Source organism: Streptomyces flavovariabilis (assembly GCF_000725785.1).
Lineage (GTDB): Bacteria > Actinomycetota > Actinomycetes > Streptomycetales > Streptomycetaceae > Streptomyces > Streptomyces hawaiiensis.
Genome location: NZ_JNXD01000002.1, coordinates 1 through 55562, shown reverse-complemented (window position 1 = coordinate 55562; position 55562 = coordinate 1). Strand labels below are relative to the sequence as shown.

Below are 55562 nucleotides of genomic sequence, written 5' to 3'. Positions count from 1 at the left end.
GTAGCGGCACAGGCACAGGCCTATGCCTTTACGGCGACCGGTGCCGGATTCCGGAAGCAGACGACGCAGCACCACCAGATGTGGGCCTTCCGTGGGCCAGAACCCTGGAGTGATCCAGCCTGATCGTCGATCAGGCCGGCGCCTTCAGGGCCGCGGAACCCCATCCGGGATCCGCGGCCCTTCTGTTTGTCCCTGAACAGGGATGACGGACCGAAGGAGCCTCGGGACAAGAAAAGAACCCGGTACCACCACCCCCCGGCCAACAGGCCGGAACGACCAGACGAGGAAGACGAACCGTGCAACTCGAAGCGCACGCCCCGTCCGTACCGCCTTCCGACACGATCCCCAAGCCCGGCTCCACGGAGGACCCCGCCTTGACCCCGCTCACCGCGCTCACCGCGCTCGACGACGCCATCGAGAACCTCGGCGTACCCGTCCCGTGCCGCTCCTACGACCCGGAGGTCTTCTTCGCCGAGTCGCCCGCGGACGTCGAGTACGCCAAGGCCCTCTGCCGCACCTGCCCGCTCGTCGAGGCCTGCCTCGCCGGCGCCAAGGAGCGGCGTGAGCCCTGGGGCGTCTGGGGTGGCGAGCTGTTCGTCCAGGGTGTCGTCGTCGCCCGGAAGCGGCCGCGTGGCCGCCCGCGCAAGAACCCGGTCACAGCATGAACACCGCAGGAACGATCGACCGCCCCCTCACGCTCGACCCCCAGAAGCAGGCCCCGATGAAGCCGTCCACTTACGAGCCCGCAGGCTCCGCGACCCAAGACTTCACCATCAGCGGCGCGAAGGACTCGCGTCAGAACAGGACTCGAGAAATGCAACTCATTCCAGAAGCCATGGCTCGTGCGCATATGCACGAGCGACTGCAGGAGGCGGAGCGGGATCGCCAGGCCGTGCGCCTGGTGGCCGCCCGCCGGATGCAGCGCAGGGCGGAACGCGCGTCGCTGCGTGCGCGCCGGGCGCTCGCCATGGCGGTCATGCAGTAACCCGCCGCACCTGAAGCGGGGGCCTCCCGGCCAGGGAGGCCGCGCTGCCGCCGCCGAAGCTCTCACCGCGGGGGCCGGTCCGTGCCGAACGGACCGGCCCCCGCGGCGCGTTGTACCGACCAAGAGGGCGCGCGGCATTGACCGAGCCGGGGCGGGGCGTGGCGCTCACCGGGCCCGGGCGGGGCGCCCGCCCGTCAAGCCCGGGTTCGGCGCTCACCGAGCCGGGGCGTGGCGCCCGCCCGTCAAGCCGGTGGGGTGCGCCCGCTCAGCCCGGGGCGTTGTGCCCGCCGAGTCACCGGGCGCGGAGATATCGTCGCCGGGTGACGAGTCCCCCAGGAGGCAGCGACGACGGCTCCGCCACGCAGCCGCGGCGCTCTGTCTGCGCCCGCTGCGGCACATCGGCCCAAGCCCTGGCCGAAGGCCCACCCCTCACCTGGACGTACTCCGTGGAGGGCGGCGACCGCCTCTACTACTGCGAGGCCTGCTCCCGGGAGAACCTCAGGTCCATCGAGGCGCCTGGACCCGGACTGGTGGTGAAGCCCGCGACCCGGGCTCACGCCTGCGCCACCGCCTCCTCGCCGTCCGCCGGGTCCTCCGGGACGAAACCCGGCAGCCACTCCTCCAGCTCCTCGCGCAGCCGCACCGTTGCCCCCAGCTGACAGAGCACGCCGATCGTGCTCAGGGTCACCCGGTGGATCAGCAGATAAGCCGGGGGCAGGTTGAGCTGCTTGGCGAGCTGGTAGGCGGGGGAGCGGGGGTCGGCGACACGAGCCGCCTGGCTGCGCATCCAGCCCCGGGTGAAGGTGAACTCCTCGACCTGGGCCGGTTCGATGATCGGCAGCAGGTAGTCCATGACGGCGTCCGGGTCCAGCTCTATGGTCTCCTTGACGAACCCTTCCGCGCACAGGAGTTCGTAGACCGCCTCGGCCTCCCCGTCGAGGGTCATCCGCAGGGACTCGCCGATGGTGGCAGGCAGGCCGCCCGGGAGACGGTCGACCGTGCCGAAGTCCAGGACACCCAGGCGCCAGTCGTCCTCGCCCTCCGGGCCGCCCGGCAGGAGCCGGAAGTTGCCCGGGTGGGGATCGGCGTGCAGCAGGCCCGTGCGGGCGGGGCCGGAGAACAGGAAGCGGGCCAGGAGCTGACCGGCTCGGTCGCGCTGCTCCTCGGTGCCGTCCGAGATGATCTCCGACAGCGGGACGCCGTCCATCCACTCGGTGACCAGGACCTGGTCGGACTGGTGCACCACCTGCGGCACGACCACGTCCGGGTCGTCCGTGAACTCCTCCGCGTGGGCCTGCTGGGCCTGGGCCTCCAGGCCGTAGTCCAGTTCCTCCGAGACGCGGTCCTTGAGCTCCGCGATCAGCGGCTTGATGTCCATGCCGGGGATCAGCGGACCGAGCAGACGCGAGAAGCGGCTCAGCTGATTCAGATCCGACAGCAGGGCCTCGCCGGCGCCCGGGTACTGCACCTTGACCGCCACCTCGCGGCCGTCGTGCCACACCCCTCGGTGGACCTGGCCGATCGAGGCCGCCGCGGCGGGCTTGTCCTCGAACTCCAGGAACAGCTCGTGCCAGCCCGCGCCGAGCCGCTCCTCCAGCACCGCGTGCACGGTGCGGGTCGGCATGGGCGGCGCCGCCTCCTGGAGCTTGGTCAGCGCGGCCCGGTAGGGGCCCGCCACCTCCTCGGGCAGCGCGGACTCGAAGACGGACAGGGCCTGGCCGAACTTCATCGCGCCGCCCTTGAGCTCGCCGAGCACCTTGAACAGCTGCTCCGCCGTGCGCTGTTGGAGCTCCCGGCCGACGAGCTCGGCGGACTCGCCGACGATCCGCTTGCCGAATCCCCAGGTCGCCCGCCCGGCGATGCCGAGCGGGAGCGCGGCGAGCTTGGCGGGCCGGGTGACCGCCTTCCGGGGAAGATCAGACATGCGCCCTCCAAGTCCCAGCCGGCCGCTCCGCCTCTGCCTCACGGCACTGCTCCGACGGCCGTTGCACCGCCATTGTCTCCTTCCGCTCCCCGTCCTCCGAGAGGTGCTCCCCTTTTCCTCTCTCCGCAGCAGCGCACGGGCATGCCGGATGCGCCCGGACCGGCCGCGCATGCCAGTGCAGACCGGGGACGGAGACCTCCCAGCGTGCCCCGGCGCTGGACGGAACCCGGCCGTCCAGGAAGGCCAGCGCATGAGCCGCCGCCAGCCCGGCCACGGTCGTGGCCAGCGTCAGGTCGCAGGGCGCCACCTGCCGCCGCCTGCCGGAGCGCCACTGTGCGACCAGGCGCGGCCAGGTCGGGTCGCGGTCGGTACGGCCCTCGTGCAGACAGCCCGCGCAGCCCGTCTCCCCGGGCAGGACGAGAGGGCCGACCACGCCGGTGCCCTCCACGACACCGGCGTACAGATGGGGTGTCCCGGAGGCCATGAGCGGCTCGGTGGCGGCCGGGTCGGGCGCATGCACGGCGACATCGTCCCGTGGGGCGAGGATCACCAGCGAAAATCCCGGGTCGCCCTCTTCCGCGGAGGCCTCGGCCGGCGCGCGGCGCGGCGGCCGGTCCGGGGCCGCCCGGCGCACGGCACGGCGGGCCGACTCGTCCCTGCGATCGCCGACGGATTCCGCGGGGAGCCCGCCCGGCGCGACATCCCAGGGCTCCACACGGCCACCGTCGAGCACGTCCACCTCACCCACGCCGGCCCCGGCCAGGAGCGAGGCCAGCACGGCACCCACCCGGCCCGCGCCCCGCACCTGCACGCGCTGCGAGCGCCGGGCGGCCAGCTGCCCGATCGCGTCACCGGGCGCCGAGGTCGTCAGGGAGAGGGTGGCCAGGTCGGGTCGCAGCCGGTCGAGCACCTCCTTCTTCTTCCTCAGCGCGTCGGCGGCCGGGCCGCCGCCCCGGGCGTCGTCCAGCAGCCCGGCTCGCGCGAGTCCCCGCACCAGCCCGTCGACATGGCCGTCGGGCAGATCCATGCGGCGTCCCTCCTCGCGCAGGAGCTCCAGCCCCCGCGTGCCGTTCAGCAGGTCGAGGAAGCTGCCCGTCGCCAGGTCCATCGGCCCGAGCGTCATCGCGTGCGCCGGTGTCATCCCGAACTGCACCGTCTTGAGGTCACGCCAGCCACGCCTGAGCGCGGGTTTCACCATCGGATGCATGACAGGCCCCCCGTATGCCGTAGATCGTCCCCGTTTGCCGGTTGAGCGAGGGCGCAGGCCTCGGCTGGTCACGCCGAGGCCGTCGCCGGCAGGGCCCGAGCGCAGGCGCGGCCCGTGCGCGGGCCGAACCCGAGCGCGGGCAGGGCCCCTGGTCCCGGACCGGCGGCCCCGCCGTCGCTTCGCCGACGAGATCCAGCATGCCCAAAGCCACCGCCGGCTGCCGAAAGTTGTCCACAGGCGCGGACATTCGTCGTACAAATCCGGCGCCCGGTGGGAGCGGTGGCACCGAACCGTCCCGGAGCCGGGACTTCCCCGTGTGCAGCGGGTAACGTCGGGGCGTGCCCGCCGACCCACTGCACCGCGCCGGAACCGCACAGCGCAGCACGACGAGCCAGCCGCCGAGCGGCTCGGGGGCGAGCGCGATCGAGGTCCGCAGGAGCGCCCGCCGACGCAGAACGGTCTCCGCGTACCGCGAGGGCGATCGCACCGTGGTGCTCATCCCCGCCCGGATGTCCGAGGCGGAGGAGCAGCGCTGGGTGAACGTCATGCTCGACAAGCTGGCCGCCCAGGAGAGCAAGCGGGCCCTCGGCGACGCCGAGCTTGCCGAGCGTGCCCGGCGGCTCTCGGACCAGTACTTCGACGGGCGGGCCCGGCCCGCGTCGGTGCGCTGGGTGACCAACCAGAACACGCGCTGGGGGTCCTGCACCCCTTCCGAGGGCAGCATCCGCCTGTCGCACCGACTCCAGGGCATGCCCGAATACGTCGTCGACTACGTCCTCGTCCACGAACTCGCCCATCTGCTCGTCCCCGGACACGGGCCCCGCTTCTGGGAACTCCTGGAGGCCTATCCGCGCACGGAGCGGGCCCGGGGATACCTCGAAGGCGTGGTCGCCGCCGAGCGGTTGCCCCATGTGCCCGGCGCGCGGGGTGAGAGCCCCGCGGGGTGACCGGCCGCTTTCCGCGAGCGAACAGCCGATACGGCTGAGCGGGCGTTCTGTACCGGCTCTGTACCGACCTCGTCCGGTGTCCGAGTTTGCCGTTAGCCTGGCGCGACGCAATCACGTTCTGGATGGGGGACGGTCGTTACGCATGGCCAGGGAATTCCAACGCGGCCACAAGGCCAGAATCAGTGACCTCACCGCGGGCACCGATCTGTACGTAGGTGTACAGATCGCCGGCCCCGGGCTGAGCTTCGACATCAGCTGCTTCGGCCTCGACGCCGACGAACGGCTCTCGGACGACCGGTACTTCGTCTTCTTCAACCAGCCGAAGTCCCCCGAGGAGTCCATTCAGCTCCTGGGCGCCCAGGCGGGCGACACGGAGTCCTTCAGGGTGACACTCGACCGGATCCCGTCGCAGATCCAGAAGCTGTCCTTCACGGCGACGATCGACGGCGCCGGCCAGATGTCGCAGATCACCTCCGGTTACATCCGCATCGTCGCGGGCGGCGAGGAGGTGGCGCGCTACTCCTTCAACGGTTCGGAGTTCTCCACCGAACGGGCCGTGATGCTGGGCGACTTCTACCTCAAGGACGTCTGGCGGTTCGCCGCCGTAGGGCAGGGCTTCGACGGCGGTCTGGACGCGCTGCTGCAGAACTTCGGCGGCGAGGTGGCCGAAGAGGAGACACCCGCGCCCGCCCCGCAGCAGCCGCAGGCCGGAGCAGCCCCGGGCTTCGCCCCGCCCGCGTTCGGAGTGCCCGGAACCCCGGAAGCAGCCCCGGCCCCCGCGCCGGCGGCGCCTCCGGCCCCCGTGCCCCAGCCCGCCGCGCAGGGCTTCGCGCCCCCGCCCGGCCCCACCCCGCCGGCCCCGGCGCCCGCGCCCCAGGTGCACGCCGCTCCGACCATCGTCGCGCCCCTGAACACCCCGCCCGGTGGCTCACCGGTACCGCCGCCGGCCCCGGCGCCCGCGCCGTACGGTCAGCCGGGTCAGCAGCCGGCGCAGTACGGCCAGGTCCCCGGCCAGACGGCCCCGCCGCCTCCCGGCTACGGCCAGCCCCAGGCGCCCCACGCCCCGGCCCCGCCGCCCGGTTACGGCCAGCCCACACCGCCCCCGGGCTACGGCCAGCAGCAGCCGCCGTTCGGGCAGGCGCCCTACGGAGCCCCGCAGGGGCCCCCTCAAGGCGCTCCCCAGGGTGCCGGTGTGTCCGCCGCACTCCAGCAGTTCAAGGAGACCCCGACGGGGCAGCGCTGGACCCAGCAGAACAAGAAGCTGGTCCGCGTCGACCTCGGCATCGGCGGGCAGCCCGTGCTGGCACGGCAGGGCAGCATGGTGCTCTACCAGGGCAAGGTCGACTTCAGCTACAAGGGCGCCGGCTTCGCCGGCCGGATCGTGGGCAACGCGACCGGCCAGGAGATGCAGCTGATGCGCTGTACCGGCCAGGGGCAGGTGTTCCTCGCCGAGAACTCGACGATGCTGCACCCCCTCGAGCTCCAGGGCGACGCCGTGTGTGTCTCCGCCGAGAACGTCCTCGCGTTCGACGAGAGCCTCCAGTACGAAATCCGCCGTATCGAGGGCCACGGCATCCCCGGCGGCGCGCTGTTCACGATGCAGTTCCAGGGCACCGGCACGATCGTCGTGAAGACGCACGGCACGCCCGTGGTGCTGCCCGTCACGCCCACCACGTTCGCCGACTGCAACGCCGTGGTCGCCTGGTCGGCCGCCGCGCAGGTCGTCGTCTCCAGCCAGGTGCGGATGCGCCGCAACGCCTACCCCGGCGACACCGGGGAGAGCGTCAATCTCCAGTTCCGGGGCGCGCCCGGCAACTTCATCGTCGTCCAGCCGTACGAGGTCTGAGGGAGCCCGTCATGACACAGCAGCTCGCGGGCCATGCCCCCGCACCCGTCACCGCCCGCATGGAGAACCACGGCAACCACATGCTGAAGGTCGCCATGCAGACGGGGAACGACCTCCTCGCGCGCGTGGGGTCGATGGTCGCCTACGAAGGGTTCGTGCAGTACGAGCCCAACCCGCCGGCCGTGCGCCAGATCGCGAAGGACTGGATGACCGGCGAGGGCGCGCCCCTGATGAAGTGCTCCGGCGACGGCCTGCTCTACCTCGCCGACTACGGGGCGAACGTCGTCGTCATCAACCTCAACGGCGACGGCATCTCCGTCAACGCCACCAACCTGCTCGCTTTCGACGCCCACCTGACGTGGGGCGTGGAGCGGGTCAAGGGCCTGGCGAAGTTCGCGGGGCAGGGCCTGTGGAACACCAAGATCTCCGGGCAGGGCTGGGTCGCGCTGACCTCCCGGGGCAAGCCGATCGTCGTCGACTGCGGCGGCGGTGAGGACGAGACGTACGTCGACCCCGACGCGCTCGTCGCCTGGTCCCCGAACCTCAAGGTGAAGGGCAAGCGCAGCTTCCGCGCCCAGTCGCTGATCGGCCGCGGCAGCGGCGAGGCCTACCAGATGGCCTTCTCCGGTCAGGGCATCGTCGTCGTCCAGCCCAGCGAGGACAGCACCGACCGCCTCCGGGCCCGGGGCTGAGGGGGAACCACACGCCATGCAGAGCCCGATTTTCGCCTACAACGAGCAGCAGACCCAGGAGCGCTGGAGTCTGCAGAACAAGCAGATGCTGCGCGTGACCCTCGAGGGCCACGACGACATCCTGGCCCGCAAGGGCACCATGGTCGCCTACCAGGGCCTCGTCGAGTTCGACGCCGAGTACCAGAGCAACGACCAGGCACGCTCGCGTGCGCACACCGGAGAGGGCCTCGACCTGATGCGCTGCCACGGGCAGGGCACGGTCTACCTCGCCAACCTCAAGCAGCACGTCCACGTCATGGAGGTGGACCAGGACGGCCTCACCGTCGACAGCAGCTACGTGCTGGCGATGGACTCCTCGCTGCACCACGAGGTCATCGCCGTGGACAGCCTGTACGGCATCTCCGGCTCCGGGAAGTACCAGCTCAACATCACGGGCCGGGGCAAGGTCGCTCTGATGACCTCGGGGATGCCGCTGCTGCTGCACGTGACGCCGGACAAGTACGTCAACTGCGACGCCGACGCGATCGTCGCCTGGTCGACGAGCCTGCGGGTGCAGATGCAGGCCCAGACACACTCCTCCGGGGTGTGGCGGCGCCGCGGCAACACCGGCGAGGGCTGGGAGCTGAGCTTCATGGGCACCGGCTTCGCGCTGGTCCAGCCCAGCGAGCTGCTGCCCCCGCAGAACGCCCAGATCGGCTCGGGCCTCTCCGCCCAGTACGGCATGGGCCAGCAGGGGGCGCGCGGGCAGAACCAGGGCAACGTCTGGAGCTGAGCGCTCCGCGGGTTCGGCGGACGGCCTCGGAAGGGCCGCGGCCCGCCGTCAGGACCGGAGGTAAGGGGCGGCTGCCGAAGCAGCCGCCCCTTACCTACGCCGTCAGGCCCCGAGTCTCGCCCGCGTCGCCCGCAGCAGCCGGACGACCGACTCGTCCGCCACCTCCGGAACCTCGTCGTACCCGAACCAGCGCACGTCGAGTGACTCGTCGCTGATCGCGTGCACGGCGTCCGGCGGTGCCACGACCGCGTACTGGACGTCGAAGTGGCAGTGGCACGGCGGCGGGATCGGATGCCGGTCCAGGCGCACCGGGCCGCCGGGCAGCAGGGAGAGACCCGGCACGCCGGACTCCTCCGCCGCCTCACGCAGGGCCGCATCCGCCAGTGAGGCGTCGCCCGGCTCGCAGTGGCCGCCCATCTGCAGCCACATCCGCAGCTTCTTGTGCAGGGTGAGCAGCACCCGGCCGCCCTCGGGGTCGATCACCAGCGCGCTCGCCGTGATGTGCCCCGCGTGGCAGGCCTTCCACAAGCCGTCCGGGTGCTCCGCCAGATGGTCGAGATAGGCCTGGCGGAGGTCCGTCTGGTCCTCGTACCCCTTCAGCACGAGGACCGCGTCGTCGTACAGGCTCACCCGGCGTCGTCGCCCTTGTTCTCGTCCTCGCCCTCGTCCTTCTTCTTCAGGTCGGGCTTGTCCGCCGCCTCGCCGAGCATCTTGTCCAGCTCGGAGAAGTCGATCTGCTCGCGGTGCACGAAGCCGTCCGGGTCGTCCAGGTCGGTCGCCGTCGGCAGCATGTCCGGGTGGTGCCACACGGCGTCCCGGCCGTCGACACCGCGCGCGTCCGTGAGCGAGGCCCACAGACGGGAGGCGTCCCGCAGGCGGCGCGGGCGCAGCTCCAGCCCGATCAGCGTGGCGAACGTCTGCTCGGCCGGACCGCCCGAGGCGCGGCGGCGGCGCAGCGTCTCGCGCAGGGCGTCGGCGGACGCCAGGCGGGGTTTCGCGGCGGCGTGGACCACCGCGTCCACCCAGCCCTCCACGAGCGCCAGAGCCGTCTCCAGACGGGCCAGAGCGGCCTTCTGCTCGGGCGTGTCCTCCGGCTGGAACATGCCCTGCTGGAGCGCCTCCTGCAGCTGCTCCGGGTTCTGCGGGTCGAACTGGCCGACCACGTCCTCCAGCTTGGCCGTGTCGACCTTGATCCCGCGCGCATAGCCGTCGACCGCACCGAACAGATGCGAGCGCAGCCATGGCACGTGCGCGAAGAGACGCTGGTGGGCGGCCTCGCGCAGGGCGAGATACAGCCGCACCTCCTCCTGGGGGACGCTCAGGTCCTTGCCGAACGTCTCGATGTTCACCGGCAGCAGCGCGGCCTTGCCGGCCGGACCGAGCGGCAGGCCGATGTCGGACGAGCCGACGACCTCGCCGGCGAGCACGCCGACGGCCTGGCCGATCTGCGTGCCGAACATGGCGCCGCCCATGGAGCGCATCATGCCGATCAGCGGGCCGGCCATGGCCTGCATCTCCTCCGGCAGGACGTCGCCCATGGCGGTGCCGACGCGCTCGGCGACCGGGTCGACGAGCTCCTTCCAGGCGGGCAGGGTGGCCTCGACCCACTCCGCGCGGCTCCAGGCCACCGCGGAGGCGGCGCCGGAGGGCAGGGAGGTGGCATCGTCGAGCCACAGGTCGGCGAGGCGGACGGCTTCCTCGACGCCCTTGCGGTCGGCGGGGCCGACGCTGGCGTCCTTGGTGCCGTCAGGGCTGCCCTGGGAGACCGTCTGGCGGGCGATCTGCTTGGCCATGTCCCAGTTCACCGGGCCGCCCTCGTAGGAGAGCATCTGGCCGAGTTGCTGGAACGCGGCGCCCAGGTCGGTGGGGTTCAGCGACCCGAACATGGCTGCGAACGGATTGTCCGCACCGGGGCCGCCGGGGCCGCCAGGGCCTCCGCCGAAGCCTCCGGCTCCGGGCAGGCCGCCGAAACCGAACGGGTTGGCCGGTCCCTGACCACCACCGCTCTGCTGGTCCTTCTTCTTGCCCTCGTCGCCGTCGTCCGGCTCCTCCGGCGGAAGGCCGAATCCGAATGGGGTGTCACTCACGGGATTCCTCGGCTGGTAGGGCCGCCGGTTCTTTCCGGCGGCACGGCTGCCCGACATCACCACCCAGCGTAGACACCTGGGGCGGATCGGGCCTCGGTGCTTCGCCGACTGACGGCCTGCGGCAGGATGGATGCCACCTGGTACGCACGCGTCGGACGCGCTCGTACTGAAGACAACCGCTGGAGACGCCCGGTGAGTTCCCCAGATCCGCAGGTTCGCGCAGCGCGAAACCAGTCAACCAGTTCCGCGAGTCCCGCGCCGCGCGGGCCCGTCGTCGCGGTCACCGGCGCCGCGTACGGCGTAGGAGCCCTGCTCACCGAGCAGCTCGCCGCATCCGACGAGGTCAAGCAGGTCGTGGCCATCGACGAGCGGCGCGGCGAGTGCGCGGCGGCACAGTGGCACATTCTGGACGTACGGGATCCGGCCATCGCGGACAAGCTGCGCGGTGCCGACGTGGTGGTGCACCTGGCGCTGGATCTCGATCTCGAGACGGACGCCGCCGCCCGAACGGCCTACAACGTACGGGGGACGCAGACCGTCCTGACGGCGGCCGCGGCGGCCGGAGTGCACCGGGTCGTGCTCTGCACCTCGGCAATGGTCTACGGGGCGCTGCCCGACAACGAGCTGCCGCTGTCCGAGGACGCCGAGCTGCGCGCCACGGCCGAGGCGACCGGCGTCGGCGACCTGCTGGAGATCGAACGGCTGGCGCGGCGCGCGCCCCGGGCGCACCCGGGGCTCAATGTCACCGTGGTACGGCCGGCAGTGCTGGTGGGTGGCACGGACACCGCGCTGACCAGGTACTTCGAATCTCCCCGGCTTCTCGTCGTCGCCGGGTCGCGGCCCGCGTGGCAGTTCTGCCACGTCGAGGACCTGTGCAACGCGCTGGAGTACGCCGTCCTGGAGAAGGTCGACGGGGAACTGACTGTCGGGTGCGACGGCTGGCTGGAGCAGGAGGAGGTCGAGGAGCTCAGCGGCATCCGCCGGATGGAGCTGCCGTCGGCGGTCGCGCTGGGCGCGGCGGCGCGGCTGCACCGGATCGGGCTCACGCCGTCCCCGGCCGGCGACCTGGCGTACACGATGTACCCCTGGGTGGTGAGCGGCAGCCGGCTGCACGACGCCGGATGGCGGCCGCAGTACACCAACGAGGAGGTGCTGGCGGAACTCCTGGAGGAGGTCTCCGGCCGGCACACGGTCGCCGGGCGCCGGCTGGGCCGCAAGGACGCGACGGCCGCGGGTGCCGCCGGCGCGACGGTGGCACTGCTCGGTGCGGCGGCGGTGGTGCGGCGGGCACGGAAGGCCCGGCGGCGGATCTGAGGGACGCCTTGTAGGAGACTCCGAACGCGTACGCGCGCGTGCCGGTCGATAGCTCTATTCCGTGCTGTCGGTGGTGTGCGGCACGATGGAGGCATGGAAACCACGAACGATCACCCCGGTGAGCAGGCCGCGCAGGATCCGGTCAAGCTGATCGGGATCCGGGACTCGGCCCTCTCCCTGGACGAGGTGTTCCGGGCCGTCGGGGACGACGCGGCCGGGGGCACCGCGCTCTTCGTGGGAACCGTGCGGAACCACGACGGGGGGGCTGACGTCGAGGAGCTGGGGTATTCGTGCCACCCCAGCGCCGAGACCGAGATGCGGCGGATCGCCGAGAAGGTCGCAGCCGAGTTCCCGGTGCGGGCCCTGGCGGCCGTGCACCGCGTCGGGGACCTCCGGGTCGGGGACCTGGCCGTGGTCGTCGCCGTCTCCTGCCCGCATCGTGGAGAGGCCTTCGAGGCCTGCCGGAAGCTGATCGACGACCTGAAGCACGAAGTGCCCATCTGGAAGCACCAGAAGTTCTCCGACGGCACCGAGGAATGGGTCGGCGCGTAGCGCCGTCCTTGACGGGTGGTGACCGGGCGACGGGAGGGCGGGTCGGCGCCTGTTGATCCGGGAAGCCGCCTTCCGGTTGCGTAACCGCACCCCTGCCGTGAGCGTTGTCACTGCGGATCGTTAATCTGCTGATCAGTCAGTTGCGGATGCTCAAAGGGTTGGAGGTCGGCATGGCGGCGCTCGCCTGGTTGCTGATTCCGCTTGCGGCTGCCATCGGCGCGGGGCTCTGGGGCAGTTGGGCCAGCCGGAACCGCAAGGTCCGCAACGACGGACCGGAACTCATCGGCTACGCCCGCTTCCGCGAGGCCATGGAGAAGCCCCGGCCGGGTGCCTGACGGTCGAAGACCAGCAGGTCACAGGCTTGGCACAGTGCAGGGCCGCCTCGGACGGGCGGCCCTGACGGTGCGCTGACAGGACCGTCCCGTAGTGTCGAGTCATGCCACGCCGCACCGCGACGATGCTCGCCTCCACCCTGATGCTGATCGCGCTCCTGTGCGCGGGAGTGTTCATCCCCGTGCCCTATGCGGAGATGTCCCCGGGGCCGACGGTGAACACGCTGGGCGATCATGACGGTGAGCCGGTGCTGCAGATCACGGGGAAGAAGACCTACGCGACCGATGGCCACCTGAACATGACCACGGTCCGGGTCACGAGCGCCGACTACCGGATGAACCTGGTCGAAGCGGTGTACGGCTGGCTCGCCCACGACAACAAGGTCGTGTCGCACGAGACGCTCTACCCGGACGGCAAGACCGAGGAGCAGTCCACCCAGGAGAACGCCGAGGAGTTCAGCCAGTCCCAGGAGAGCGCCAAGGTCGCCGCCCTGAAGCAGCTGGACGTCCCGGTGAAGTCCTGGGTGATCGTCTCGACGGTCGTCAAGGACTCCCCGGCCGAGGGCAAGCTGCACGCGGGGGACGTGATCAAGGCCGTCGACGGTACGGCGGTGAAGGAACCGGCCGACGTCGCGAAGCTCGTCACCAAGCACAAGCCGGGCCAGGACGTCCGCTTCACGATCGTGCCGGCCAAGGAGCAGGCCGCCGCGGAGAAGGAGAAGCGGACGCCGACCAGGACGCAGGACATCAGCATGACCACCACGATGTCCGACGACACCGGTGAGAAGCGCGCCATCGTGGGGATCTCCGCGGGGACCGACCACACGTTCCCGTTCACCATCGACATCAAGCTCGCCGACGTCGGCGGGCCGAGCGCCGGGCTGATGTTCGCTCTCGGCATCTACGACAAGCTCACCCCGGGCAGCCTGACCGGCGGCAAGTTCGTGGCGGGCACCGGCACGATCGACGACGCCGGCAAGGTCGGGCCGATCGGCGGTATCGAGATGAAGACCGTCGGCGCGCGGGCCAAGGGCGCCCAGTACTTCTTGACGCCCGCCGACAACTGCGCGGCCGCCGTCAAGGACACCCCCGACGGCCTCACCCTCATCAAGGTGGGCACCATCAAGGACGCCCTCGGCGCTCTCGAGGACATCCGCAGCGGCGACACCGCGGATCTGCCGAAGTGCGGTAAGTAGCCCGGGGACAAGGGCCCGGAAAGCCGGGCCCCCGCGGTCCTCCGGGGCTACTCCTCGAACGTCGCAGCCAGCGCCTCCGCCAGCCCCGGGACCAGGTCGGAGCCGGTCAGGACCTCGGTGGGGGAGTCTTTCTCGCGCAGCCGCAGAGCCGACTCACGCGTGCCGTCGCGCAGGACCCCGACCGTCATGCGGACCTCCTGGCGGTCCGGGTGTTCCGCCACCCACTTCGTGAGCGCGGCCTCGCTCAGACCTTGCGGAACCTGGGCCTCCGCGGACGGCGGCAGCATCAGGCGCTCCACGGCGAGGGCGCAGCCGACCACGGCGTCGGGCCAGGCGATGGTGGCCAGGAACTCGTCGAGCGGCTTGCCCGTTGGAACTTCGTCCTGCTCGATCGGGGTGAGGCCGGAGGTCTCCGACTCGTCCCCCAGACCGAGCCGGTCCGCGAGCGAGGGCTGTTCGGCCCGCAGCCGTGCGGTGTCGACGAGGGCGAAAAGGCGGGCTGACTGGTCCCAGCCGAGGCCGGAGACGTACTCGTCGATCTCGAGAACGGCCCGGGTGAGCGGGTTGGCAGCCATGGGAGTGTTGGACATGGTCACAATCCTGCCTCGTTCCCGGCCGGAATCGGGAACCGAGTAAACGGTGAGTAAGTTGCATAGGTGGGGGCCCACGATCACGGGGGCCACAGACGGTCCGTGAAGACGCGGGCCTGACGAATCAACAGCGAACTTCGAGGTGCGCACCTTGGCTTTCCAGATGCCGGACCGCGGCGGAGGCCCTTCGGGGCCGCGGATCAGAGTGGGCCGCCCGTCCCGGCGTGTCCGGACCCTGCTCATGACGCTGGGCGTCCTGGCCGTTCTCGGCATGGCGTTCACCATGTTCGCGGGCTTTTGGACGGACTGGCTCTGGTACCGGTCGGTGGACTACTCCTCGGTCTTCACCACCACCCTGTGGACCAAGATCGGGCTTTTCTTCGTCTTCGGCCTGCTCATGGCCCTGGCCGTCGGCTTCAACATCTGGCTGGCGCACCGGCTGCGGCCGCCGCTGAGTGCCATGTCGATGGAGCAGCAGAACCTCGACCGCTACCGGATGGGCATCGCGCCCTACAAGAAGTGGCTGCTGTTCGGGATCACCGCCCTGGTGGGCCTGATCGCCGGCGCCTCCGCCTCCGGTCAGTGGCGGACGTGGCTGATGTGGGTCAACGGCGTGCCCTTCGGGCAGAAGGACCCGCAGTTCAAGCTGGACGTCTCCTTCTACGCCTTCGACCTGCCCTGGTACCGGTTCCTGCTCGGCTTCGGCTTCGCCGCCGCGATCCTGTCCGTGATCGCCGCCGCGCTCACGCACTACCTGTACGGCGGGCTGCGGGTCACCAGTCCCGGCGCCCGCGCCACGGCCGCGGCCACCGGGCACCTGTCGGTGCTCATCGGCATCTTCGTGGCCCTGAAGGCGGTCGCGTACTGGCTCGACCGGTACGGACTCGCGGTGAAGTCCAGCGACTTCCGGGCGACCGACAACTGGACGGGCCTGAGGTACGTCGACGCCAACGCCTATCTGCCGGCGAAGACGATCCTGTTCTGCATCGCCGTCATCTGCGCGCTGCTGTTCTTCGCCACCATCTGGCGGCGCACCTGGCAGCTGCCCGTGATCGGCTTCGGCCTGATGGTGCTCTCCGCGATCCTCATCGGCGGTCTCTACCCGGCGATCGTGCAGAAGTTCCAGGTCCAGCCGAACGAGCAGGCCAAGGAAGCGCCGTACGTCGAGAAGAACCTCGAGGCGACGCGCAAGGCCTACGGCATCGACGGCACCAAGGTCACCGACTACACGGGCACCAGCACGACCGAGGACAAGACCAAGCTCCGCGACGACGTCGACTCCACGGCGAGCATCCGGATCATGGACCCGAACGTCGTCTCGCCGACGTTCCAGCAGCTCCAGCAGATCAGGAACTACTACGCGTTCCCGAACAACCTGGACGTCGACCGCTACGCCAAGGACGGCAAGGACCAGGACACGGTCATCGGCCTGCGTGAGCTGAACCTCGCGGGCATCCCGAAGAAGAACTGGATCAACAACCACTTCCGTTACACCCACGGATTCGGAGTGGTCGCTGCCGAGGGCACCAGCGCCGACGCCCAGGGCCGGCCGAACTTCACGGAGTCCGACCTGCCCTCCGAGGGTGACCTCGGCACGTACGAGCAGCGGATCTACTACGGCGAGAAGACCGACACGTACTCGATCGTCGGCGGTCCCCAGAAGGAGATCGACTACTCCGACGACAACGGAGAGAAGACCACCAGCTACAAGGGCGACAGCGGGGTCAACCTTTCCAACCCGGTCAACCGGGCCGCGTACGCGGTGGCGTTCGGCGAGCCGCAGATCCTGTACTCCGGTGCCATCGGCGACGGTTCGCGGATCCTGTACAACCGCACGCCCAAGGAGCGCGTCGAGGCGGTCGCCCCGTGGCTGACCATCGACGGCGACGCCTACCCGGCGGTCGTGGACGGCCGGATCCAGTGGATCGTCGACGCGTACACGACGACGAACGGCTACCCGTACTCCTCGCGTACGACCCTCGGTGACACCACGGCCGACTCGCTGACCGCCACCAACGACAACCGCGCGGTGGTGGCCCAGCAGAACCAGGTCAACTACATCCGCAACTCGGTGAAGGCCACCGTCGACGCCTACACCGGCAAGGTCAAGCTCTTCCAGTGGGACACCCAGGACCCGGTCCTGAAGACCTGGATGAAGGCCTTCCCGAACACGGTGGAGCCCAAGAGCGACATCTCCAAGTCGCTGATGGACCATATGCGTTACCCCCAGGACCTGTTCAAGGTCCAGCGGGAGCTGCTCACCCGCTACCACGTGAAGGACGCCACGACGTTCCTCAGCGGCAGCGAGGTGTGGCAGGTGCCGGACGACCCGACGAACCGGTCGGGCAGCGCGGTGCCGCCGTACTACCTGAGCATGAGGATGCCCGACCAGAAGGCGCAGGCGTTCTCGCTGACGACGACCTTCACACCCAACGGCCGGGACAACCTCAGTGCGTTCATGGCGGTCGACGCCGAGGCGGGCACCAGTGACTACGGCAAGATCAGAATCCTGAAACTGCCGACGAACACCACGGTCAACGGACCCAAGCAGGTCCAGAGCCAGTTCAACTCGCAAGAGGACATCGCCGAGTCCATCAGGCTCCTGAGAGGCGGCGACTCCGAGGTCGAGTACGGCAACCTGCTGACGGTGCCGCTCGACGGAGGGCTGCTGTACGTCGAGCCGGTCTACGTACGCGGTGGCGGACTGAAGTACCCGCTGCTGCGCAAGGTGCTGGTCACCTACGGAGGCCAGACCGCCTTCGAGAACACCCTCGACGAGGCCCTCAACAAGATCTTCGGAGCGGACGGCCCGGCCACCGAGCCACCGGACGAGGGCGATACGACGACACCTCCGCCGACGTCCGACAACCCGACGGTCCAGCAGGCCCTGCAGGACGCCCAGAAGGCGTTCGACGCGGGCCAGGAGGCCCTGAAGAAGAACGACTGGGAGGCGTACGGGAAGGCGCAGAAGGACCTCGAGGACGCGCTGCGGCGGGCCGAGGACGCACAGTCCGAGGCGAGCCGGGCGGGCGGTTCCGGGGGCGGCGAGAGCAAGCCCGGCGACAGCCCGAGCGGCAGTCCGAGCCCGAAGCCGAGCAGCTAGGCCCCTGGCCTGGTCAAATGCCCACCCCGCGCCGTGATACGGTTGTGAACACAACGGCGCGGGGTGGAGCAGCTCGGTAGCTCGCTGGGCTCATAACCCAGAGGTCGCAGGTTCAAATCCTGTCCCCGCTACTGAAGTCGCGATGTCCGAGTGACGGAGTGACACCGAAGGCCCGGATTCCACACAGGAATCCGGGCCTTCGTGATGTGTGAACGCATGTGCTGGCCCGTGCTGCGGCCGCGCCGCCTGGGGGAGTTGGGCAATCTGTGTTTGACTTGTCTCTCTGTGGGCATGTCGACAAAACGCTGAAGTGACCTCACTGGCTGCGGTATACGAGGTGTACCCAGGTTGCAGGTGGTGCGACGATGGACGTTATGGGGGACAAGGCAACTCTGTTCGAGACAGGGCGTTTTGTGCAGCCTTCCAGCCGGGAGGACACCGAGACCCCGGACGAGACCGGGGAGATCGCCGACGAGGCGGCCGAGGAGCTGCGTCAGCGGCTCGCCGCCGAGGCAGGCGACGTCGAGGCGATGAGTGTCCTCGGGGCCATGCTGCTGCGCCGTGGTGACCTCGACGGTGCCGAGCCTCATCTGCGTGCCGCCACCGCCGCGGGCGACCGGGCGGCCGCCAACAACCTGGGAGTCCTCCTCCACCAGCGGGGGTACGCCGACGAGGCCGCCGGATGGTGGCGGATCGCCGCCGTCGCCGGATCCACGGCGGCCGCGCACGCCCTCGGCAGGCACCACCGCGAGCGCGGCGACGAACCCGCCGCCGAGTACTGGCTGCGGCAGTCCGCCGAGCAGGGCCACACGCTGGGCGCGTACGCGCTCGCCGACCTGCTGGAGCACCGCGGTGACGCCGGGGCCGAGCAGTGGATGCGGGTGGCGGCCGAGCGCGGGCACCGGGAGGCGGCGTACCGGCTTGCGCGGGCGCTGGACCGGAAGGCGGCGCGGGAAGCCGACGGTGACAACGGTGTCCAGGTCGAGGAGGCCGAGCAGTGGTACCGGCAGGCCGCCGCGCGCGGCCACCGGCGGGCCGCCCTGCACCTCGGGACGATCCTGGAGAGGCGCGGAGAGCTCAAGGAGGCCGGACGCTGGTACCTGACGTCCGCCAAGGACGGCGAGGCGCGGGCCGCCTGCGCGCTCGGCTTCCTGCTGCGCGACGCGGGCGACACCGAGAACGCCGCCGTGTGGTGGCTGCGGGCCGCCCAGGACGGCGACGGCAACGCGGCGAACGCGCTTGGCGCGCTGCACGCCGAGCGGGGCGAGACCCAGACCGCCGAGCGGTGGTACCGGGCCGCGATGGACGCGGGTGACGTGAACGGCGCGTACAACCTCGGCCTGCTCTGCGCCGAGCAGGGACGCACCCCGCAGGCCGAGCAGTGGTACCGGCGCGCGGCCTACGCCGGGCACCGGGAGGCCGCGAACGCGCTGGCGATCCTGCTGCTGCGGGGCGGCGACGAGACGGGCGCGCAGCCGTGGTTCTCCAAGGCCGCGGAGGCCGGGAGCGTCGACGCCGCCTTCAACCTCGGCATCCTGCACGCCGGGCGGGGCGAGGAGCAGGCCGCGCTGCGCTGGTACGAGCGGGCCGCCGCCGCCGGGCACACCGAGGCGGCGCTCCAGGTCGGCATGGCGAGGCTGCAGGACGGCGACGAGCAGGAGGCCGAGCGGCATCTGCGGTGTGCGGCCGGGGGCGGCAGCGCCGAGGCCGCGTACCGGCTGGCGACCGTGCTCGACGCGCGGCGGCCGCCGGAGCCCGCACACGAGCTCGGGGAGCCGGTGCACCGGCGGAGCGAGTGCGAGGAGTGGTACGAGCGGGCGGCGTCCCAGGGGCACCGGCGGGCGCAGGTACGGGTGGGCATGCTGGCGGCGGCCCGGGGCGATGTCGTCGAGGCGGCCCGGTGGTACCGGGAGGCGGCCGAGGCCGGCTCCCGCAACGGCGCGTTCAATCTCGGGCTGCTGCTGGCCCGGGAGGGCAGTGATCCCGAGGCGGCGGTGTGGTGGAAGCGGGCCGCCGCTGCCGGGCACGGGCGGGCGGCGTTGCGGCTGGCCCTGGTCTACGCGCGTCGGGGTGAGCTGGCGGAGGGACAGCGGTGGGCCGATCGGGCCGTGTCGCTGGGGCCGGCGTCGGTCGCCGAGAGGGCGGAGCGGTTGAGGGACGCGCTGCGGCAGGAGCTGTGACGCGGGGTGGAGCAGCTCGGTAGCTCGCTGGGCTCATAACCCAGAGGTCGCAGGTTCAAATCCTGTCCCCGCTACTGAAGGCCGAGGGCCGGAATCCGAAAGGGTTCCGGCCCTCGGTGCGTGCGGCGTCATGCGGGCAGCAGCAGAGAGCCCCGGCACCCATCGGTGCCGGGGCTCTCGTGTGTCGCGTGTGTGCGGGCTAGGCGGCCGCGCAGTTCGGGCAGACGCCGCGGTACGTCACCTCGACGTCCGAGACCGTGAAGCCGAAGCGCTCGGTGTCGGGAAGGTCCGCCAGCGGGTTGCCGACCGGGTGGACGTCCCGGATCGCGCCGCACTGGGCGCAGACCAGGTGGTGATGCGGCTGGTGGGCGTTCGGGTCGTACCGCTTGGCGCGCTGGTCGGTCGAGACCTCCAGCACCTCGCCGAGGGTCACGAGCTCACCCAGCGTGTTGTAGACGGTTGCCCGGGAGATCTCGGGCAGCTTGGCGACGGCCCGGGCATGGACCTCGTCGGCCGTCAGATGGACGTGTTCGCCGTCGAGGACCTCGGCCACGACGCGCCGCTGCGCGGTCATCCGCCATCCGCGTCCGCGCAGGCGTTCCAGAAGGTCACTCATGGCCACCAGCCTAACAGCAAAGGGGACCAGGTCCCGAACAGGTGTGACTTTAGAGTCTCACTTGCTTTAGACATTGTCTATTGTAGGATCGAGAACGGCTTTGGCCGGTGGGCAGGACTGGTCAGGAATGGTGCAGGAGGCGCACGTGACGCAGGGACCGCTTACGACGGAGGCCGGGACCCCGGTCGCCGACAACCAGAACAGCGAGGCCGCGGGTATCGGCGGCCCGGTGCTCGTCCAGGACCAGCTCTTGCTGGAGAAGCTGGCTCACTTCAACCGTGAGCGCATACCGGAGCGCGTCGTGCACGCCCGCGGTGCGGGTGCGTACGGAACCTTCACGGTGACCGCCGACGTCACCCCGTACACGCGCGCCGCGTTCCTCTCCGGGATCGGCAAGCAGACCGAGGTCTTCCTGCGCTTCTCGACGGTGGCCGGCAACCTGGGCGCGGCGGACGCCGTCCGCGACCCGCGTGGCTTCGCGCTGAAGTTCTACACCGAGGAGGGCAACTACGACCTCGTCGGCAACAACACCCCGGTGTTCTTCATCAAGGACGCCATCAAGTTCCCCGACTTCATCCACACCCAGAAGCGCGACCCGTACACCGGCTCGACGGAAGCGGACAATGTCTGGGACTTCTGGAGCCTGTCGCCCGAGTCCACGCACCAGGTGACCTGGCTGTTCGGCGACCGCGGCATCCCCGCCTCGTACCGCCACATGGACGGCTTCGGCTCGCACACCTTCCAGTGGAGCAACGCCGCCGGCGAGGCCTTCTGGGTGAAGTACCACTTCAAGACGGACCAGGGCATCAAGAACCTGACCGCCGAGGCGGCCGCCCGGCTCGCCGGTGAGGACCCCGACTCCCACCAGCGCGACCTGCGTCAGGCCATCGAGCGCGGCGAGTACCCGACCTGGACCGTCGGCGTGCAGATCATGCCGGTGGCCGAGGCGGCGACGTACCGCTTCAACCCGTTCGACCTGACCAAGGTCTGGCCGCACGCGGACTACCCGGTCGTCGAGATCGGCAAGCTGGAGCTCAACCGCAACCCGGAGAACGTCTTCGCCGAGGTCGAGCAGTCGATCTTCAGCCCCGCCCACTTCGTGCCGGGCATCGGGCCCTCCCCGGACAAGATGCTCCAGGGCCGCCTCTTCGCCTACGGCGACGCCCACCGTTACCGCGTCGGCATCAACGCCGACCACCTGCCGGTGAACCGCCCGCACGCCACGGTGGCGCGCACCAACTCCCGTGACGGGTACCTCTACGACGGCCGTCACGGTGGCGCGAAGAACTACGAGCCGAACAGCTTCGGCGGCCCCTTCCAGACGGACCGTCCGCTGTGGTCAGCCACGGCCGTGAGCGGCGCGACGGGCGGCCACCCGGCTCCGGTCCACGCTGAGGATGACGACTTCGTCCAGGCGGGCAACCTCTACCGGCTCATGTCGGAGGACGAGAAGGAGCGCCTGATCGCCAACCTGGCGGGCTTCATCTCCAAGGTCTCGCGCGACGACATCGTCGAGCGGGCGATCGACAACTTCCGTCGGGCCGACGGAGACTACGGCAAGCGGCTGGAGGTCGCGGTCCAGGCCCTGCGCGGCTGAACTCCAGCGCTGGACCGCTTGCGGTAGCGGACGGGCCGGGCCCCCTCAGGGGCCCGGCCCGTCCGCGTGATCACGCCGGAACCTGCTGCCGTGCCGGGGCCCAGCAGCGGATGATGTCGCGGACCGAGACGATGCCGGTGGGTTCGCCGCCGTCCAGCACGATGAGGTGCCGGAAGCCGCCGTGTGCCATGGCGCCCGCCGCCTCCACCAGGGTCCAGGCCGGGGCGGCGAACACGACGTCGGTGGTGGTGTGGGCGTGGGCGCGTTCCGTGTCCGGGTCCTGGCCCAGGCCCACGGAGTTGAGGATGTCGCGTTCGGTGAGGATGCCGATGCCGCCGGCGTCCGGGTCGTGGACCACGGCCGCCCCCACCTTGCGCGCGGACATCAGTGCCGCGGCCTGGCGCAGGGTGTGGGTGGGGCCGATGGTGAGGACGACAGTGCTCATGGCGTCACGGACGAGCATGGATGGAGCCACCTCCTGAGAGTGTCCCCGCCGTTTGTTCAGCGTTTCACAAGTTCACAAGTTGGGGGGACTCTCAGAGTGGCAGGCAAAGGGAGGGTCAACAAGGGGGCGCTCGGTAACAACGGGGGGCTCAGTAGCGCTGGTTCAGATATCCGAGCAGCTCGTCGTGCAGCAGGCCGTTCGACGCGGCCGCGTTGCCGCTGTGGGGGCCGGGGCGGGCGTCGAGACCGGTGAAGGTGCCGCCGGCCTCGGTGACGACGATGGCGGTGGCGGCCATGTCCCACAGTGACAGCTCCGGCTCGGCGCACATGTCGACGGCGCCCTCCGCGACCATCATGTACGGCCAGAAGTCGCCGTACGCGCGCGTGCGCCACACCTCGCGGGTCAGGTCCAGGAAGCCGTCCAGGCGGCCCTGCTCCTCCCAGCCGCTGAGCGAGGAGTACGCGAAGGAGGCGTCGGAGAGCTTGGAGACGCGGGAGACCTGCAGCCGGGAGGCCTTGGTGAGGCTGCGGCCGGAGAACGCGCCATGGCCCTTCGCGGCCCACCAGCGGCGGCCGAGGGCGGGGGCGGAGACGACGCCGACGACGGGCTGGAAGCCCTCCTCGCCGGCCTCCATCAGCGAGATGAGCGTGGCCCAGACGGGCACGCCCCGTACGTAGTTCTTGGTGCCGTCGATCGGGTCGATCACCCAGCGGCGCGGGCCGGTGCCCTCGACGCCGTACTCCTCGCCGAGGATCGCGTCCCGGGGGCGGGCGCGCTGGAGGTGGCCGCGGATGAGTTCCTCTGCGGCCTTGTCCGCCTCGCTCACCGGGGTCATGTCCGGTTTGGTCTCGACCTTGAGGTCGAGGGCCTTGAACCGGTCCGTCGTCGCGGCGTCGGCGGCGTCGGCGAGGACGTGGGCGAGACGCAGGTCGTCGAGGTAGTCGGGCATGCAACGAACCTATCTGCCGAGGTGGGGGTGGGGCTACAGGGGGTTTGCGAGGGTGGGGGAGTCGGGAATGGTCTCGGGCTTGGTGTGCAGGATGTCGCGTGCCTGCTCCGCGGCGCGGGCGGTGCTCTCGGAGACGAAGTCGAGGAAGCGGGCGACGTTCTCGAGGCGGACGGCGGCCGGGGTGCCCGGGCCGAGGACACCGACGCCCTGCCGTGCGGTCCCCACGACCTGGGCGATGGCCCGCGCGCTGGCCATCATCGACTGGTACCAGACGTCTTCGTCGACGACGTAGCGCTCGCGGCGGCCTTCGTCCGCCTCCCGGCGGACGAAGCCCTGGCCGTCGAGGAACGTGATCGCCTTGGAGACGGACGCCGGGCTGACCTGGAGGTGCTGGGCGAGTTCGGCCGCGGTGAGGCTGCCCGAGTCGGTCATGCAGAGGCAGGCCATCACCCGGGACATCATCTTGGGCATGCCGGATCCCATGAGCACAGTGGTGAAGGTCTCCTCGTACTCGCGTACGGCCTCGGCGTCCCGTCCCCCGGTCTGCGGGGGCGACTTCGGGCCCCGGGGCGCGGCCTGCCGGCGGCGGGTGCGGTGTTCCGTGGCGCGGTGGGCGAGGTCGGCGCGGTAGGCCGTCGGGCCGCCGTTGCGCATGACCTCGCGGGTGATCGTCGAGGTCGGGCGGTCGAGGCGCCGGGCGATCTCCGCGTAGGCGAGGCCGTCGGCCAGCCCCAGCGCGATCTGCTGGCGTTCCTGCTGAGTGAGCCTGCCTCCCGGCATCGCGGCCTCCTTCGCGGTGTGTGATGTCCGCACCTTAGCGTTCACCTTCATTCCATTGCAACGAGCCGAAGGGGTTTGTTGCATTAGCCGTCATAGTCGTTGCAATGATTTATCGGCTTTGACCTGCATCTATGACTGTTGCGCGCAACGAACTCGTTGCCGGATGGGTGAATGCAACGTAGCTTTTCCTTCATCGGAAACAGCGAATCGAAGGAGAGCACGATGCAGAAGTTCGACAGCCCCGCCCCCGTCTCGGCCGTCCTCGACATCCCCGCCGGACGCATCCGGTTCATCGCCGCCGACCGGGCCGACACCACCGTCGAGGTCCTGCCCGCGGACGCCTCCAAGAGCCGTGACGTGAAGGCCGCGGAGCAGATCGACGTCGCCTACGCCGACGGCGTCCTGCGCATCCAGGCCCCGGCGGCGAAGAACCGGATCCTCGGCCACTCCGGGTCCGTCGAGGTGACCGTCCAACTGCCCGCCGGCTCCCGCGTCGAGGCGAAGGCGGCAGCCGCCGAACTCCGCGGCGTCGGACGGCTCGGCGACGTCGCATTCGACGCAGCGCAGGGCTCGGTCAAGCTCGACGAGACCGCCGGCGCACGCCTCACCCTGCTCGCCGGCGACATCTCGGTCGGCCGCCTGGGCGGCCCCGCGGAGATCAGCACCCAGAAGGGAGACCTCCGTATCGCCGAGGCCGTACGCGGCGCCCTCGCGCTGCGCACCGAGCAGGGCGACATCGCGGTCGGCGCCGCCCACGGCGTCTCCGCCGCCCTGGACGCCGGCACCGGCTACGGCCGGATCCACAACACCCTCAACAACACCGCCGGCGCCGCCGCCGGCCTGACCATCCACGCGACCACCGCCCACGGCGACATCACCGCCCGCAGCCTGTAGCAGCCCGCAGCCTCTCCGAAGGAGCACCCCTCATGACCGACCTGGCCATCGCGGCGAACGGGCTGCGGAAGTCCTACGGCGACAAGACCGTCCTCGACGGTGTCGACCTGGCCGTCCCGGAAGGAACGGTCTTCTCCCTGCTCGGCCCGAACGGCGCCGGCAAGACCACCGCCGTCAAGATCCTCTCCACGCTCATCTCCCCGGACCCCGCCGGCGGCGAGATCCGCGTCGGCGGGCACGACCTCGCCGCCGACCCGCAGGCCGTACGCGCCGCGATCGGCGTCACCGGTCAGTTCTCCGCCGTCGACGGCCTGATCACCGGCGAGGAGAACATGCTCCTCATGGCGGACCTGCACCACCTGCCCCGACGGGAAGGACGCCGCGTCGCCGCCGAACTGCTGGAACGCTTCGACCTCACCGACGCCGCCCAGAAGCCCGCCTCCACCTACTCCGGCGGCATGAAGCGCCGCCTCGACATCGCCATGACTCTGGTCGGCGACCCCAGAATCATCTTCCTCGACGAGCCCACCACCGGCCTCGACCCCCGCGCCCGCCACAACATGTGGCAGATCATCCGCCAGCTCGTCACCGGCGGCGTCACCGTCTTCCTCACCACCCAGTACCTGGAAGAAGCCGACGAACTCGCCGACCGCATCGCCGTCCTCCACGACGGCACCATCGCCGCCGAAGGCAGCGCCGACGAACTCAAGCGGCTCATCCCCGGCGGACACGTCCGGCTCCGCTTCACCGACCCCGCCGCCTACCACAACGCCGCAGCCACCCTGCACGACGTCACCCGGCACGACGAAACCCTCGCCCTGCAACTCCCCAGCGACGGCAGCCAGCGCCAGCTGCGCGCCATCCTCGACCGCCTCGACACCGCCGGCATCGAAGCGGACGAACTGACCGTCCACACCCCCGACCTCGACGACGTCTTCTTCGCCCTGACCGGCCCCGCCGACCTCCCCCACCAGTCCAAGGAGACCGCCCGATGAGCACCCTCACCCTCGCCCTGCGCGACTCCTCCACCATGCTGCGCCGCAACCTGCTGCACGCCCGGCGCTACCCCTCCCTCACCCTCAACCTGCTGCTCACCCCGATCATGCTGTTGCTGCTGTTCGTCTACATCTTCGGCGACACCATGAGCGCGGGCATCGGGGGCGGCGGTCCGGACCGCTCCGCCTACATCGCCTTCGTCGTGCCGGGCCTGCTGCTGATGACCATCGGCAGCACCACCATCGGCACCGCGGTCTCCGTCTCCAACGACATGACCGAGGGCATCATCGCCCGCTTCCGCACCATGGCGATCCACCGCGGGTCGGTGCTCATCGGGCACGTCATCGGCAGCGTGCTACAGGCGGTCATCAGTGTGGTGCTCGTCGGCGCCGTCGGCGTGGCCATCGGCTTCCGCTCCACCGACGCCACCGTCCTGGAGTGGCTCGCGGCCTTCGGACTGCTTGTGCTCTTCGCCACCGCGCTCACCTGGATCGCGGTCGGCATGGGCCTGGTCAGCCCGAACGCCGAGGCCGCCGGCAACAACGCGATGCCCCTGATCCTGCTGCCCCTGCTGTCCAGCACCTTCGTCCCGCTCGACTCGATGCCGGGCTGGTTCCAGCCGATCGCCGAGTACCAGCCGTTCACCCCGGCCATCGAAACCCTGCGCGGCCTGCTGCTCGGCACCCAGATCGGCCACAACGGATGGCTCGCTCTCGCCTGGTGCCTGGGCCTCGCGGTGCTCGGCTACTTCTGGTCGACCTCGAAGTTCAACGACGACCCGAGGTAGCCGCCGTGACCAGGCGGGCCACTCCGCGAACGTCCCGCCCAGGGCGGCGTACACCGGCATCCCGCCGGAGTGCGCCGCCCGTTCGTATGCACGGGCGCGGCCCCGGCACGTAGGCCAACGCACCGCGCGACAAGGCCGAAACGCGCCCCCACACGCACTCGCGAACCCTTGACAGTGGTTCCACGCGCGTCAAACCTGGGCGCAGAGCCGCTCGCCCCAAGGGGAGGCGAAGATGCCTGCAGCGCGGGAATCTCTACTGGACGCCGCCTACACGGCGTTGGTGCGCCGGCCGTGGTCCGCCGTACGGATGGTGGACGTGGCCGCGGCAGCCGGAGTCTCCCGGCAGACGCTGTACAACGAGTTCGGCAGCAAGGACGGTCTCGCCCGGGCGCTCGTGAGGCGAGAGGCCGACGGATACCTCGCCGGGGTGGACCGCGCTCTCGCCGGGTACAGCGATCCCCGCGACCGGCTCACCGCCACCGCCGAGTGGACCACCTCCGCGGCCCGGGACAACATCCTCGTCCGCGCCATGCTCACCGGCTGCTGGAGTGAGCGGCTGCCCGCCCCGGCCCTGACACCCGTGCCGTCCACCTCCGCCGTACCGGCCCAGCGCCGCGCCGACGGGCCGCTGCCCTCACCCGGAGACTTCGTCGCCCTCGTCCGCGACCGGGCCGTCACCCTCCTGGCCGGCGCCGGCACGCCCAAGTCCGACACCGCCGACCTGGCCCGCTCCTGCGAACTCGCCGTCCGGCTCGCCCTGTCCTGTGTGGCCGCACCACCCGGCGAGGGCGGCGTCGCCGACCTGGTCCGCAGCGCCCTTCACCGGCAGGCCGGCTGGCAGGACGTCAGTGCGCCGACCCCGACAACTGCAGCCCGATCACGCCGATGATGACGAGACTGATCGACACGAGCTTCAGCACCGACACCAGGTCACCCAGGAACACCATGCCGTAGATCGCCGTCCCCGCGGCACCGATGCCCGTCCACACCGCGTACGCGGGACCCACGTCGAGTCGTCTCAGCGCCAGGGTCAGCAGTCCGAAGCTGCCGAGGGCGAAGACGCAGAACGCGACCGTCGGCCAGAGCCGGGTGAAGCCGTGCGACAGCTTCAGACACACCGCGAAGCCGGTCTCGAGCAACCCGGCCACGATGACCAGCAGCCACGCCATGAGTCGTCCTCCCGTATCCCACGTCCAGTGACCGCTTCGTCAGCTGCTTCGCGTTGATCGTGCTCGTCAGGCCTGGGCCGGGCCCGCATCCGGCTTGGGTGCGATTATGCACTTACCGCCCGCACGCCAGGACAAACAACGCGGAGGTCAGTCGCCTTCCTTGCGCTCGCGCGTGGCCAGCAGCCGCCGCAGCGAGTACAGCCGCGCCGGATCCGCGTGCCCCTCGGCCACCCACGCGTCCAGCGCGCACTCGGGCTCGTCGTGGCTGCACGCGCGCGGGCAGCCCTCGGTGCCCGGCTCCAGGTCGGGAAAGGCGTGGATGACCCGGGACGGGTCGACGTGGTGCAGGCCGAAGGACCGCAGGCCCGGGGTGTCGATCACCCAGCCGTCGCTGCCCGACAGCGGCAGCGCCAGCGCGGAGGTGGTGGTGTGGCGGCCGCGGCCCGTCACCGCGTTCACATGCCCGGTCGTACGCCGCCGCTCCTCCGGCACCAGTGAGTTGACCAGGGTCGTCTTGCCGACTCCGGAGTGGCCGACGAACGCGGTGATCTTGCCGTCGAGCTGCTCGCGCACCCGGGCGAGGGCGGTGCCGTTCTGCAGTTCCTCGCGGCTGGTGACGACGTAGGGGGTGTCGAGGTGGCCGTACAACTCCAGCAGCTTGTCGGGCGGGGCGAGGTCCGACTTGGTCAGCACCAGCAGCGGATCCAGGCCGCCGGCATAGGCCGCGACCAAGCAGCGGTCGATCAGACGGGGGCGGGGCTCCGGGTCGGCCAGGGCGGTGACGATGGCCAACTGGTCGGCGTTGGCGACGATCACGCGCTCGAACGGATCGTCGTCGTCCGCCGTACGGCGCAGCACCGACGTGCGCTCCTCGATGCGGACGATCCGGGCGAGTGTGTCCTTCTTGCCTGACATGTCGCCCACGAGGGCCACACGGTCGCCGACCACGGCGGCCTTGCGTCCCAGCTCTCGGGCCTTCATCGCCATCACCACGCGGTCCTCGACGAGGCAGGTGAGGCGGCCCCGGTCGACGGTGAGGACGAGGCCTTCGGCGGCGTCCTCGTGCTTGGGGCGGATGTTCGTCCGGGGCCGGGTGTTCCGGCGGCCGGGACGGGTGCGGATGTCGTCCTCGTCGGTGTGCTTGCCGTAGCGGCGCATGACGTGATCCCTGCGTCCTACGCCCCGAGCATCCCGGTCCACAGATCGGGGAAGTCGGGCAGGGTCTTGGCCGTCGTCGCCACGTTCTCGATCTGCACGCCCTCCACCGCCAGTCCGATGATCGCGCCGGCCGTGGCCATGCGGTGGTCGTCGTACGTGTGGAAGATCCCGCCGTGCAGCCGGCGCGGGCGGATGTGCAGACCGTCGGCGGTCTCCGTGACGTCACCGCCGAGCTCGTTGATCTCCTTGGTCAGCGCGGCCAGCCGGTCCGTCTCGTGCAGTCGCAGGTGGGCCACGCCGCGCAGGGTCGACGGGGAGTCCGCGAGGGCCGCGACCGCCGCGATGCCCGGCGTCAGCTCGCCGACCTCGCCGAGGTCGACGTCGATGCCGTGCACCGACCCGGAGCCGGTGAACACCAGCCCGTACTCGGTCAGTTCACACGAGCCGCCCATCTCGGTGAAGATCTCGCGCAGCCGGTCACCGGGCTGCGTGGTGCGCAGGGGCCAGTCCGGGACGACGACCTTGCCGCCGGTCACCAGTGCCGCCGCCAGGAACGGCTGGGCGTTCGACAGGTCCGGCTCGATGACCAGGTCCCGGCCGAGCAGGGCACCCGGCGAGACCCGCCAGACGTTCGGCTCGCCGCCCGACTCGGGCGTGTCCACCTGGGCGCCGACCGCGCGCAGCATGTCGACGGTCATGCGGATGTGCGGCATGGAGGGCAGCGTGGCGCCGGTGTGGCGGACCTCGACGCCCTGGTTGAAGCGCGGGCCGGACAGCAGCAGGGCGCTCACGAACTGCGACGAGGAGGAGGCGTCGACGGAGACCGTGCCGCCGTCCAGGGCACCGCTGCCGTGCACGGTCATCGGCAGCGCGCCGCGGCCGTCGTCGTCGATGCGGGCGCCCAGCTGCCGCAGCGCGTCGATGACCCCGTTCAGCGGACGCTCGTAGGAACGGGGGTCGCCGTCGAAGCTGACGGGGCCGTCGGCGAGCGCGGCGACCGGCGGCAGGAACCGCATCACCGTGCCGGCGTTGCCCACGTCGACCGTGGCCGGGCCGCGCAGGCCCGTGGGCAGCACGCGCCAGGCCTCGCCGGTGCCGTCGGGGCCGCCCGCGACGGAGGAGCTGGACGACACCGTCTCCTCGATCTCGATGCCCATCGCGCGCAGCGCGCCGGCCATCAGCAGGGTGTCGCGGGAGCGCAGGGGGCGGCGCAGCCAGCCGGGCTCGGAGGCGAGGGAGGCGAGGACCAGGGCACGGTTGGTGACCGACTTGGACCCGGGCACGTGGACCGTCGCGTCGACGGCTCCGCTCGCGTGCGGGGCGGGCCAGAGGGCGGTGTCTGCGGTGTTCGGGGCCATGGCCCCCACTTTATAAGCAGGCCGTCGTCCGAGTGCGGCGCCGTGGGGCCGGTCGCGCCCGCGGGGCGGAGCCGCACACGGCGGCGGCTCCTCGCCCCTCAGGCCGGCTGTCACATCTCCAGCAGCCACCGTCCTCCACCGATGAGCGAGCACAGCGACACCGCGTGGAACAGGAAGAACCACAGCCCCGCCGGTGCGTGCGTCAGCCGCGACAGCTGGTCCGCGTCCGAGTCGCCGGCCCCGCCCCGTGCCCGCTTGGCCTGGAGTTCGAAGGCCGGGCGGACTCCGCCGATCAGCAGGAACCACACCACCGCGTACGCGAACGCCGCCTGCACCTGGGGGCCGGCCAGCCAGGACACCAGCACGAACAGGCCGCCGGTGACGAGCATGGTCAGGGCGCCGTAGGCGTTGCGGATCATCACGAGCATGGCGAGCAGCAGAACCGTCGCCAGCCACAGCAGGAGCGTGATGCGACCGGAGCCGAGCAGGGCGGCACCGCCCAGGCCCAGCAGGGGCGGGGCGGTGTAGCCCGCGGCCGCGGTGAGGATCATGCCGATGCCGTGCGGCTTGCCGCGGCTTACGGTCAGGCCGCTGGTGTCCGAGTGCAGCCGTATGCCCGTGAGGGTGCGGCCGGTCAGCAGGGCCACGAGCCCGTGGCCGCCCTCGTGGGCGATGGTGATGGCGTTGCGGGAGATGCGCCACAGGCCGTGCGGGATCACCACGGCGAGCGCGGCGCCCACCGTCGCGATCACCACCCACAGGTCGGGATCGGGCTGCGTGCCGGACACCTCGTCCCAGAGGGAGGCGAGCGAGGCGGTTGCGGTGCTGTCCATGTGCGGCGATGGCTCCCTGTGGTCGCGTTCAGAAGGGGCGGCGCGAAGCGCCTCGTTGAGGGGTGGTGGTCGGGAGACGGGTGGGCCTGGCAGTGTGGCACGTATGTGCGGACGGTATTCAGCTAGTCGTAGGCCAGAGGATCTCGCAGGAATCTTTGAGGTCGAGAAGTGGGAGCCCGAGGAGACCCTCGCGCCCGACTACAACGTGGCGCCCACCAAAGAGGTCTACGCCGTCCTGGACCGCCCCCTGAAAGACGCGGAGGACCCGCGGCCGGTTCGGCAGCTGCGCACGCTGAAGTGGGGACTCGTGCCCTCCTGGTCGAAGACGCCCGAGGGCGGCGCCCGGATGATCAACGCCCGCGCGGAGACCGTCCACGAGAAGCCGTCCTACCGCCGTGCCTTCACCTCCCGGCGCTGCATCCTGCCCGCCGACGGCTACTACGAGTGGGTCACCGGTGCCCAGGAGCGCGAGCTGGAGGTCGAGGGCAAGAAGAAGCGGCCCCGCAAGCAGCCGTACTTCGTGACGCCGGCGGACGGGTCGGTCTTCGCCATGGCCGGGCTGTACGAGTTCTGGCGGGACAAGACGCTGCCGGACGACCACCCGCAGGCCTGGTGGGTGACGTGCTCGGTCATCACCACGGAGGCCGAGCAGAGCCCGCTCGCGGTGTCCCCGGCCGACGGGCCGCGGGCGCTGGCCGAGATCCACCCCCGGATGCCCCTGATGCTGACGCCCGACCGCTGGGACGCCTGGCTGGATCCGTCCCGTACGGACGCCGGCGACCTGCGCGAGCTGCTGGCCCCGCCGCCCGCCGGACTGATGCGGGCCTACCCGGTCGCCACGGCCGTCAGCAACGTCCGCAACAACGGGCCGGAGCTGCTGAAGGAGCTGGAAGGACCCGAAGAGGACACACTCTTCTGACGTGACGGACGTGACGAGCGTGACAAACGTTACGAACGTAATGAAGATGACGAACGTGACGAAAGTGGCCGGTGTGACCGCAGAGACCGTCGAGACCGACGCCGGAACCGCCCGTGTCACCTGGCACCGGGCCAGGAAGGCCCGGCTGGTCCTCGCCGTCGGCCATGGTGCCGGCGGCGGTATCGAAGCCCGTGACCTCGAAGCCCTGGCCGAGGTCCTGCCCGCGCACGGCGTGACCGTGGCCCGGGTGGAACAGCCCTGGCGGGTCGCCGGGAAGAAGCTGGCGCCCGCCCCCAAGACCCTGGACATCGGCTGGCGCGGCATCTGGCCCGCGCTGGCGAAGTCCGGACTGCCGGTCGTCGCCGGCGGGCGCAGTGCCGGCGCCCGGGTCGCCTGCCGCACCGCCACCGAGCTGGGCGCCCACGCCGTGCTCGCGCTCAGCTTCCCGCTCCACCCGCCGGGCAAGCCGGAGAAGTCCCGTGCCGAGGAACTGCTGGGCGCCGGGGTGCCCACCCTGGTCGTGCAGGGCGGCAACGACCCGTTCGGGAAGCCGGAGGAGTTCCCCCGGGGGGTGTACGACCTTGTGGAGGTCCCGTACGGGGATCACGGCTTCGCTGTGCCGAAACGTGCGGAGATCTCGCAGGACGAGGCAGTGGCGGTCATCACGGACGCGGTCGTGGAGTGGACCGGGTCACTCGGGTAAAGCTTCGGGAATGCCGGGGCGGCGGTCACTGTTGTGCGGGACGTACGTGCTGGAGACCAGCACCGACGCCGTAGGAGAGGAAGTCCGCCGCATGGGTTCGACCATCTGCCCGAGCCGCAGCAGCCGTGCCGACCTGGACTGGACGGTGCTGCATGCGGCCAGGACCGCCCCTATTCGGGCGGCGGGCGGACCGGATCGTCGTCTATCCTCCGATTCGGGTGAGACCGGTCTCGGTCTCACGAGAACACTCGAGGAGGTGGGTCCGGTCACTGGGACCGACGCAGGGACCGAAAACGGCCAGGCGGAGCAGCCCGAGGGCCATGGCGGCACGGGCGCGGAGACGGCCGCGGAGCGCAGTGCGCGCTTCGAGCGGGACGCGCTCGAGTTCCTCGACCAGATGTACTCGGCCGCGCTGCGCATGACACGCAACCCGGCCGACGCGGAAGACCTGGTGCAGGAGACGTATGCCAAGGCGTACGCGTCCTTCCACCAGTTCCGCGAGGGCACCAACCTCAAGGCGTGGCTGTACCGGATCCTCACCAACACCTTCATCAACTCGTACCGCAAGAAGCAGCGCGAACCTCAGCGCTCCGCGGCCGAGGAGATCGAGGACTGGCAGCTCGCCCGCGCCGAGTCGCACATGTCGACGGGCTTGCGCTCCGCGGAGTCGCAGGCGCTCGACCACCTGCCCGACTCGGACGTGAAGCAGGCGCTCCAGGCGATCCCCGAAGAGTTCCGCATCGCCGTCTATCTCGCGGACGTCGAAGGGTTTGCCTACAAGGAGATCGCCGACATCATGGGGACACCCATCGGTACGGTGATGTCCCGGCTGCACCGGGGCCGCCGTCAGCTGCGCGGCATGCTGGAGGACTACGCCCGTGACCGCGGGATGGTCCCGGCCGGTGCCGGAGAGTCGAACGAAGCGAAAGGCTCGGGGTCATGAGCTGCGGAGAGCCGCACGAGACGGATTGCAGCGAAATCCTCGATCATCTCTATGAGTTCCTCGACCGTGAGATGCCGGACTCGGACTGCGTGAAGTTCGAGCACCACTTCGAGGAGTGCTCGCCCTGCCTCGAGAAGTACGGGCTCGAGCAGGCCGTGAAGAAGCTCGTCAAGCGCTGCTGCGGGCATGACGACGTGCCGGGCGACCTGCGGGACAAGGTCATGGGGCGGATCGAGCTGATCCGCTCCGGCCAGGCCGTCCCCGAGCAGGACGTCACGGCCTCGCCGGCCACGTCCCAGGAGTCCTGACACTCCTGCGCTTTTCAACTACCCCCTCTCCGAACGGGTAGTCACCCTCGAACACGTCACTCGAACGTGCTAATCCGAGGGTTCTCGGCCCGCGGACCCCCCTGCCGCCGCCCTAGGCTCCGGGCCTGACGGACATGGCCGGGGGAGGGGCTCATGAAAGCGGTACCGGCACGGGCACGTGTCTACATCGCCTGTGTCGCCATTGCCGCGCTGCTCTGCCTGCTGCCGCTGCCGGGCGTCCGCACGCCCTGGTGGGCGGTCGCGCTGCTCGCCGCGCTGTACGCCGGCTGCGAGCGCGTCGCCCGGTCCCGGTTCGTGGGGATCTCCCATCCGGCCGGGACCTTCTATCCCGTGCTGCTCGCCGGTGCCTTCCTGCTGCCGGCGCCCGCCGCGGCGCTGGTGGCCGTGCCCGGTGCGCTGCTCTCGCAGGCCAGGCAGCGACCCGTGGCGCTGCGGCGGATCTGGCGGGCCGCCCAGCTCGTCCTCGGGGTGTGGGCCGCGGCCAAGGCGCACTGGCTGCTCGGCGGGCGGGACGCGGTCGTCGCGGGCGACGTCCCCTACGCCCTCGGTCCGGCCGGGGCGGCCGTGCTGGCGTTCTGCCTGGTGCTCGCGCTGCTCGACGGCGGGATCCTGACCGTGGCGGAGCGGGTGCCGGTGCGGCGGGCCTGGCGGGGACTGGTGGCGCGCTCGCTCGCGCCGATCGCCGTGCACGGCCTGGCCGGGCTGATGATGGCCGTCCTGTGGCGCAGCCCGTACGGGCCGGTCGCCGCGCTGCTCGTACTGCTGCCCATGTGCGTGTCGTGGTGGGCGTTCGCGCAGTACCACCGGGAACGCGCCGCCCACCAGGCGACCATCCGGGCGCTGGTCCAGGCCGTCGACATCAAGGACGAGTACACACGCGGGCACAGCGAGCGCGTCGGGCAGGCCTCCATGATGATCGCGCGGCAGCTGGGCATGGCCGACGAGCGCGTCGAGGTGCTCCGCTTCGCCGGGATCCTGCACGACGTGGGCAAGCTCGGCGTGCCCACCCGGCTGCTCAGGAAGGACGGGCCGCTGACGCCCGAGGAGCGGCGGGTGATCGAGCTGCATCCCGAGTACGGGCACGAGATGGTGCGCGGCATCGGCTTCCTCGGCGAGGCCCGCGCCGCCGTGCTGCACCACCACGAGCGGCTGGACGGCAGCGGCTACCCGTACGGCCTGGTGGGCCCTCAGATCCCGGAGTCCGCGCGGGTCGTGGCGGTCGCGGACGCTTTCGACGCCATGACCTCCACCCGGAGCTACAGCAGGGCCCGGCCCGTCGCCGTGGCCCTGGCGGAGCTGGAGCGGTGCGCGGGCAGCCAGTTCGACCCGGTGATGGTCGCGGCTCTCGTCGAAGCCGTCGGACGGACCGGATGGCACCCCGCGGTGACCGCCGACGACGAGGAGACCCGCCCGCCCCGTGTGCCCCCGCCCGGCGCACCCCTGTCCAGCCGCCCGGGAGCACACCGATGAGCGCGTACCGGCCGCCACCGCTCCTCACCCTCGTCCACGCCTGCGCCGCCCTCCTCGCCGCCGGCTCCCTCGCCGTCACCCTCTACGACGGTCTGCAGGAACGCCGGGTCGCCCTCGCCTTCGGCGTCCTCGTCACCGTCGGCGAACTCACCCGGCGCAACGGCGCGCAGGTCCGGGAGCCGGCACCGCTGGGGGCCGCAGCGGCCCTGTCCTACGCCCTGCTCGGCGAGGCCGGCGGACGGGCCACGCACCACGGTCCCACCCAGGTCGTCGCCGTCGTGCTGGCCGCCTCCCTGCTCGGCAGCGTCCCGCACGTCGCACGCGGGCAGGGGCCCACCCTCGACCACCTGGCCCGCCGGGTACTCACCGCCGGGTTCGTCGCCGTCTGCTTCCAGCCCCCGTACAACCAGGGCATGTTCGACGACTGGGGCGGTCCCGCCTACGCCCTGCTGCTGCTCGCGCTGCTGTCGCTGACCGCCCTGTGTGACGCGGTGCTCGCCGCCGCCCTGGCCCACACCCGCACCGGCTGGCCCTTCGGGCCGGTGCTGCGGGACGAACTGCGGGCCGTGTGCGGCATCGGGTCCGCCGTCATCGCCACCGGGGCGGTGATGGCACTGGCGGTCGCCGTCGTGGGGCTGTGGGCGCTGCCCGTCTTCTCCGTGCCGCTGCTGCTCGCCCAGATGTCCTTCCGCCGGTACGCCGCCGTCCGGGCGACCTACCGGCAGACCATCGCCTCCCTCGCCCGGGCCACCGAGGTCGCCGGATACACGCCCTGCGGGCACGCCCGGCGCGTCGCCGCCGTCAGCCAGGCGGTGGGGCGTGACCTGGGGCTGACCGAGCCCGAGCTGGCCGTACTGGAGTACGCCGCGCTCATGCACGACATCGGCCAGCTGAGCCTCGTCGACCCGGTGCCGTCGGGTGCCACCGCCGCCCTGCCCGCCGCGGAGCAACGGCGGATCGCCCTGCTCGGCGGAGCGGTCGTACGGCAGACGGGCGTCGACGAGGCGGTGGCCGTGGTCGTGGAGCGGCAGGCCGACCCCTACGCCGAGCAGCCGCTCGCCGCGCGAATCGTCCGGGCCGTGAACGCGTACGAGGAGAAGTCCCGGGAAGGAGGGCCCGGCGGGCCGCTGACGGCGCTGGAGGAACTCCGGCTCGCCACCGCCGGGACATACGCCCCGGAGGTGGTGGAATCACTGGCCCGGGTACTGGCAAGGAGCAGTCTGACGCTGCCCGTGGCTGGGTAACCCATGGGTAATGAGCGCCCTCGAGGCCGTACGTGGTTGGATGCGAAGGAGAAGGTGTCCGGGGGCTCGAAACACAGCTACGGCCAGCCCACCGCACGGAACTGGCAGGCGGGAATCGTGAGGATCTTCGGCAAGGGACGGCACCGGCCCTCCGCCTCCTGGCGGCAGGCCACAGACCGGGCGTTCACCCTCATCGGCGACGGCCGGTACGAGGACGCGGGCGCCCTGTTGACACGTGCCGCCGATCTGGAGCCCTGGCTTTCCGAGTCCTGGTTCAACCTCGCGCTGCTGCACAAGTTCCGGCACGACTGGGAGCAGGCGCGGGCGGCCGGACTCAGGGCCGTGGCGCTGCTCGACCGGGACAGCGGCGCGCCCGACTGGTGGAACGTCGGCATCGCCGCGACCGCGCTCCAGGACTGGCCGCTGGCCCGGCGCGCCTGGCAGGCCTACGGGCTGCGGGTGCCGGGGGCGGCCAACGACTCCGGCGAGCCCCTCGGCATGGACCTCGGCAGCGCGGCCGTACGGCTGTCCCCGGAAGGGGAGGCCGAGGTCGTGTGGGGACGGCGGCTGGATCCCGCGCGGATCGAGGTGCTGTCCATCCCGCTGCCGTCGTCGGGCCGGCGCTGGGGCGAGGTCGTGCTGCACGACGGGGTGCCGCACGGGGAGCGGACGACGGCCGCCGGGCACACGTACCCGGTGTTCGACGAGATCGAGCTGTGGGCGCCGTCTCCCGTGCCGACCTGGGTGGTGCTGCTGGAGGCGGCGACGGAGGCGGACCGGGACGCGCTGGAGCAGCTCGCGGCGGACGCCGGGTTCGCCGCGGAGGACTGGTCCTCCTCCGTGCGGCTGCTGTGCCGGATGTGCTCGGAGTCCCGGATGCCGTCGGACGAGGGTGACGGGGAGCATCTCGATCCGCACGATCACAGTGAGCCGGGGCATCCCGGGCCGCTGGGGCATCGGACGGACGGGCAGCTGTGGGTGCCGGAGCGGGAGTGCGGGTTGGCTGCGCCGGCTTCGCTGGTCCGGGGGTTGCTGGACGGGTGGGTGGCCGACAGTCCGGATTCCCGGGACTGGCGGGACCTGGAAGAGGTCTGTTAGGTCGTCCCGACGGGTGCGGCGCCGTGAGGGCTGATCGCGCAGTTCCCCGCGCCCAAGAAAAATCGGGCGTCCGGCACCGGCGTAATCTGTATCGCATCTCAGGCCGGTCAGTTTCAGGAAGGCGTACGTAACGTCATGGCTCAGCAGGACACCGATCAGCAGCACGTGGGCGTGCTCCCCGTCGATGACGAGGGGTACGTGATCGACACGGAGGACTGCGAGGAGCGCGAGGCGGCCTGGCGGGAGCGGGGGACCTCGCGGCCGATCACGGTGGTCGGGAACCCGGTGCTGCACAAGGAGTGCAAGGACGTCACCGACTTCGGTGACGAGTTCCAGCAGCTCGTCGCGGACATGTTCGCCAGCCAGCGCGCCGCCGAGGGCGTGGGCCTGGCCGCCAACCAGATCGGCGTCGACGCGAAGGTCTTCGTCTACGACTGCCCGGACGACGAGGGCGCCCGGCACACCGGTGTCGTCTGCAATCCCAAGCTCGTCGAACTGCCCGCCGACAAGCGCCGCCTGGACGACAGCAACGAGGGCTGCCTGTCGGTGCCCACCGCGTACGCGCCGCTCGCCCGGCCGGACTACGCCGAGGTGACCGGGCAGGACGAGAAGGGCAATCCGATCCGGGTGCGCGGCACCGGGTACTTTGCACGGTGTTTGCAGCACGAGACGGACCACCTGTACGGCTACCTGTACATCGACCGGCTCTCCAAGCGGGAACGCAAGGACGCGCTGCGGCAGATGGCCGAGAACGAGCCCCGCTACCCCGTGGTGGCCAACGACTGAGACCTCGGCTTCACCAGGCGCACGGCGTCTGTTCGGGTTCACCACCCTGAACAGGCGCCGTTCCTCTGTGCCGTTCGCCTGTCCGTCGCACGTTCGATCGCTTCTGCTCTCCTGGTGATCCGCCGGTAGTCACACAACGGGAGGTTCCCGGCACTGTGGGGTAGTGAATGAAGCAAATACGTTCCCAGAACGGTCAGTTGTAGTGCTGAATGGGATGAGCGGGGTATGCAACGGCGCACGCCCGGCACGAAGGGAGGGGCGCCCGCGCCAACTGGCGGCTGAGAGGGGTTAGTTCGTGCATGCTTTGTCACACGGCACCACATGGACACCGGCCACGATCGCAGTTCCACCGTCGCTCTCTCTCCCGGTGATCGAGGGGGCGTTTCCCCGGCAACTCCACCCGTATTGGCCGAAGTGCCAGGAGAAGACCCGGGTCTGGCTGCTCGAAAAGCGGCTCATGCCTGCGGACAAGGTGGAGGAATATGCCGACGGCCTTTGCTACACCGACCTCATGGCCGGGTACTACCTCGGCGCCTCCGACGAGGTCATGCAGGCGATCGCCGACTACAGCGCGTGGTTCTTCGTCTGGGACGACCGGCACGACCGCGACATCGTGCACGGGCGTCCCGCCGCCTGGCGGCTGCTGAGGGACCGGCTGCACCGGGCCCTCGACTCCCCCGGGGAGCACCTGCACCACGAGGACCCACTGGTCGCGGGGTTCGCGGACAGTGTGCGGCGGCTGTACGCGTTCCTGCCCCAGACGTGGAACCTCCGGTTCGCCCGGCACTTCCACGAGGTGATCGACGCGTACGACCAGGAGTTCCACAACCGCACCGAGGGAATCGTCCCGACGGTCGAGGAATACCTTCGCCTGCGCCGGCTCACCTTCGCGCACTGGATCTGGACGGACCTGCTGGAACCGGCCGCCGGCTGTGAACTGCCCGACGCCGTGCGGAAGCACCCGGCATATCGGCGGGCGGCGTTACTGAGCCAGGAATTCGCCGCCTGGTACAACGATCTGTGCTCGCTTCCGAAGGAGATAGCGGGCGACGAGGTGCACAATCTCGGAATCAGTCTCATCACCCATGAGGGACTGACTTTGGAACACGCGGTCGCGGCTGTCAGGCGCCGCGTCGAGAAATGCATCATCGATTTTATCGACGCCGAACAGGCAGCCCTGCGATTCGCCGACGACCTCGCCGACGGCTCCGTGCGGGAAAAGGAACTGAGCGCCGCCGTACGGGCCTGTCTGAGCAATATGCGGAACTGGTTCAGTTCCGTCTACTGGTTCCACCACGAGTCCGGCCGGTACATGGTCGACAGCTGGGACGACCGGTCCACGCCCCCGTACGTCAACAACGAAGCGGCAGGTGAGAAATGACCGTCGAGTCTGTGAAGCCCGAAACCCCGTCGGCCGTGGAGCTGCGGGAGCCGCCCCGGGCGGGCGGTGGTGTGCCCGTCCTCGGGCACGGCTGGAAGCTCGCGCGCGACCCGCTGGCGTTCATGTCCCGGCTGCGCGACCACGGCGACGTCGTCCGGCTGAAGCTCGGGCCGAAGACGGTGTACGCGGTCACCACCCCGGTCCTGACCGGCGCCCTGGCGCTGAGCAACGACTTCATCATCGCCGGGCCCCTGTGGGAGTCCCTGGAAGGCCTGCTCGGCAAGGAGGGCGTGGCCACGGCGAACGGCCCGCGCCACCGGCGCCAGCGGCGCACCATTCAGCCCGCCTTCCGGCTCGACGCCATCCCCGCCTACGGCCCGATCATGGAGGAGGAGGCCCACGCGCTCGCCGACCGCTGGAAACCCGGCGAGCCGATCGACTGCACCTCCGAGTCCTTCCGGGTGGCCGTGCGCATCGCGGCCCGCTGCCTGCTGCGCGGCGACTACATGGACGAGCGGGCGGAGCGGCTGTGCGTTGCCCTCGCCACCGTCTTCCGGGGGATGTACCGGCGGATGGTCGTCCCGCTCGGACCGCTCTACAACCTGCCGCTCCCGGCCAACCGCGAATTCAACCGGGCATTGGCCGATTTGCATCTCCTCGTCGACGAGATCGTCGCCGAGCGCCGGGCATCCGGTCAAAAGCCGGACGATTTGCTGACGGCATTGCTGGAGGCGAAGGACGAGAATGGCGACCCGATCGGGGAACAGGAGATCCATGATCAGGTCGTCGCGATCCTCACCCCCGGCAGCGAAACCATTGCCTCCACGATCATGTGGCTGTTGCATATGCTCGCGGAGCATCCCGAACACGCCGACCGGGTGCGCGACGAAGTGCAGGCCGTCACTGGTGGAAGGCCAGTGGCATTCGCAGACGTCCGAGGACTCAGGCACACCAACAATGTCGTCGTCGAGTCCATGCGTTTGAGCCCGGCCGTCTGGATTCTGACGCGCCGGGCGGTACGGGACACGGAACTCGGTGGATACCGCATTCCATCAGGGGCGGACATCATCTACAGCCCGTACGCGATCCAGCGCGATCCGAAGTCGTACCGGCGGAATCTGGAGTTCGACCCCGACCGCTGGCTTCCGGACCGGGTCAAGGACATCCCGAAGCACGCCATGAGCCCCTTCAGCGTGGGCAACCGCAAGTGTCCGAGCGACCACTTCTCGATGGCCCAGCTGACGCTGATCACGGCGGCGCTGGCCACCAGGTACCGCTTCGAGCAGGTGGCGGGGTCGAGGGACGACACACGGGTGGGGATCACGCTCCGGCCGCACGACCTGCGGGTGCGGCCGGTGGCGAGGTGAGAGCGCTCGGCCTCAGGCCGCCTCGGGGCCCCTGAACGTCCGCCGGTAGGCGTTCGGGGTGGTCCCGACCGCCCGGACGAAGTGGTGGCGCAGCGTTGCCGCGTTGCCGAAGCCCGCTCGGCCGGCGATCGCGTCCATGGTCTCGTCCGTCGCCTCCAGCAGCCGCTGGGCCAGCAGCACGCGCTGACGCAGGATCCAGCGGTAGGGAGTGGTCCCGGTCTCCTGCTGGAAGCGGCGGGCGAAGGTGCGCGGCGACATGTGGGCGTGGGCGGCGAGCTGCTCGACGGTGACCTCCTCGTCGAGATGGCGCTCCATCCACGCCAGCACCTCGCCGATCGTGTCGCCCTCGGGCTGGGGGAGCGGGCGCTCGATGTACTGGGCCTGGCCGCCGTCGCGGTGCGGTGGCACCACCATCCGCCGCGCGATCTTGTTGGCGACCTCCGTGCCCTGTTCCTTGCGCACCAGGTGGAGACAGGCGTCGATACCGGCGGCCGTGCCGGCGGAGGTGATCACCGGGTCCTCGTCGACGTAGAGCACGTCCGGCTCGACGACCACGCGCGGGTACTGCCGGGCGAGGTCCTTCGCGTGCTTCCAGTGCGTGGCGCAGCGGCGGCCGTCCAGCAGCCCGGCCGCGGCCAGCACGAAGACACCGGAGCAGACGCTCAGCACCCGTGCACCGCGGTCGACCGCGCTGCGAAGGGCGTCCAGCAGCTCCGGCGGGAAGTCCCGGTACGCGTAGCTGTGCCCGGCCGGCACGGCGATCAGGTCGGCCGTCTCCAGCCGCTCCAGACCGTGCTCGGCCTGGAGCGAGAAGCCCGAGTTCATACGCAGCACCGGGCCCTCGGCCGACGCGACGGCGAAGTCGTAGACCGGCAGTCCTTCCTCGCTCCGGTCGGTGCCGAAGACCTCGCACACCACACCCAGTTCGAAGGGGTTCACGCCGTCGAGGAGAGCGACGGCCACGTTCTGCAGCATGTCTCCAGTGTGCCTCGTCGTTGGCAGTAATTCGAGGGTCTACGGCAGTACTGCCACTGACGGTAAGGAGCGATCGGCGCGACAGTGGTGTCCATGAACACGAACCAGATGGAAGCACTGATCGGAATGACCGCCACCCTCGGGATCCTGGTCCTCCTGATCCTCCCGTCCGTGATCGGCCTGGTGCGCGAGAGGCGCATCGACCGTCAGATCAGGGAGGCCCAGGAGGCCCGCGAAGAGGTGCCGGCTCAGAAGTCCTCGTCGAGGTCGACGGTGCCCTCCACCGCCACCTGGTACGCCGAGGGCCGCCGCTCGAAGAAGTTGGTCAACTCCTGAACCCCCTGGAGCTCCATGAAGGAGAAGGGGTTCTCGGAGCCGTACACCGGAGCGAAGCCCAGGCGGGTGAGCCGCTGGTCGGCGACGCACTCCAGGTACTGCCGCATCGACTCGGTGTTCATGCCCGGGAGGCCGTCCCCGCACAGGTCGCGCGCGAACTGCAGCTCGGCCTCGACGGCCTCCCGGAGCATGTCCGTCACCTCCTGCCGGAGCCGGTCGTCGAAGAGTTCCGGCTCCTCCTTGCGGACGGTGTCGACCACGTCGAAGGCGAAGGACATGTGCATCGTCTCGTCGCGGAACACCCAGTTGGTGCCGGTGGCCAGGCCGTGCAGCAGGCCCCGGCTGCGGAACCAGTAGACGTACGCGAAGGCGCCGTAGAAGAACAGGCCCTCGATGCACGCGGCGAAGCAGATCAGGTTGAGCAGGAAGCGGCGGCGGTCGGCCTGGGTCTCCAGCCGGTCGAGCTTGTCCACCGAGTCCATCCACCTGAAGCAGAACTCGGCCTTCTCGCGGATGGAGGGAATGTTCTCCACGGCCGCGAAGGCGGCGTTGCGGTCCTCCGGGTCGGGCAGATAGGTGTCCAGCAGCGTCAGATAGAACTGGACGTGCACGGCCTCCTCGAAGAGCTGGCGGCTCAGATACAGCCGCGCCTCCGGGGAGTTGATGTGCTTGTACAGCGTCAGCACCAGGTTGTTCGCGACGATCGAGTCGCCCGTCGCGAAGAACGCGACCAGCCGGCCGATCAGGTGCTGCTCCGCCGGTGACAGCTTGGCGAGGTCGGTGACGTCCGAGTGGAGGTCGACCTCCTCCACGGTCCAGGTGTTCTTGATGGCGTCCCGGTAGCGCTCGTAGAAGTCCGGGTAGCGCATGGGGCGCAGGGTGAGCTCGAAGCCGGGGTCGAGGAGATTCTGGGTGCTCATTACTGGCAGGCCTCGCAGGACTCGGGGTTTTCCAGGGAGCAGGCGACCGCTTCGGGATCGGGGGCGGCCTGCGCGGGGACGGTGGCCTGGGCGGCGCGGGCGATGCGGGTCGCCGGGCGCGAACGCAGGTAGTACGTCGTCTTCAGCCCGGACTTCCAGGCGTAGGCGTACATCGAGGAGAGCTTGCCGATGGTCGGCGTCTCCAGGAAGAGGTTCAGGGACTGGGACTGGTCCAGGAACGGGGTCCTGGCCGCCGCCATGTCGATCAGGCCGCGCTGCGGGATCTCCCACGCCGTGCGGTAGAGGGCGCGGACGTCCTCGGGGATCCAGGCGAAGTCCTGCACCGAGCCGTTGGCCTCGCGCAGGGCCTCCCGGCTGCGCGCGTCCCACACGCCGAGCCGCTTCAGCTCGTCCACCAGGTAGGAGTTGACCTGGAGGAACTCGCCGGACAGCGTCTCGCGCTTGAACAGGTTGGACACCTGCGGCTCGATGCACTCGTAGACGCCCGCGATGGAGGCGATGGTGGCCGTGGGGGCGATGGCCAGGAGCAGCGAGTTGCGCATGCCGGTCGTGGCGACGCGCTCCCGCAGGGCCGCCCAGCGCTCCGGCCAGGTCAGGCGGACGCCCGTGTAGTGGTCGGGGTGCAGCACGCCCCGGGCCGTACGGGTCTTCTCCCAGGCGGGCAGCGGGCCGTTGCGCTCGGCGAGGTCGGCGGAGGCCTCGTACGCGGCGAGCATGATGCGCTCGGCGATGCAGGTGGAGAGCGCCTTGGCCTCAGGCGAGTCGAAGGGCAGGCGCAGCTTGAAGAAGACGTCCTGGAGGCCCATCACGCCGAGGCCGACCGGGCGCCAGCGGGCGTTGGAGCGGCCCGCCTGCTCGGTCGGGTAGAAGTTGATGTCGACGACCCGGTCGAGGAAGGTCACGGCCGTGCGGACGGTCTCGTCCAGCCGCTCCCAGTCGAGGCCCTCAGTCGATGTATCGACAAAGGAGCCCAGGTTGACCGAGCCCAGATTGCAGACCGCCGTCTCCCCATCGCCGGTGACCTCCAGGATCTCCGTGCAGAGGTTGGAGGAGTGGACGACGTGGCCCGGCTCGGCCGTCTGGTTGGCGGTGCGGTTGGCGGCGTCCTTGAAGGTCATCCAGCCGTTGCCGGTCTGCGCGAGGGTGCGCATCATGCGGCCGTAGAGCTCACGGGCGGGCAGCGTCTTCTTGGCGAGGCCCTTCGCCTCGGCCGCCCGGTACGCGGCGTCGAACTCCTCGCCCCACAGGTCGACCAGTTCCGGCACGTCCGAGGGGGAGAAAAGCGACCAGTGCGCGTCGGCGTTCACGCGGCGCATGAACTCGTCGGGCACCCAGTGTGCGAGGTTCAGGTTGTGCGTGCGGCGGGCGTCCTCACCGGTGTTGTCGCGCAGCTCCAGGAACTCCTCGAGGTCGGAGTGCCAGGTCTCCAGGTAGACCGCGGCGGCGCCCTTGCGGCGGCCGCCCTGGTTCACCGCGGCGACAGAGGCGTCAAGGGTCTTCAGGAACGGGACGATGCCGTTGGAGTGCCCGTTGGTGCCGCGGATCAGTGAACCGCGGGCGCGGACGCGGGAGTACGCGATCCCGATGCCGCCCGCGTGCTTCGACAGCCGGGCCACCTGGTGGTAGCGGTCGTAGATGGAGTCCAGCTCGTCCTTGGGGGAGTCGAGGAGGTAGCAGGACGACATCTGCGGGTGCCGTGTGCCCGAGTTGAAGAGGGTGGGGGAGGAGGGGAGGTAGTCGAGGCGGCTCATGAGGCCGTAGAGAGCCGCGACTTCGTCCAGCGCGCGTGCGGTGTCGTCCTCGGCGAGGCCGCTCGCCACCCGCAGCAGGAAGTGCTGGGGCGTTTCGACGACCTTGCGGGTGAGGGGGTGGCGCAGCAGGTAGCGGCTGTGCAGCGTGCGCAGGCCGAAGTAGCCGAAGCGGTCGTCGGCGCCGGTGTCGATCAGGGCGTCGAGCCGGGCCGCGTGCAGCCGGACGAACTCGGCGGTGCGGTCGGCGATGAGGCCCTCGCGGTGGCCGACCGCGACGGACTCGGTGAAGGACGTGACGCCCTGCGAGGCGGCCTCCTCGCGGATGCCGATGGTCAGCATCCGCGCGGCCAGCCGGGAGTAGGCGGGGTCCTCGGAGATCAGACCGGCCGCGGCCTCCGTCGCCAGATCACGCAACTCCGCCTCGTCGGCTCGCGCGGACCTGCCGCGCAGCGCGGCGGCGGCGACCCGGCCGGGGTCGGCGTCGGGGAGGTCGGCGGTCAGCTCGGTCAGGGTCCGCAACAGCGCGGTACCGGGAGCGTCGGGTTCTTCGGTGGCTGAGACCGGTTCGGCTGGCGCGATGGTCACGTGGGGCTCTCCCTCGCTCGGCACGGGGGCCTCGTCGAGGGCAGGGGGCAGCACACGAGCGCACGCGGCGTCGCGTCCACCGGCCCATTCCACGAGGCCCGGACGTCAGGGCGCACCGGCCGGGTGGCCGGGCGCGCTGTCGGCAGGTCCTCGGACTGACTCCTGCGCATGGCGGTTCAGGGAACAGACATGCACAAGTACACCGTTGCGGGACAGTTCCGGATTCGCACCGGATTCCCCTGCGGCGACAGCGAGCATGAGCATACATCTTGTGCCGGGCTCGGTTGGCACCCCCAGATGTTGTGTCGCGGTGGCGTCAGAGCGTCAGCTTTACGTGACAGCGGGCCGCCGTGAATCCCTCTCACGGCGGCCCGCTGCGGGCTGTGTGCGGTTGTTCGCGCAGTTTCCCGCGCCTCTAGTGGGCGCTACCGGCGGTGGCCGGCGGAAGCTCCACCTGGACCCCGGGGTCCCCCGCGTCCGCCGTGTAGTCCTCCGGCTTGGTCTCGTCGATGCCGTCGGGGGCCTTCAGTGCCCTCAGGACGAAGGTCAGGACCACCGTCACCACCACGTTCAGGACGAACGCCGTGAGGCCGATGTAGCCGATCTCGCCGATGCCCGGGATCTCCTTCGAGGAGCCGCCGAAATGCTTCTGCGTGGGCGAGGCGACGCCGTACGCGGCGGCCGTGCCGTAGATCATGCCGACCGCCCAGCCCGCGAGCAGGGCCCAGCGGTGGAACCAGCGGGTGAACAGGCCGCCGACCAGGGCCGGGAAGGTCTGCAGAATCCAGATGCCGCCCAGCAGCTGGAAGTTGATGGCGACCGTCTTGTCCATGGTGAGGACGAAGGCCAGGGCGCCGACCTTCACCAGCAGGGAGACCAGCTTGGAGACCTTGGTCTCCTGCGCCGGTGTGGCGTCCGGCTTGATGAAGTCCTTGTAGATGTTGCGGGTGAAGAGGTTCGCGGCCGCGATGGACATGATGGCCGCCGGCACCAGCGCGCCGATGCCGATCGCCGCGAAGGCCACGCCCGCGAACCAGTCCGGGAACATCGTCTCGAACAGCTGCGGAATCGCCAGCTGCCCGTTCTGCACCTTGATCCCGGCCGCGATCGCCATGAACCCGAGCAGCGCCAGCAGACCCAGCATCAGCGAGTACAGCGGCAGGATCGTGGTGTTGCGGCGGATCACCTCACGGCTCTTCGAGGACAGCGTCGCCGTGATCGAGTGCGGATACATGAAGAGGGCCAGGGCGGAGCCCAGCGCCAGCGTGGCGTACGTCCACTGTCCCGCCTCGGCCGGTACCAGCGCACCGCGCGGCGCACCCGTCGCCGGGTTGGTCTGGCTGTACGCCTCGCTCGCCTTGGCGAAGATGTCGTCGAAGCCGCCCAGCTTGATCGGGATGTAGATGATCGCCACCGCGATGACGATGTAGATCAGCGTGTCCTTCACGAAAGCGATCAGCGCGGGGGCCCGCAGACCCGACGAGTACGTGTACGCCGCCAGCACGCCGAACGCGATCAGCAGCGGCAGGTCCTTGATGAACCAGTTGGTGTCCTGGCCGCCGCCGACGCCCATCACGTCCAGCACGGCCTGGATGCCGACCAGCTGGAGCGCGATGTACGGCATCGTCGCCAGGATGCCGGTCACGGCCACCGCCAGCGACAGGCCCTTCGAGCCGAAACGGCCGCGCACGAAGTCGGACGTCGTGACGTACCCGTGCTTGTGGGAGACCGACCACAGGCGGGGGAGGAAGGTGAAGATCAGCGGGTACACCAGGATCGTGTACGGCACCGCGAAGAAGCCGGCCGCGCCCGCCGCGTAGATGGCCGCCGGCACGGCCACGAAGGTGTACGCCGTATACAGGTCGCCGCCGAGCAGGAACCAGGTGACCCAGGTGCCGAACGAGCGGCCGCCCAGGCCCCATTCGTCCAGGCTGTGCTCGTTCTCGGCCTTGCGCCAGCGCGCGGCCAGGAAGCCCATGACCGTCACGGCCAGGAAGAAGAAGATGAAGACGCCCAGTGCGACGCCGTTCACGCCGTCCTTCACTGCGACGCACCGCCCTTCGCGGCCGAGCGGGCGCGCTGGTCACGCTGCCACAGCTTGTAGGCGGTCATCGTCAGCAGGGTGGAGATGAGCACCCACGCCATCTGGTACCAGTAGAAGAACGGGATCCCGATGAAGGCCGGGTCGGTCTTGGCGTACGAGCCGACCCACAGCATGGCCACGAACGGCGCTATGAGGCAGACGGCGATGACGACGCGCATGGGCGTCACCACCGGCCCTCTGCTGACTTCCGGGGGTTGCGACATCAGGCGGCTCCGTCCCCTTGGTGATCACCTGTAATGCGCAGGCAATCTAGGTCAGGGTGTGGCGACAGCGGAACCCCTCGTCCGCAATGCGGTACCCAAATGAAATGGGCCCTCATCAGCGGTTCGGCTACTCCTGCGGCCGCTTCAACCGGGCCACGAACTTGTACCGGTCCCCCCGGTAGACCGACCGCACCCACTCCACCGGCCGGCCGTCCCGGTCCAGGGAGTGCCGGGAGAGCATCAGCATCGGCAGGCCGACGTCCGTGCCGAGCAGGCCGGCCTCGCGCGGGGTGGCCAGGGACGTCTCGATGGTCTCCTCGGCCTCCGCGAGATGGACGTCGTAGACCTCGGCCAACGCCGTGTAGAGGGACGTGTACTTCACCAGCGAGCGCCGCAGCGCCGGGAAGCGCTTCGCGCTCAGATGCGTGGTCTCTATGGCCATCGGCTCGCCGTTTGCCATGCGCAGCCGCTCGATGCGCAGCACGCGCCCGCCGGGCGTGATGTCGAGCAGCCCGGCCAGGCGGTCGTCTGCGGTGATGTAGCCGATGTCCAGCAGCTGCGAGGTGGGTTCGAGGCCCTGGGCGCGCATGTCCTCGGTGTACGAGGTCAGTTGCAGTGCCTGCGAGACCTTCGGCTTGGCGACGAAGGTGCCCTTGCCCTGGATGCGTTCCAGCCGGCCTTCGACGACCAGCTCCTGCAGCGCCTGGCGCACGGTGGTGCGCGAGGTGTCGAACTCCGCCGCCAGGGTGCGCTCGGGCGGGACCGGAGTGCCGGGCGCCTGCGTCTCCGTCATGTCGAGCAGGTGCTTCTTCAGACGGTAGTACTTGGGCACGCGTGCGGTACGGACGGGCACCCCGTTCTCGTTCTCCGCACTGCTGACGTCGGTGCTCATGCTCCGCCTTCCCGGCTGGGTCTGCCGACACGATCCCACTTGTATACCGTCGGCGCCTCTTTTGGTCTAGTCCACCATTCCCTGTGGTCTACCCGCAGTATGCCGTGTCCGCCGGGGTTTTCGCTGGGTTCTTACTTAAAGGTTCCTGCATATGTAGGTCGCATAACGGCTGGTCAGCGCCTTCTCGTCGCCCTTGACAGGTCTCCTGGCCTGGTCCAAGCTCCCCGTACTGGTCTACACCATTGGTCCAGGCCCGGCCCCACGTTCACTGCGGGAGCCAGGGGGGTTGTGGGATCCCTGAGGAGGGTGGCGTGAAGCGCAAGCTGACAGCCGCGATCGGTATCGCGGGCATGATGGTCTCCATCGCGGCGTGCGGGGGCGAGGGTGACGGGGGATCCGACAAGGGCGCGGACGCCAAGGAGCTGACCGTCTGGCTCACCGTCGACGCCCAGAACAACTGGCCGGAGCTGGTGAAGGCCGCCGACGCCGCCGTGAAGAAGAAGCACCCCGGCGTCAAGATCGACCACGAGTACTACGGCTGGCCCGACAAGAACGCCAAGCTCGACGCCGTCCTCGCCACGGACAAGGTCCCCGACGTGGTCGAGATGGGCAACACCGAGATGCTCGGCTACATGGTCAAGGGCGCCTTCGCCCCCCTCGACCAGGCCGATTTCGACAACTCGGACGCCTGGCTGGACGGCCTCAAGGCCTCGGTCACCTACGAGGGCAAGACCTACGGCGTCCCGTACTACGCCGGCGGCCGCGTCGCCAACTGGCGCAAGGACCTCGCTGCGTCGGTCGGGGTGAAGTCGGCACCCAAGACATACAAGGAGCTGACCGGCGCCTTGGACAAGATCCAGAAGAAGCAGGGCGACAAGTTCAGCGCCTGGTACCAGCCCACCCGCGACTGGTACGCGGCCATGTCCTTCGTCTACGACGCCGGCGGCGCCATCGCCACCGAGTCGGGCGGCCAGTGGAAGGCCTCCCTCTCCTCGCCCGAGTCCCTCAAGGGCCTCACCGAGTTCAAGAACGTCGTCGACTCGTACATGCACGGCGACAAGACCAAGGACGAGTCCGACCGCTACATCGTCTACGGCCAGGGCAAGTCCGCCATGATCTTCGCCGCCGCCTGGGAGGGCGCGACCGCCGAGGACCCGAAGAACGACAAGACCGGCAAGCTCAAGGGCAACCTCGAGAACTTCGTGATGCCCGGCCCGTCCGGCAAGAACATGCCCGTCTTCCTGGGCGGCTCCGACCTCGCCGTGCCGGTGAAGTCCGACGCCCAGGCGCTGGCCGCCGAGTGGATCAACGCGTTCGCCGGCTCCTCCGGGCAGAAGGGCCTGATGGCCAAGGGCAACCTGCCCAACAACAAGACCGACCTCGCGACGCTCAAGAACGACCCGAAGACGGCCGTCCCCGCCACCGCGGCCGAGTCCAACTGGTTCGTCCCGATGGCCCCCGGCTGGGGCCAGGTCGAGAAGGCGCAGATCCTGCAGACCATGCTGCAGAGCATCGGCACCGGCAAGAAGTCCGTCGAGGCCGCCGCCGAGGAGGCGGACGCCGCGATCGACAAGGTCATCAACACCAAGTGACCTTCGGGCGGGGCCCCACCGGGTGGGGCCCCGCCGTCGTCAAGACCTGAGGGACCGCCGAGGAGCGCGCGATGAGTGCCGCAGACACCCACATTCCTGCCAAAGTGCCGCCACCGCGGCAGGCACCCCCGCCACCCCCCGACAACCGGCGGCCCCGCGGGCAGCGCGCGCCGGGCGGGGCCGCGGTCCCCTGGCTGCTGCTCGCGCCCTGCCTGCTGATCCTCGCCCTGGTCATGGGCTATCCACTGGCCCGCCTGGTCACCCTCTCCTTCCAGAAGTTCGGGCAGTCCCAGCTGTGGGGCTTCCAGCCCGCCGAATCGGTCGGCTTCGACAACTTCGCCAAGGTGCTGGGTGACGGCGAGTTCTGGGCCGTCGTCGTGCGCACGATCGTCTTCGCCGGCGGCGCCGTCGTCCTCACCATGGTGATCGGCATGGCGCTGGCCCTGCTGCTCCAGCGGGTCTCCGGCTGGTTGAAGGTGCTCATCAACATCGTCCTGGTGGCCAGCTGGGGCATGCCGGTGATCGTGGCGACCACGGTCTTCAAGTGGCTCTTCGACACGGACTACGGCGTCTTCAACGCGCTGCTCAGCAAGCTGCCCGGCATCGACATGGTCGGCCACAACTGGTTCGCCAGCGGTCCCGAGGGCCTGGCCGTGATCATGCTGCTGGTGGTGTGGGGAGCCGTGCCCTTCGTGGTCATCACGCTCGGCGCGGGTCTCACCCAGGTGCCGAAGGAACTGGAGGAGGCGGCCCGCCTGGACGGCGCCGGCTCCTGGGGTGTCTTCCGCTACGTCACCCTGCCCGTCCTCAAGCCGATCATCGTGATGCTCACGACCCTGTCGGTCATCTGGGACATGGGCGTCTTCCCCCAGGTGTTCGTCATGCGGGGCGGCCACCCCGAGCCGGAGTTCCAGGTCCTCAACACCTACTCCTACGACCGGGCCTTCGTCGTCAACGACTACGCCCAGGGCTCGGCCATCGCACTGATCACCGTCCTGCTGCTGCTCGGCGTGGTCGCCGTCTACATGCGGCAGATGCTGAAGATCGGAGAGGTCGAATGAGTACGCTCGCCGGAGCCGGCCGCCGCAGGAAGAACACGCGGCTCGGCTGGAACCTCCTCGGCATCCTGGTCTTCGTCACCGCGGGCTTCCCGCTCTACTGGATGCTCAACACCGCGTTCAAGCCCGCCAAGGACGCCATCGACGCCGATCCGAGCCTGCTGCCGACCGGCATCACCTTCGACAACTTCGGCCGGGCGCTGGACATCGCCGACTTCTGGGGCCCGGTGGGCCGCAGCATGGTCGTGTCGCTGGCGGTGGTCGTCATCGGCATGGTGGTCGGGCTGCTGGCCGCGCTCGCCATCTCCCGGTTCGCCTTCCGCGGCCGCAAGATCGTGATCGTGGGCATCCTCGCGGTCCAGATGGTCCCGCTGGTCGCCATGATCATCCCGGTGTTCCTGCTGCTCAACGACCTGGGCCAGTACGACCGCCTCACCGGCCTCATCATCACGTACCTGACCTTCATCCTCCCGTTCACGGTCTGGACGCTGAGGGGCTTCATCGTCAACATCCCGAAGGAACTGGAGGAGGCGGCCATGGTCGACGGCTGCTCCCGCACCGGCGCCTTCCTCCGGGTCGTCTTCCCGCTCCTGGCCCCCGGCATGGTCGCCACCTCGGTCTACGGTTTCATCCAGGCCTGGAACGAGTACCTCTACGCCCTGATGCTGCTCAGCCAGAAGAACCAGACCGCGACCGTCTGGCTCGGCAACTTCACCACCAAGCACGGCACCGAATACGCCCCGATGATGGCCGGAGCCACGATGATGGCCGTGCCGATCGTCGCCCTCTTCCTCCTCGTCCAGCGCAAGATGGCCGCGGGCCTGACCGCGGGCGCCGTGAAGGGATGACCTCACCCGATGACGACACTTGCCAGCGGCACCGACACGCTCACCCGCGACGCCCTGACCGTCCTCCAGCCCGGCTTCACCGGCACCACCGCCCCCGACTGGCTGCTGCGCCGGCTCGGTGAGGGCCTCGCCTCCGTCGGACTGTTCGGCCGCAACATCGCCTCACCCGGCCAACTGGCCGCCCTGACCGCACAGCTGCGGGCCGAGCGCGACGACGTCCTCGTCGCCATCGACGAAGAGGGCGGCGACGTGACCCGCCTGGAAGTGCGCAGCGGCTCCTCCTTCCCGGGCAACCACGCCCTCGGCGCGGTCGACGACGTGGAGCTGACCCACCAGGTCGCCCACGAACTGGGCCGCCGCCTCGCCGCCTGCGGCGTCAACCTCAACTGGGCCCCGTCAGCCGACGTCAACTCCGACCCCCGCAACCCGGTCATCGGCGTCCGCTCCTTCGGCGCCGACACCGGCCTGGCCGCCCGGCACACCGCCGCCTACGTGACGGGCCTGCAGTCCGCCGGCGTCGCCGCCTGCACCAAGCACTTCCCGGGCCACGGCGACACGGCCGTCGACTCCCACCACGCCCTGCCGCGCATCGACGCCTCCGCCGAGGTGCTGGCCGACCGCGAACTGACACCCTTCCGCGCCGCCATCGCCGCCGGCACCCGGGCCGTCATGAGCGCCCACATCCTGGTCCCGGCCCTCGACCCCGACCGCCCGGCCACCCTCTCCCACCGCATCCTTACCGGCCTGCTCCGCGGCGAGCTCGGCTACGACGGCCTCATCGTCACCGACGGCATGGAGATGAGGGCCGTCGCCGGCACCTACGGCATCGAACGCGGCAGCGTCCTCGCCATCGCCGCGGGCGCCGACGCGATCTGCGTGGGCGGCGGCCTCGCCGACGACGCGACCGTGCTGCGCCTGCGGGACGCCCTGGTCGCGGCCGTGCGCGCGGGCGAACTCCCGGAGGAACGCCTCGCCGAGGCCGCCGACCGGGTACGGGCACTGGCCCGCTGGGCCGGCACGCACAGCCACCCGGCCGAGGACACCCATGGCACCGAGATCGGCCTGCACGCCGCCCGCCGCGCCCTGACGGTGACCGCCGCGCCCGGCCTCGGCGACCCCGCGACCCTCAAGCCCCTCACCGAACCGCCCTACGTCGCCGCCCTCACCCCCGTCGCCAACATCGCGGTCGGCGACGAGACCCCGTGGGGCATCGCCGCGGAGCTGATCCACCTCCTGCCGGGCACGGTCACGGGCAGTTTCTCCGCCGGGGACGGCCCGGGGGAGCAGGCCGGGGAGAGTGCCGGCCGCGCGGCCCTCCAGGCGGCCGGAGCGCGACGCATCGTCGCCGTCGTCCGAGACGAACACCGCCACCCCTGGATGGCCTCGGCCCTCGACACCCTGCTGGCGGCCCGGCCCGACACCGTCGTCGTCGAGATGGGCGTCCCCCAGGCCGCCCCGCGCGGCGCCCTGCACATCGCCACCCATGGCGCGGCCCGCGTCTGCGGCCGGGCGGCGGCCGAGGTGATCGCCGGGATCACGGGGCTGTGAGAGCACGTCCGTGAACCGGCCGGTCCGGCGTGGCCGTGCAGGCTCGGCCGAGGGCGCCCGCTTCGTGGCGATGCGTTCCGGCCGGGGGCGAGTCTGCTCCGGTGACGTCCGCAGCGGCGTCGCGGGACGCCGCCCGGCACGAGACGCCGCAGTGGACCCGCCCCGGCGCGACCCTCGCGCCGGCCCTCGGCCGCAACGGCCGCCACCACGGACCCGCCTTCGCTCGCGGCGGCGAGGCGACGATCGGGATCGTGGTTGTCATCATGCATCCGAATGTAGTACTTCTTATACATGAGCGAGCAGGTGCACAACAGGTTGGCCGTGGTGCGCGCCGAGCACAAGGTGTCGCGCCAGAGCCTGGCCGAGGCAGTGGGAGCCCACTACCAGACCATCGGCTACATCGAGCGGGGGCAGTACAACCCGAGCCTCGACCTGGCGCTGAAGATCTCGAAGTTCTTCGGCCTGCCGGTCGAGGCCCTGTTCTCCCTCGAACCGTTCCGGCCGCTCACGGACGAGGTCTACGGGAGGAACCAACCATGACGACGACACGCCTGACCCGCTACGACCGGAGCATGCTGCGGCTGATGAACGATCGCCGCTCAGCGTCCTGGTACGCCACCGCAGCGCGCCGCCGCCTGGCCGTCACCGCCCATGCCGCCCTCACTCTGGCCATCGGCGGTCTGATGACCCACTTCTTTCTTGCCAAGGGCGAGCCGCTGTGGCCCGTGGCCGTCATGGCGGTGCTGTTGCTGCCCTGGATGGTCGCGACCGGCGTGATCAACAGCGCTACCCGGGGCCTGCTGGAACTGCGCGAACGCGCGCTGGACGAGCGCCAGTCGGCGGAACGCAGCCGCGTCCTGGCCAGGTCCCACCGCGCGACGACCCTGCTTCTGGGCGCGGTGGCGGTCACCCTGCTGATCACGGGCGGGGTCGCGGGCGACGCGCCGAAGGCCTACGCCGCACCCCTGCTCATCGCCGTCCTCGTCGTCCACTGGGTGATGCCCCTGTGGGTGGCCGGCTGGCACGCCGAGGACGAGCCGGCCGACGACGACGTACTGGAGCCCGGGCTCGCGGACACCCTCTAGGTGTATTGATCACGAGCGTTGTTAACGCGGGGTCGGGCTTGATCATGGCGAAGGCCCCCGTGTGTGGTGGAGGTGTCGAATCTTCACCGCACGGA

54 protein-coding genes, 2 tRNA genes and 1 riboswitch (1 of these 57 running past the window's edge) are annotated in these 55562 nt (G+C 70.4%); of the genes, 37 read left to right on the top strand and 19 right to left on the bottom strand.

The features are described from left to right. From IO24_RS42670 to IO24_RS0105265, 3 genes are all read left to right on the top strand, one after another. Positions 1–123, top strand: partial view of a hypothetical protein gene (locus IO24_RS42670; protein WP_078899523.1) — the 3' portion only. The gene continues 204 nt to the left of window position 1, outside the view; the window shows 123 of its 327 coding nt (coding positions 205–327); its start codon lies off the left edge, out of view; it ends in the stop codon at positions 121–123. Positions 124–296: 173 nt separating this feature from the next. Continuing rightward, entirely contained in the window at positions 297–665 is a 369-nt protein-coding gene (locus IO24_RS0105270; protein ID WP_031132355.1) for a WhiB family transcriptional regulator, read from the top strand. Beyond that, positions 662–985: a hypothetical protein gene (locus tag IO24_RS0105265; protein WP_031132353.1), complete on the top strand. Its 324-nt coding sequence runs from the start codon at positions 662–664 to the stop codon at positions 983–985. The genes IO24_RS0105270 and IO24_RS0105265 overlap by 4 nt, the downstream gene beginning before the upstream one ends. A 553-nt stretch (positions 986–1538) precedes the next feature. Here the strand turns inward: IO24_RS0105265 and IO24_RS0105260 are convergent. Beyond that, complete coding sequence (locus IO24_RS0105260) at positions 1539–2909, bottom strand: ABC1 kinase family protein (protein WP_031132351.1); 1371 nt, start codon at positions 2907–2909, stop codon at positions 1539–1541. Beyond that, the gene (locus IO24_RS0105255) at positions 2902–4116 is read right to left on the bottom strand and encodes a ThiF family adenylyltransferase (protein WP_031132349.1); all 1215 of its coding nucleotides are present in this window, start codon (positions 4114–4116) and stop codon (positions 2902–2904) included. Before IO24_RS0105255 ends, IO24_RS0105260 begins: the two co-directional genes overlap by 8 nt. Before the next feature lie 338 nt (positions 4117–4454). Here IO24_RS0105255 and IO24_RS0105250 point away from each other — a divergent pair, with 338 nt between their 5' ends. The 4 genes from IO24_RS0105250 (at position 4455) to IO24_RS0105235 (ending at position 8373) form a co-directional block, all read left to right on the top strand. Next, positions 4455–5063: a M48 metallopeptidase family protein gene (locus IO24_RS0105250; RefSeq protein ID WP_031132347.1), complete on the top strand. Its 609-nt coding sequence runs from the start codon at positions 4455–4457 to the stop codon at positions 5061–5063. Positions 5064–5205: 142 nt separating this feature from the next. Next, a complete protein-coding gene (locus IO24_RS0105245) occupies positions 5206–6909 on the top strand; it encodes a TerD family protein (RefSeq protein ID WP_031132345.1) in 1704 nt (567 codons plus the stop codon). Positions 6910–6920: 11 nt separating this feature from the next. Further along, complete coding sequence (locus IO24_RS0105240; RefSeq protein ID WP_031132343.1) at positions 6921–7601, top strand: AIM24 family protein; 681 nt, start codon at positions 6921–6923, stop codon at positions 7599–7601. 16 nt (positions 7602–7617) lie between these two features. Next, positions 7618–8373 (top strand): AIM24 family protein, encoded by a 756-nt coding sequence (locus IO24_RS0105235; protein WP_031132341.1) that lies wholly within the window; start codon positions 7618–7620, stop codon positions 8371–8373. A gap of 102 nt (positions 8374–8475) precedes the next feature. Here IO24_RS0105235 and IO24_RS0105230 read toward each other — a convergent pair whose 3' ends face one another. Next, the gene (locus IO24_RS0105230) at positions 8476–9003 is read right to left on the bottom strand and encodes an NUDIX hydrolase (protein ID WP_031132339.1); all 528 of its coding nucleotides are present in this window, start codon (positions 9001–9003) and stop codon (positions 8476–8478) included. Continuing rightward, entirely contained in the window at positions 9000–10460 is a 1461-nt protein-coding gene (locus IO24_RS0105225) for a zinc-dependent metalloprotease (protein ID WP_031132337.1), read from the bottom strand. The genes IO24_RS0105230 and IO24_RS0105225 overlap by 4 nt, the downstream gene beginning before the upstream one ends. A 192-nt stretch (positions 10461–10652) precedes the next feature. Here IO24_RS0105225 and IO24_RS0105220 point away from each other — a divergent pair, with 192 nt between their 5' ends. The 4 genes from IO24_RS0105220 to IO24_RS0105205 all read left to right on the top strand — a co-directional run bounded on the left by IO24_RS0105220 (position 10653) and on the right by IO24_RS0105205 (position 13854). Next, positions 10653–11774, top strand: a complete 1122-nt coding sequence (locus IO24_RS0105220) for an SDR family oxidoreductase (protein WP_031132335.1) — start codon at positions 10653–10655, stop codon at positions 11772–11774. A 93-nt stretch (positions 11775–11867) separates the two neighbouring features. After that, complete coding sequence (locus IO24_RS0105215) at positions 11868–12326, top strand: molybdenum cofactor biosynthesis protein MoaE (protein WP_031132334.1); 459 nt, start codon at positions 11868–11870, stop codon at positions 12324–12326. 104 nt (positions 12327–12430) lie between these two features. Further along, positions 12431–12661 carry a hypothetical protein gene (locus IO24_RS45105; protein WP_157851236.1) on the top strand — a complete coding sequence of 77 codons (231 nt, stop codon included), beginning with the start codon at positions 12431–12433 and terminating at the stop codon, positions 12659–12661. Positions 12662–12762: 101 nt separating this feature from the next. Next, positions 12763–13854 carry a YlbL family protein gene (locus IO24_RS0105205; protein WP_031132333.1) on the top strand — a complete coding sequence of 364 codons (1092 nt, stop codon included), beginning with the start codon at positions 12763–12765 and terminating at the stop codon, positions 13852–13854. Between the two features lie 47 nt (positions 13855–13901). On the opposite strand, the gene IO24_RS0105200 is transcribed toward IO24_RS0105205, so the two are convergent. Continuing rightward, positions 13902–14444 carry a PPA1309 family protein gene (locus IO24_RS0105200; protein WP_031132331.1) on the bottom strand — a complete coding sequence of 181 codons (543 nt, stop codon included), beginning with the start codon at positions 14442–14444 and terminating at the stop codon, positions 13902–13904. A 163-nt stretch (positions 14445–14607) separates the two neighbouring features. Between IO24_RS0105200 and IO24_RS0105195 the strand changes: the two genes are divergently transcribed. The 4 genes from IO24_RS0105195 (at position 14608) to IO24_RS0105180 (ending at position 19801) form a co-directional block, all read left to right on the top strand. Continuing rightward, entirely contained in the window at positions 14608–17547 is a 2940-nt protein-coding gene (locus IO24_RS0105195) for a UPF0182 family membrane protein (protein WP_045297119.1), read from the top strand. A gap of 57 nt (positions 17548–17604) precedes the next feature. Continuing rightward, positions 17605–17678, top strand: a tRNA-Met gene (locus tag IO24_RS0105190). A gap of 234 nt (positions 17679–17912) precedes the next feature. Next, positions 17913–19727 carry a tetratricopeptide repeat protein gene (locus tag IO24_RS0105185; RefSeq protein WP_208861330.1) on the top strand — a complete coding sequence of 605 codons (1815 nt, stop codon included), beginning with the start codon at positions 17913–17915 and terminating at the stop codon, positions 19725–19727. After that, positions 19728–19801 (top strand) — tRNA-Met (locus IO24_RS0105180). Positions 19802–19926: 125 nt separating this feature from the next. Here the strand turns inward: IO24_RS0105180 and IO24_RS0105175 are convergent. Next, positions 19927–20343 (bottom strand): Fur family transcriptional regulator, encoded by a 417-nt coding sequence (locus IO24_RS0105175; protein ID WP_031110441.1) that lies wholly within the window; start codon positions 20341–20343, stop codon positions 19927–19929. A 145-nt stretch (positions 20344–20488) separates the two neighbouring features. On the opposite strand from IO24_RS0105175, the gene IO24_RS0105170 reads away from it, so the two are divergent. Continuing rightward, positions 20489–21940: a catalase gene (locus IO24_RS0105170; protein ID WP_031132325.1), complete on the top strand. Its 1452-nt coding sequence runs from the start codon at positions 20489–20491 to the stop codon at positions 21938–21940. Positions 21941–22010: 70 nt separating this feature from the next. Here the strand turns inward: IO24_RS0105170 and IO24_RS0105165 are convergent, their stop codons facing one another. From IO24_RS0105165 to IO24_RS0105155, 3 genes are all read right to left on the bottom strand, one after another. After that, complete coding sequence (locus IO24_RS0105165; RefSeq protein ID WP_031132323.1) at positions 22011–22403, bottom strand: CBS domain-containing protein; 393 nt, start codon at positions 22401–22403, stop codon at positions 22011–22013. A gap of 130 nt (positions 22404–22533) precedes the next feature. After that, on the bottom strand, positions 22534–23334 hold the full coding sequence (gene hisN / locus IO24_RS0105160; protein ID WP_031132321.1) for a histidinol-phosphatase: 801 nt from the start codon (positions 23332–23334) through the stop codon (positions 22534–22536). Between the two features lie 33 nt (positions 23335–23367). Next, positions 23368–24114 (bottom strand): GbsR/MarR family transcriptional regulator, encoded by a 747-nt coding sequence (locus IO24_RS0105155; protein ID WP_031132319.1) that lies wholly within the window; start codon positions 24112–24114, stop codon positions 23368–23370. A 222-nt stretch (positions 24115–24336) separates the two neighbouring features. Here IO24_RS0105155 and IO24_RS0105150 point away from each other — a divergent pair, with 222 nt between their 5' ends. The 4 genes from IO24_RS0105150 to IO24_RS0105135 all read left to right on the top strand — a co-directional run bounded on the left by IO24_RS0105150 (position 24337) and on the right by IO24_RS0105135 (position 27680). Further along, complete coding sequence (locus tag IO24_RS0105150) at positions 24337–25008, top strand: DUF4097 family beta strand repeat-containing protein (RefSeq protein WP_031132317.1); 672 nt, start codon at positions 24337–24339, stop codon at positions 25006–25008. Positions 25009–25040: 32 nt separating this feature from the next. Further along, positions 25041–26003, top strand: coding sequence for a daunorubicin resistance protein DrrA family ABC transporter ATP-binding protein (locus tag IO24_RS0105145; RefSeq protein ID WP_031132315.1), 963 nt, complete (start codon positions 25041–25043; stop codon positions 26001–26003). Further along, a complete protein-coding gene (locus IO24_RS0105140; protein WP_031132313.1) occupies positions 26000–26791 on the top strand; it encodes an ABC transporter permease in 792 nt (263 codons plus the stop codon). Before IO24_RS0105145 ends, IO24_RS0105140 begins: the two co-directional genes overlap by 4 nt. 232 nt (positions 26792–27023) lie before the next feature. Then, positions 27024–27680, top strand: coding sequence for a TetR/AcrR family transcriptional regulator (locus IO24_RS0105135; RefSeq protein WP_045297189.1), 657 nt, complete (start codon positions 27024–27026; stop codon positions 27678–27680). Here the strand turns inward: IO24_RS0105135 and IO24_RS0105130 are convergent. The 4 genes from IO24_RS0105130 to IO24_RS0105115 form a co-directional block, all read right to left on the bottom strand. Then, positions 27637–27960, bottom strand: a complete 324-nt coding sequence (locus tag IO24_RS0105130; protein ID WP_031132309.1) for a DMT family transporter — start codon at positions 27958–27960, stop codon at positions 27637–27639. The genes IO24_RS0105135 and IO24_RS0105130 overlap by 44 nt on opposite strands. A 147-nt stretch (positions 27961–28107) precedes the next feature. Further along, positions 28108–29118 carry a ribosome small subunit-dependent GTPase A gene (gene rsgA, locus IO24_RS0105125; RefSeq protein ID WP_031132307.1) on the bottom strand — a complete coding sequence of 337 codons (1011 nt, stop codon included), beginning with the start codon at positions 29116–29118 and terminating at the stop codon, positions 28108–28110. Positions 29119–29135: 17 nt separating this feature from the next. Next, complete coding sequence (gene aroA / locus IO24_RS0105120; protein WP_031132305.1) at positions 29136–30476, bottom strand: 3-phosphoshikimate 1-carboxyvinyltransferase; 1341 nt, start codon at positions 30474–30476, stop codon at positions 29136–29138. 110 nt (positions 30477–30586) lie between these two features. Beyond that, complete coding sequence (locus tag IO24_RS0105115; protein ID WP_031132303.1) at positions 30587–31309, bottom strand: M50 family metallopeptidase; 723 nt, start codon at positions 31307–31309, stop codon at positions 30587–30589. 103 nt (positions 31310–31412) lie between these two features. On the opposite strand from IO24_RS0105115, the gene IO24_RS0105110 reads away from it, so the two are divergent. From IO24_RS0105110 to IO24_RS0105065, 10 genes are all read left to right on the top strand, one after another. Continuing rightward, entirely contained in the window at positions 31413–32228 is an 816-nt protein-coding gene (locus IO24_RS0105110; RefSeq protein WP_078899552.1) for an SOS response-associated peptidase, read from the top strand. A 46-nt stretch (positions 32229–32274) separates the two neighbouring features. Further along, the gene (locus IO24_RS0105105) at positions 32275–32931 is read left to right on the top strand and encodes an alpha/beta hydrolase family protein (RefSeq protein WP_031132300.1); all 657 of its coding nucleotides are present in this window, start codon (positions 32275–32277) and stop codon (positions 32929–32931) included. 256 nt (positions 32932–33187) lie between these two features. Then, positions 33188–33874 carry an RNA polymerase sigma factor SigR gene (gene sigR, locus IO24_RS0105100; protein ID WP_031132299.1) on the top strand — a complete coding sequence of 229 codons (687 nt, stop codon included), beginning with the start codon at positions 33188–33190 and terminating at the stop codon, positions 33872–33874. Beyond that, the gene (gene rsrA, locus IO24_RS0105095; protein ID WP_031132298.1) at positions 33871–34182 is read left to right on the top strand and encodes a mycothiol system anti-sigma-R factor; all 312 of its coding nucleotides are present in this window, start codon (positions 33871–33873) and stop codon (positions 34180–34182) included. The genes sigR and rsrA overlap by 4 nt, the downstream gene beginning before the upstream one ends. 153 nt (positions 34183–34335) lie before the next feature. Then, positions 34336–35673, top strand: coding sequence for an HD-GYP domain-containing protein (locus IO24_RS0105090; protein WP_031132296.1), 1338 nt, complete (start codon positions 34336–34338; stop codon positions 35671–35673). Beyond that, complete coding sequence (locus tag IO24_RS0105085) at positions 35670–36917, top strand: HD-GYP domain-containing protein (RefSeq protein WP_031132294.1); 1248 nt, start codon at positions 35670–35672, stop codon at positions 36915–36917. Before IO24_RS0105090 ends, IO24_RS0105085 begins: the two co-directional genes overlap by 4 nt. A 117-nt stretch (positions 36918–37034) precedes the next feature. Beyond that, entirely contained in the window at positions 37035–38015 is a 981-nt protein-coding gene (locus tag IO24_RS0105080; RefSeq protein ID WP_031132292.1) for a tetratricopeptide repeat protein, read from the top strand. 135 nt (positions 38016–38150) lie between these two features. After that, entirely contained in the window at positions 38151–38801 is a 651-nt protein-coding gene (def, locus tag IO24_RS0105075) for a peptide deformylase (RefSeq protein WP_031132290.1), read from the top strand. A gap of 295 nt (positions 38802–39096) precedes the next feature. Next, the gene (gene cyc1 / locus IO24_RS0105070) at positions 39097–40182 is read left to right on the top strand and encodes an epi-isozizaene synthase (RefSeq protein WP_031132288.1); all 1086 of its coding nucleotides are present in this window, start codon (positions 39097–39099) and stop codon (positions 40180–40182) included. Further along, positions 40179–41549, top strand: a complete 1371-nt coding sequence (locus tag IO24_RS0105065; RefSeq protein ID WP_031132287.1) for a bifunctional albaflavenone monooxygenase/terpene synthase — start codon at positions 40179–40181, stop codon at positions 41547–41549. Before cyc1 ends, IO24_RS0105065 begins: the two co-directional genes overlap by 4 nt. 12 nt (positions 41550–41561) lie before the next feature. Here the strand turns inward: IO24_RS0105065 and IO24_RS0105060 are convergent, their stop codons facing one another. Beyond that, a complete protein-coding gene (locus IO24_RS0105060; RefSeq protein ID WP_031132286.1) occupies positions 41562–42524 on the bottom strand; it encodes a GlxA family transcriptional regulator in 963 nt (320 codons plus the stop codon). A 93-nt stretch (positions 42525–42617) separates the two neighbouring features. Here IO24_RS0105060 and IO24_RS42660 point away from each other — a divergent pair, with 93 nt between their 5' ends. Next, positions 42618–42860, top strand: coding sequence for a hypothetical protein (locus IO24_RS42660; RefSeq protein ID WP_199808903.1), 243 nt, complete (start codon positions 42618–42620; stop codon positions 42858–42860). Here the strand turns inward: IO24_RS42660 and IO24_RS0105055 are convergent. The 5 genes from IO24_RS0105055 to IO24_RS0105035 all read right to left on the bottom strand — a co-directional run bounded on the left by IO24_RS0105055 (position 42773) and on the right by IO24_RS0105035 (position 49336). Then, a complete protein-coding gene (locus IO24_RS0105055; protein ID WP_031132285.1) occupies positions 42773–43780 on the bottom strand; it encodes a ribonucleotide-diphosphate reductase subunit beta in 1008 nt (335 codons plus the stop codon). The two genes, IO24_RS42660 and IO24_RS0105055, sit on opposite strands and share 88 nt — an antisense overlap. Continuing rightward, positions 43780–46137: a ribonucleoside-diphosphate reductase subunit alpha gene (locus IO24_RS0105050; protein WP_031132284.1), complete on the bottom strand. Its 2358-nt coding sequence runs from the start codon at positions 46135–46137 to the stop codon at positions 43780–43782. The genes IO24_RS0105055 and IO24_RS0105050 overlap by 1 nt, the downstream gene beginning before the upstream one ends. A 124-nt stretch (positions 46138–46261) precedes the next feature. After that, positions 46262–46401, bottom strand: a riboswitch (cobalamin riboswitch). Positions 46402–46552: 151 nt separating this feature from the next. Then, positions 46553–48181 carry a monocarboxylate uptake permease MctP gene (gene mctP / locus IO24_RS0105045; RefSeq protein ID WP_031132283.1) on the bottom strand — a complete coding sequence of 543 codons (1629 nt, stop codon included), beginning with the start codon at positions 48179–48181 and terminating at the stop codon, positions 46553–46555. Next, complete coding sequence (locus IO24_RS0105040; protein ID WP_107062897.1) at positions 48178–48444, bottom strand: DUF3311 domain-containing protein; 267 nt, start codon at positions 48442–48444, stop codon at positions 48178–48180. The genes mctP and IO24_RS0105040 overlap by 4 nt, the downstream gene beginning before the upstream one ends. 127 nt (positions 48445–48571) lie before the next feature. Further along, positions 48572–49336 carry a GntR family transcriptional regulator gene (locus IO24_RS0105035; protein WP_031132280.1) on the bottom strand — a complete coding sequence of 255 codons (765 nt, stop codon included), beginning with the start codon at positions 49334–49336 and terminating at the stop codon, positions 48572–48574. A 311-nt stretch (positions 49337–49647) separates the two neighbouring features. Between IO24_RS0105035 and IO24_RS0105030 the strand changes: the two genes are divergently transcribed. From IO24_RS0105030 to IO24_RS0105005, 6 genes are all read left to right on the top strand, one after another. Further along, a complete protein-coding gene (locus tag IO24_RS0105030; RefSeq protein WP_031132277.1) occupies positions 49648–50928 on the top strand; it encodes an extracellular solute-binding protein in 1281 nt (426 codons plus the stop codon). Between the two features lie 71 nt (positions 50929–50999). Beyond that, positions 51000–51989 carry a carbohydrate ABC transporter permease gene (locus tag IO24_RS0105025; protein WP_031132275.1) on the top strand — a complete coding sequence of 330 codons (990 nt, stop codon included), beginning with the start codon at positions 51000–51002 and terminating at the stop codon, positions 51987–51989. Then, positions 51986–52834: a carbohydrate ABC transporter permease gene (locus IO24_RS0105020; RefSeq protein ID WP_031132274.1), complete on the top strand. Its 849-nt coding sequence runs from the start codon at positions 51986–51988 to the stop codon at positions 52832–52834. The genes IO24_RS0105025 and IO24_RS0105020 overlap by 4 nt, the downstream gene beginning before the upstream one ends. Before the next feature lie 9 nt (positions 52835–52843). Beyond that, positions 52844–54382: a glycoside hydrolase family 3 protein gene (locus IO24_RS0105015; RefSeq protein WP_031132272.1), complete on the top strand. Its 1539-nt coding sequence runs from the start codon at positions 52844–52846 to the stop codon at positions 54380–54382. Positions 54383–54673: 291 nt separating this feature from the next. Continuing rightward, complete coding sequence (locus tag IO24_RS0105010) at positions 54674–54922, top strand: helix-turn-helix transcriptional regulator (RefSeq protein ID WP_030851643.1); 249 nt, start codon at positions 54674–54676, stop codon at positions 54920–54922. Continuing rightward, positions 54919–55467 carry a hypothetical protein gene (locus IO24_RS0105005; protein WP_031132268.1) on the top strand — a complete coding sequence of 183 codons (549 nt, stop codon included), beginning with the start codon at positions 54919–54921 and terminating at the stop codon, positions 55465–55467. The genes IO24_RS0105010 and IO24_RS0105005 overlap by 4 nt, the downstream gene beginning before the upstream one ends. The last annotated feature ends 95 nt before the right edge of the window (positions 55468–55562 follow it).

Excerpts from the sequence above, each read along its gene's own strand:
- IO24_RS0105205 (WP_031132333.1), top strand. The coding sequence starts at position 12,763 with ATGCCACGCCGCACCGCGACGATGCTCGCCTCCACCCTGATGCTGATC.
- IO24_RS0105055 (WP_031132285.1), bottom strand. The coding sequence starts at position 43,780 with ATGAGCACCCAGAATCTCCTCGACCCCGGCTTCGAGCTCACCCTGCGC.
- IO24_RS0105110 (WP_078899552.1), top strand. The coding sequence starts at position 31,413 with ATGTGCGGACGGTATTCAGCTAGTCGTAGGCCAGAGGATCTCGCAGGA.
- IO24_RS0105260 (WP_031132351.1), bottom strand. The coding sequence starts at position 2,909 with ATGTCTGATCTTCCCCGGAAGGCGGTCACCCGGCCCGCCAAGCTCGCC.
- IO24_RS0105195 (WP_045297119.1), top strand. The coding sequence starts at position 14,608 with ATGCCGGACCGCGGCGGAGGCCCTTCGGGGCCGCGGATCAGAGTGGGC.
- IO24_RS0105135 (WP_045297189.1), top strand. The coding sequence starts at position 27,024 with ATGCCTGCAGCGCGGGAATCTCTACTGGACGCCGCCTACACGGCGTTG.
- hisN (WP_031132321.1), bottom strand. The coding sequence starts at position 23,334 with ATGCCCGACTACCTCGACGACCTGCGTCTCGCCCACGTCCTCGCCGAC.
- IO24_RS0105085 (WP_031132294.1), top strand. The coding sequence starts at position 35,670 with ATGAGCGCGTACCGGCCGCCACCGCTCCTCACCCTCGTCCACGCCTGC.
- IO24_RS42660 (WP_199808903.1), top strand. The coding sequence starts at position 42,618 with ATGAACACGAACCAGATGGAAGCACTGATCGGAATGACCGCCACCCTC.
- rsgA (WP_031132307.1), bottom strand. The coding sequence starts at position 29,118 with ATGCGCCGCTACGGCAAGCACACCGACGAGGACGACATCCGCACCCGT.
- IO24_RS0105015 (WP_031132272.1), top strand. The coding sequence starts at position 52,844 with ATGACGACACTTGCCAGCGGCACCGACACGCTCACCCGCGACGCCCTG.
- IO24_RS0105265 (WP_031132353.1), top strand. The coding sequence starts at position 662 with ATGAACACCGCAGGAACGATCGACCGCCCCCTCACGCTCGACCCCCAG.
- IO24_RS0105175 (WP_031110441.1), bottom strand. The coding sequence starts at position 20,343 with ATGAGTGACCTTCTGGAACGCCTGCGCGGACGCGGATGGCGGATGACC.
- IO24_RS0105240 (WP_031132343.1), top strand. The coding sequence starts at position 6,921 with ATGACACAGCAGCTCGCGGGCCATGCCCCCGCACCCGTCACCGCCCGC.
- IO24_RS0105185 (WP_208861330.1), top strand. The coding sequence starts at position 17,913 with ATGGACGTTATGGGGGACAAGGCAACTCTGTTCGAGACAGGGCGTTTT.
- IO24_RS0105025 (WP_031132275.1), top strand. The coding sequence starts at position 51,000 with ATGAGTGCCGCAGACACCCACATTCCTGCCAAAGTGCCGCCACCGCGG.
- IO24_RS0105090 (WP_031132296.1), top strand. The coding sequence starts at position 34,336 with ATGAAAGCGGTACCGGCACGGGCACGTGTCTACATCGCCTGTGTCGCC.
- IO24_RS0105040 (WP_107062897.1), bottom strand. The coding sequence starts at position 48,444 with ATGTCGCAACCCCCGGAAGTCAGCAGAGGGCCGGTGGTGACGCCCATG.
- IO24_RS0105020 (WP_031132274.1), top strand. The coding sequence starts at position 51,986 with ATGAGTACGCTCGCCGGAGCCGGCCGCCGCAGGAAGAACACGCGGCTC.
- IO24_RS0105060 (WP_031132286.1), bottom strand. The coding sequence starts at position 42,524 with ATGCTGCAGAACGTGGCCGTCGCTCTCCTCGACGGCGTGAACCCCTTC.
- def (WP_031132290.1), top strand. The coding sequence starts at position 38,151 with ATGGCTCAGCAGGACACCGATCAGCAGCACGTGGGCGTGCTCCCCGTC.
- IO24_RS0105150 (WP_031132317.1), top strand. The coding sequence starts at position 24,337 with ATGCAGAAGTTCGACAGCCCCGCCCCCGTCTCGGCCGTCCTCGACATC.
- rsrA (WP_031132298.1), top strand. The coding sequence starts at position 33,871 with ATGAGCTGCGGAGAGCCGCACGAGACGGATTGCAGCGAAATCCTCGAT.
- IO24_RS0105145 (WP_031132315.1), top strand. The coding sequence starts at position 25,041 with ATGACCGACCTGGCCATCGCGGCGAACGGGCTGCGGAAGTCCTACGGC.
- IO24_RS0105255 (WP_031132349.1), bottom strand. The coding sequence starts at position 4,116 with ATGCATCCGATGGTGAAACCCGCGCTCAGGCGTGGCTGGCGTGACCTC.
- IO24_RS0105115 (WP_031132303.1), bottom strand. The coding sequence starts at position 31,309 with ATGGACAGCACCGCAACCGCCTCGCTCGCCTCCCTCTGGGACGAGGTG.
- IO24_RS0105130 (WP_031132309.1), bottom strand. The coding sequence starts at position 27,960 with ATGGCGTGGCTGCTGGTCATCGTGGCCGGGTTGCTCGAGACCGGCTTC.
- IO24_RS0105140 (WP_031132313.1), top strand. The coding sequence starts at position 26,000 with ATGAGCACCCTCACCCTCGCCCTGCGCGACTCCTCCACCATGCTGCGC.
- IO24_RS0105215 (WP_031132334.1), top strand. The coding sequence starts at position 11,868 with ATGGAAACCACGAACGATCACCCCGGTGAGCAGGCCGCGCAGGATCCG.
- IO24_RS0105065 (WP_031132287.1), top strand. The coding sequence starts at position 40,179 with ATGACCGTCGAGTCTGTGAAGCCCGAAACCCCGTCGGCCGTGGAGCTG.
- IO24_RS0105005 (WP_031132268.1), top strand. The coding sequence starts at position 54,919 with ATGACGACGACACGCCTGACCCGCTACGACCGGAGCATGCTGCGGCTG.
- aroA (WP_031132305.1), bottom strand. The coding sequence starts at position 30,476 with ATGGCCCCGAACACCGCAGACACCGCCCTCTGGCCCGCCCCGCACGCG.
- IO24_RS0105235 (WP_031132341.1), top strand. The coding sequence starts at position 7,618 with ATGCAGAGCCCGATTTTCGCCTACAACGAGCAGCAGACCCAGGAGCGC.
- IO24_RS0105010 (WP_030851643.1), top strand. The coding sequence starts at position 54,674 with ATGAGCGAGCAGGTGCACAACAGGTTGGCCGTGGTGCGCGCCGAGCAC.
- IO24_RS0105155 (WP_031132319.1), bottom strand. The coding sequence starts at position 24,114 with ATGCCGGGAGGCAGGCTCACTCAGCAGGAACGCCAGCAGATCGCGCTG.
- IO24_RS0105165 (WP_031132323.1), bottom strand. The coding sequence starts at position 22,403 with ATGCTCGTCCGTGACGCCATGAGCACTGTCGTCCTCACCATCGGCCCC.
- IO24_RS0105245 (WP_031132345.1), top strand. The coding sequence starts at position 5,206 with ATGGCCAGGGAATTCCAACGCGGCCACAAGGCCAGAATCAGTGACCTC.
- IO24_RS0105200 (WP_031132331.1), bottom strand. The coding sequence starts at position 14,444 with ATGTCCAACACTCCCATGGCTGCCAACCCGCTCACCCGGGCCGTTCTC.
- IO24_RS0105035 (WP_031132280.1), bottom strand. The coding sequence starts at position 49,336 with ATGAGCACCGACGTCAGCAGTGCGGAGAACGAGAACGGGGTGCCCGTC.
- IO24_RS0105105 (WP_031132300.1), top strand. The coding sequence starts at position 32,275 with ATGACGAACGTGACGAAAGTGGCCGGTGTGACCGCAGAGACCGTCGAG.